The organism is Shewanella sp. GutDb-MelDb (assembly GCF_002836075.1).
Classification (GTDB): domain Bacteria; phylum Pseudomonadota; class Gammaproteobacteria; order Enterobacterales; family Shewanellaceae; genus Shewanella.
Window position 1 is genome coordinate 1 of the sequence record NZ_PJBM01000227.1, and the last position, 57,671, is coordinate 57,671.

General features: G+C 44.8%; 45 protein-coding genes and 1 tRNA gene. 20 read left to right on the top strand and 26 right to left on the bottom strand.

Going from position 1 to position 57,671, the window contains the following annotated elements:
- The first annotated feature begins 19 nt into the window (after positions 1-19).
- Together CXF82_RS12320 and CXF82_RS12325 are read left to right on the top strand one after the other, a co-directional pair.
- Positions 20-9,388, top strand: a complete 9,369-nt coding sequence (locus tag CXF82_RS12320; protein WP_219621784.1) for a VCBS domain-containing protein — start codon at positions 20-22, stop codon at positions 9,386-9,388.
- 278 nt (positions 9,389-9,666) lie between these two features.
- On the top strand, positions 9,667-10,815 hold the full coding sequence (locus tag CXF82_RS12325; protein WP_101090271.1) for a putative sulfate/molybdate transporter: 1,149 nt from the start codon (positions 9,667-9,669) through the stop codon (positions 10,813-10,815).
- Between the two features lie 185 nt (positions 10,816-11,000).
- On the opposite strand, the gene CXF82_RS12330 is transcribed toward CXF82_RS12325, so the two are convergent.
- Positions 11,001-12,416 (bottom strand): aminotransferase-like domain-containing protein, encoded by a 1,416-nt coding sequence (locus tag CXF82_RS12330; RefSeq protein ID WP_102039177.1) that lies wholly within the window; start codon positions 12,414-12,416, stop codon positions 11,001-11,003.
- Between the two features lie 267 nt (positions 12,417-12,683).
- On the opposite strand from CXF82_RS12330, the gene deoC reads away from it, so the two are divergent.
- Positions 12,684-13,457: a deoxyribose-phosphate aldolase gene (gene deoC / locus CXF82_RS12335; RefSeq protein WP_102044266.1), complete on the top strand. Its 774-nt coding sequence runs from the start codon at positions 12,684-12,686 to the stop codon at positions 13,455-13,457.
- A 182-nt stretch (positions 13,458-13,639) separates the two neighbouring features.
- Positions 13,640-14,275, top strand: coding sequence for an alternative oxidase (locus CXF82_RS12340; protein WP_101090274.1), 636 nt, complete (start codon positions 13,640-13,642; stop codon positions 14,273-14,275).
- A 647-nt stretch (positions 14,276-14,922) separates the two neighbouring features.
- On the opposite strand, the gene CXF82_RS12345 is transcribed toward CXF82_RS12340, so the two are convergent.
- From CXF82_RS12345 to CXF82_RS12360, 4 genes are read right to left on the bottom strand one after another with little or no spacing between them, the layout of a single operon-like run.
- Complete coding sequence (locus CXF82_RS12345; RefSeq protein ID WP_101090275.1) at positions 14,923-15,894, bottom strand: polysaccharide deacetylase family protein; 972 nt, start codon at positions 15,892-15,894, stop codon at positions 14,923-14,925.
- Between the two features lie 10 nt (positions 15,895-15,904).
- Positions 15,905-16,438: an ester cyclase gene (locus CXF82_RS12350; RefSeq protein WP_232775025.1), complete on the bottom strand. Its 534-nt coding sequence runs from the start codon at positions 16,436-16,438 to the stop codon at positions 15,905-15,907.
- Positions 16,439-16,441: 3 nt separating this feature from the next.
- Positions 16,442-17,548, bottom strand: coding sequence for an alkene reductase (locus CXF82_RS12355; protein WP_101090276.1), 1,107 nt, complete (start codon positions 17,546-17,548; stop codon positions 16,442-16,444).
- On the bottom strand, positions 17,545-17,946 hold the full coding sequence (locus tag CXF82_RS12360; protein WP_101090277.1) for a VOC family protein: 402 nt from the start codon (positions 17,944-17,946) through the stop codon (positions 17,545-17,547). The genes CXF82_RS12355 and CXF82_RS12360 overlap by 4 nt, the downstream gene beginning before the upstream one ends.
- Before the next feature lie 102 nt (positions 17,947-18,048).
- Between CXF82_RS12360 and CXF82_RS12365 the strand changes: the two genes are divergently transcribed.
- A complete protein-coding gene (locus tag CXF82_RS12365) occupies positions 18,049-18,963 on the top strand; it encodes a LysR family transcriptional regulator (RefSeq protein WP_102044267.1) in 915 nt (304 codons plus the stop codon).
- 17 nt (positions 18,964-18,980) lie between these two features.
- Here CXF82_RS12365 and CXF82_RS12370 read toward each other — a convergent pair whose 3' ends face one another.
- The gene (locus CXF82_RS12370; RefSeq protein ID WP_101090279.1) at positions 18,981-19,205 is read right to left on the bottom strand and encodes a DUF3955 domain-containing protein; all 225 of its coding nucleotides are present in this window, start codon (positions 19,203-19,205) and stop codon (positions 18,981-18,983) included.
- Between the two features lie 258 nt (positions 19,206-19,463).
- Here CXF82_RS12370 and CXF82_RS12375 point away from each other — a divergent pair, with 258 nt between their 5' ends.
- Positions 19,464-21,518: a TonB-dependent receptor plug domain-containing protein gene (locus tag CXF82_RS12375; protein WP_102044268.1), complete on the top strand. Its 2,055-nt coding sequence runs from the start codon at positions 19,464-19,466 to the stop codon at positions 21,516-21,518.
- A 391-nt stretch (positions 21,519-21,909) separates the two neighbouring features.
- Here the strand turns inward: CXF82_RS12375 and CXF82_RS12380 are convergent, their stop codons facing one another.
- From CXF82_RS12380 to CXF82_RS12395, 4 genes are all read right to left on the bottom strand, one after another.
- Positions 21,910-22,884, bottom strand: coding sequence for a sensor domain-containing diguanylate cyclase (locus CXF82_RS12380; RefSeq protein ID WP_101090281.1), 975 nt, complete (start codon positions 22,882-22,884; stop codon positions 21,910-21,912).
- Positions 22,885-23,106: 222 nt separating this feature from the next.
- Positions 23,107-23,643 carry a response regulator transcription factor gene (locus CXF82_RS12385; RefSeq protein ID WP_102039173.1) on the bottom strand — a complete coding sequence of 179 codons (537 nt, stop codon included), beginning with the start codon at positions 23,641-23,643 and terminating at the stop codon, positions 23,107-23,109.
- Positions 23,640-24,944, bottom strand: a complete 1,305-nt coding sequence (locus tag CXF82_RS12390) for a sensor histidine kinase (RefSeq protein ID WP_102044284.1) — start codon at positions 24,942-24,944, stop codon at positions 23,640-23,642. Before CXF82_RS12390 ends, CXF82_RS12385 begins: the two co-directional genes overlap by 4 nt.
- A gap of 50 nt (positions 24,945-24,994) precedes the next feature.
- The gene (locus tag CXF82_RS12395) at positions 24,995-25,912 is read right to left on the bottom strand and encodes a dTDP-4-dehydrorhamnose reductase family protein (RefSeq protein WP_101090283.1); all 918 of its coding nucleotides are present in this window, start codon (positions 25,910-25,912) and stop codon (positions 24,995-24,997) included.
- 399 nt (positions 25,913-26,311) lie between these two features.
- On the opposite strand from CXF82_RS12395, the gene CXF82_RS12400 reads away from it, so the two are divergent.
- On the top strand, positions 26,312-28,201 hold the full coding sequence (locus tag CXF82_RS12400; RefSeq protein WP_102044269.1) for an alkaline phosphatase D family protein: 1,890 nt from the start codon (positions 26,312-26,314) through the stop codon (positions 28,199-28,201).
- A gap of 10 nt (positions 28,202-28,211) precedes the next feature.
- Here the strand turns inward: CXF82_RS12400 and CXF82_RS12405 are convergent, their stop codons facing one another.
- The 3 genes from CXF82_RS12405 to CXF82_RS12415 form a co-directional block, all read right to left on the bottom strand.
- Positions 28,212-29,129 (bottom strand): pseudouridine synthase, encoded by a 918-nt coding sequence (locus CXF82_RS12405; RefSeq protein WP_102044270.1) that lies wholly within the window; start codon positions 29,127-29,129, stop codon positions 28,212-28,214.
- Positions 29,130-29,229: 100 nt separating this feature from the next.
- Positions 29,230-29,820: an LON peptidase substrate-binding domain-containing protein gene (locus CXF82_RS12410; protein ID WP_101090286.1), complete on the bottom strand. Its 591-nt coding sequence runs from the start codon at positions 29,818-29,820 to the stop codon at positions 29,230-29,232.
- Positions 29,821-29,979: 159 nt separating this feature from the next.
- Complete coding sequence (locus CXF82_RS12415; RefSeq protein ID WP_102044271.1) at positions 29,980-31,035, bottom strand: alpha/beta hydrolase; 1,056 nt, start codon at positions 31,033-31,035, stop codon at positions 29,980-29,982.
- A gap of 266 nt (positions 31,036-31,301) precedes the next feature.
- Between CXF82_RS12415 and CXF82_RS12420 the strand changes: the two genes are divergently transcribed.
- The 3 genes from CXF82_RS12420 to CXF82_RS12430 all read left to right on the top strand — a co-directional run bounded on the left by CXF82_RS12420 (position 31,302) and on the right by CXF82_RS12430 (position 34,912).
- Positions 31,302-31,763: a NanQ anomerase/TabA/YiaL family protein gene (locus tag CXF82_RS12420; RefSeq protein WP_102044272.1), complete on the top strand. Its 462-nt coding sequence runs from the start codon at positions 31,302-31,304 to the stop codon at positions 31,761-31,763.
- 24 nt (positions 31,764-31,787) lie between these two features.
- Positions 31,788-32,321: a protein tyrosine phosphatase family protein gene (locus tag CXF82_RS12425; RefSeq protein WP_102039171.1), complete on the top strand. Its 534-nt coding sequence runs from the start codon at positions 31,788-31,790 to the stop codon at positions 32,319-32,321.
- 305 nt (positions 32,322-32,626) lie between these two features.
- Positions 32,627-34,912, top strand: coding sequence for an aminotransferase class V-fold PLP-dependent enzyme (locus tag CXF82_RS12430; RefSeq protein ID WP_102044273.1), 2,286 nt, complete (start codon positions 32,627-32,629; stop codon positions 34,910-34,912).
- Between the two features lie 84 nt (positions 34,913-34,996).
- On the opposite strand, the gene mepA is transcribed toward CXF82_RS12430, so the two are convergent.
- The 9 genes from mepA to CXF82_RS12475 form a co-directional block, all read right to left on the bottom strand.
- On the bottom strand, positions 34,997-35,890 hold the full coding sequence (mepA, locus tag CXF82_RS12435; protein ID WP_102044274.1) for a penicillin-insensitive murein endopeptidase: 894 nt from the start codon (positions 35,888-35,890) through the stop codon (positions 34,997-34,999).
- 60 nt (positions 35,891-35,950) lie between these two features.
- A complete protein-coding gene (locus tag CXF82_RS12440) occupies positions 35,951-38,755 on the bottom strand; it encodes a PAS domain-containing hybrid sensor histidine kinase/response regulator (RefSeq protein ID WP_102044275.1) in 2,805 nt (934 codons plus the stop codon).
- A complete protein-coding gene (locus tag CXF82_RS12445; protein WP_102044276.1) occupies positions 38,752-39,792 on the bottom strand; it encodes a cytochrome-c peroxidase in 1,041 nt (346 codons plus the stop codon). The genes CXF82_RS12440 and CXF82_RS12445 overlap by 4 nt, the downstream gene beginning before the upstream one ends.
- Before the next feature lie 592 nt (positions 39,793-40,384).
- Positions 40,385-43,642, bottom strand: coding sequence for an efflux RND transporter permease subunit (locus CXF82_RS12450; protein WP_102044277.1), 3,258 nt, complete (start codon positions 43,640-43,642; stop codon positions 40,385-40,387).
- 11 nt (positions 43,643-43,653) lie between these two features.
- Positions 43,654-44,967, bottom strand: a complete 1,314-nt coding sequence (locus CXF82_RS12455; RefSeq protein ID WP_374702337.1) for an efflux RND transporter periplasmic adaptor subunit — start codon at positions 44,965-44,967, stop codon at positions 43,654-43,656.
- Between the two features lie 25 nt (positions 44,968-44,992).
- Positions 44,993-46,309, bottom strand: coding sequence for a TolC family protein (locus CXF82_RS12460; RefSeq protein ID WP_102044278.1), 1,317 nt, complete (start codon positions 46,307-46,309; stop codon positions 44,993-44,995).
- A 355-nt stretch (positions 46,310-46,664) separates the two neighbouring features.
- Complete coding sequence (locus tag CXF82_RS12465) at positions 46,665-47,102, bottom strand: hypothetical protein (protein ID WP_101090294.1); 438 nt, start codon at positions 47,100-47,102, stop codon at positions 46,665-46,667.
- 138 nt (positions 47,103-47,240) lie between these two features.
- Positions 47,241-47,417: a DUF3012 domain-containing protein gene (locus CXF82_RS12470; protein WP_101090295.1), complete on the bottom strand. Its 177-nt coding sequence runs from the start codon at positions 47,415-47,417 to the stop codon at positions 47,241-47,243.
- A gap of 86 nt (positions 47,418-47,503) precedes the next feature.
- On the bottom strand, positions 47,504-47,863 hold the full coding sequence (locus CXF82_RS12475; protein WP_101090296.1) for a SpoIIAA family protein: 360 nt from the start codon (positions 47,861-47,863) through the stop codon (positions 47,504-47,506).
- Positions 47,864-48,055: 192 nt separating this feature from the next.
- Between CXF82_RS12475 and arfB the strand changes: the two genes are divergently transcribed.
- The 5 genes from arfB to CXF82_RS12500 all read left to right on the top strand — a co-directional run bounded on the left by arfB (position 48,056) and on the right by CXF82_RS12500 (position 50,714).
- The gene (arfB, locus tag CXF82_RS12480) at positions 48,056-48,478 is read left to right on the top strand and encodes an alternative ribosome rescue aminoacyl-tRNA hydrolase ArfB (RefSeq protein ID WP_101090297.1); all 423 of its coding nucleotides are present in this window, start codon (positions 48,056-48,058) and stop codon (positions 48,476-48,478) included.
- 93 nt (positions 48,479-48,571) lie between these two features.
- Positions 48,572-49,024: a type II 3-dehydroquinate dehydratase gene (gene aroQ / locus CXF82_RS12485; protein WP_102044279.1), complete on the top strand. Its 453-nt coding sequence runs from the start codon at positions 48,572-48,574 to the stop codon at positions 49,022-49,024.
- A 15-nt stretch (positions 49,025-49,039) separates the two neighbouring features.
- On the top strand, positions 49,040-49,498 hold the full coding sequence (gene accB, locus CXF82_RS12490) for an acetyl-CoA carboxylase biotin carboxyl carrier protein (RefSeq protein WP_101090299.1): 459 nt from the start codon (positions 49,040-49,042) through the stop codon (positions 49,496-49,498).
- Between the two features lie 99 nt (positions 49,499-49,597).
- Entirely contained in the window at positions 49,598-50,260 is a 663-nt protein-coding gene (locus CXF82_RS12495; RefSeq protein ID WP_102044280.1) for an SDR family NAD(P)-dependent oxidoreductase, read from the top strand.
- A gap of 100 nt (positions 50,261-50,360) precedes the next feature.
- On the top strand, positions 50,361-50,714 hold the full coding sequence (locus CXF82_RS12500; protein WP_102039166.1) for a hypothetical protein: 354 nt from the start codon (positions 50,361-50,363) through the stop codon (positions 50,712-50,714).
- 9 nt (positions 50,715-50,723) lie between these two features.
- Here CXF82_RS12500 and CXF82_RS12505 read toward each other — a convergent pair whose 3' ends face one another.
- A complete protein-coding gene (locus CXF82_RS12505) occupies positions 50,724-51,365 on the bottom strand; it encodes a DsbA family protein (protein ID WP_101090302.1) in 642 nt (213 codons plus the stop codon).
- 289 nt (positions 51,366-51,654) lie between these two features.
- On the opposite strand from CXF82_RS12505, the gene CXF82_RS12510 reads away from it, so the two are divergent.
- Positions 51,655-52,089 (top strand): DUF3859 domain-containing protein, encoded by a 435-nt coding sequence (locus CXF82_RS12510; RefSeq protein ID WP_101090303.1) that lies wholly within the window; start codon positions 51,655-51,657, stop codon positions 52,087-52,089.
- A gap of 85 nt (positions 52,090-52,174) precedes the next feature.
- Positions 52,175-53,041, top strand: coding sequence for an AraC family transcriptional regulator (locus CXF82_RS12515; protein ID WP_101090304.1), 867 nt, complete (start codon positions 52,175-52,177; stop codon positions 53,039-53,041).
- Positions 53,042-53,653: 612 nt separating this feature from the next.
- Here the strand turns inward: CXF82_RS12515 and CXF82_RS12520 are convergent.
- Together CXF82_RS12520 and CXF82_RS22605 are read right to left on the bottom strand one after the other, a co-directional pair.
- Positions 53,654-53,744: transfer RNA gene (locus CXF82_RS12520), tRNA-Ser, on the bottom strand.
- A 44-nt stretch (positions 53,745-53,788) separates the two neighbouring features.
- Complete coding sequence (locus CXF82_RS22605; RefSeq protein ID WP_257982779.1) at positions 53,789-53,920, bottom strand: hypothetical protein; 132 nt, start codon at positions 53,918-53,920, stop codon at positions 53,789-53,791.
- A gap of 99 nt (positions 53,921-54,019) precedes the next feature.
- On the opposite strand from CXF82_RS22605, the gene lepB reads away from it, so the two are divergent.
- Entirely contained in the window at positions 54,020-54,688 is a 669-nt protein-coding gene (lepB, locus tag CXF82_RS12525) for a signal peptidase I (RefSeq protein WP_101090305.1), read from the top strand.
- A 166-nt stretch (positions 54,689-54,854) separates the two neighbouring features.
- Positions 54,855-55,367 carry a TlpA family protein disulfide reductase gene (locus CXF82_RS12530; protein ID WP_102039164.1) on the top strand — a complete coding sequence of 171 codons (513 nt, stop codon included), beginning with the start codon at positions 54,855-54,857 and terminating at the stop codon, positions 55,365-55,367.
- A gap of 67 nt (positions 55,368-55,434) precedes the next feature.
- On the opposite strand, the gene CXF82_RS12535 is transcribed toward CXF82_RS12530, so the two are convergent.
- Complete coding sequence (locus tag CXF82_RS12535; RefSeq protein ID WP_101090307.1) at positions 55,435-55,953, bottom strand: hypothetical protein; 519 nt, start codon at positions 55,951-55,953, stop codon at positions 55,435-55,437.
- A 233-nt stretch (positions 55,954-56,186) separates the two neighbouring features.
- Here CXF82_RS12535 and ubiD point away from each other — a divergent pair, with 233 nt between their 5' ends.
- Positions 56,187-57,668: a 4-hydroxy-3-polyprenylbenzoate decarboxylase gene (gene ubiD / locus CXF82_RS12540; protein ID WP_102044281.1), complete on the top strand. Its 1,482-nt coding sequence runs from the start codon at positions 56,187-56,189 to the stop codon at positions 57,666-57,668.
- Positions 57,669-57,671: the final 3 nt, after the last annotated feature.

Below are 57,671 nucleotides of genomic sequence, written 5' to 3' on the forward strand. Positions count from 1 at the left end.
GGTCGGAGAGCATGAAACCTTGATCATTCCGATTACAGCCACTGACAACAATGCTGGCAACAGTACGCCGCAGAACTTGGTGATCCGCGTAAATGGCACCAACGACTTACCTATCGTAAGTCACATAAGTTCGAAGATGGTTGATGAAGGTAGCAAGCCAATTACTGGACAGATAACTTCGACCGATGTTGACCATGGTGACACTGCCACTTTCAGTACTAACTTCAGCCACACAGGGTTTATCTTAAATACAGATGGCTCGTATACATTAGACCCTACGGATCCAAGCTTTGATCATTTAGCACAAGGTGACCATCAAACCTTAATTATTCCAATCATTACGACGGACAATAACAAAGGCAATAGCGTCTCTCAAAATCTGATTATTCGAATTGACGGTACCAATGACGGTGCAATCATTAGCGGAGTCAATACAGGCAATGTAACTGAAGAGTCACAGCTGAAAACGAGCGGAAAACTAACCGTTACTGACGTTGATGCAGGAGAAGCACATTTTTCAAATACCGATATTAGCGGCGCTCTCGGCACCCTGCATTTAACAGATACTGGTGCATGGACTTACGATTTAGATAATAAAAACCCTAAAGTACAAACATTAGCACAAGGCCAAAGCACAACCGATACCGTCACAGTGCAGTCGGTTGATGGCACCAAACATCAAATCACTATTACGGTAAATGGCAGTAACGATAAAGCCATTATCACTGGCGTAGATACAGGTAATGTGACTGAAGATGTAAACCCCTATTCCAATGTGTCTGCCTCTGCACATATGATCCACACTCGTGGTCAACTCACGATTACCGATACAGATTCAGGTGAAGATCACTTTGATTTTAAGACCTTCATTCACGTCGCAACGAACCCCGAATGGTCGCCCTATCACAGTCAACTCGGCGGTAGGGTCAGTATGACTAAAAACGGTGAGTGGGAATATGAAATTGATACCACTAAGCCGCAAATCCAAGCATTAGGGGCTGGAGAAACACTCAAAGACAGTGCCGTTATCGAGTCTACTGATGGTACCAAACATACCATTGAGTTCACTATTCATGGCACCAATGATGTGCCAACGTGTTCATCGGAAGTGGTGTTATCAACGGGCACTGAAGATACCGACATCATTCTCACTCAGGCGCAATTATTAGCCAATACCAGCGACATTGATAACAACGACCTAAACCAATTACATGTTGATTCAGTGACCGCCGATCACGGTACGGTAACGACAAATACAGATGGCTCGTTCACCTTCCACCCCGCTCAAGACTACAACGGCCAAGTGCATTTCAGTTATGACGTAAAAGATGCCCATGGCGGAATTACCCATACAGGGGCTGTTACCACACTTGCTGCGGTCAACGATAATCCAGACGTCACACCTATTACCGATAGCCTCACTGAAGACACAGATAGACAGCACCAAATTAATCTACTCGGCAGTGCTACCGACGTGGATGGCGACTCACTATCGATTAGCCAAGTCCAAATCACTTTTGAGGGCAAAACAGGCCCATTACCAAAAGGCGTTAGTTTTGCCAGCGACGGCTATACACTGATCATTGACAGCCACAATCCAACTTTCCAACACCTCAGTGCGGGTCAAAAAGCCGATATCCTAGTGCACTACATGGTGGATGATAATCATGGCGGACAAAGCCCAGCGGTCGCAACTGTGACTATGGTGGGTAGCGATGACAAAGCACAATTGCTCTCTTCAACCATTGATATGACAGAAAGCCAAGCCCTGCACACCTATTACCAAATGGGCAGCAAGGTAGGTGGCACACTCAATTTAGTCGACCCCGACACTAGCGACCATACTCAGTTTGCCTTCTCTAGTGATAACGGAGCTCAGGGCTATGGAGGCTTAACAGTTTGGCCTGATGGACGCTATGAATATGATCTGGATATGGCAAGAAATCACCATGCTAATAGCAAAGTCGCGTCACTTAAAGCAGGTGAAACATTAACGGATCAATATCAAATACGCACCAGTGATGGCCAAACAAAAGTGGTCACGGTTACCATTCATGGCGAGAATGATAATGCTCGAATTGAAGTTAGCATGCCGCAACTACCTGCCAGTCAGGATGTGACTGAAGAGCATTTTGTGCCTGCGAGTCCAAGCCATTTATACGCAGGTGGAATACTAAGAGTCATTGATGCCGATCACGGTGACGCGCAGCTTCAAGCAGAAAATATCACCACAGCTCACCATGGGGAATTCACCATTAGAGCCCGTGGCGGCTGGAGCTACAAGATTGATAACGCGATAGATGAGGTTCAGCACTTGGGCGCTGGAGAGTCTTTCACTGAATCCCATACCGTACATTCTAAGGATGGAACGGCGAGCCAAATACTGACAGTCACAGTTCACGGTACCAATGATGCTCCGGTAGTATCGGCCGAAGTTCAGCTAGCTCCCGGTATTGAAGACACTGATATACACCTTACAAAGTCAGACCTATTAATTAACGCAACTGACATTGACCACAACGATATAGGCCAATTAGATGTTGCCAACTTAGTCGCTGACCACGGTACTATTGTTACTCACAAAGACGGAACATTTACCTTTCACCCCCAACATGACTACAACGGCCAAGTGCATTTAAGTTATGACGTTATTGATGCTCATGCCGGTGTTACACATACAGGTGCAACCACCACACTTTCAGCGGTTAAAGATCAGGCAATAGTAAGTGGAGATATAACAGGAAATGCTTTTGAAGATCATAATATTTATTCTCAAAATCAAATTGAAGTAACAGGACATCTGCTTGTTACCGACCCTGATGTAGGACAACAAGGTTTCCAATATACTCGTTCCACCAGCGTGAGTGATCCCTTTGGCGGATCTTTGCACATAAGTGCTTCAGGCACTTGGACCTATGACGTCGATAATGCCAAGCTTCAGCACTTAGGAGCTAATCAGGAAGTATTGGTTACACATCGTGTTTATACTACCGACGGCACAGCACAAGATATTATCATTAAAGTAACGGGTACCAACGATGCACCCGTTGTTTCATCTGAAGTGGTATTACAAACAGGCACTGAAGATACCGATATCATTTTTACTCAGGCGCAATTGTTAGCGAATACAACCGATATCGATAACAATGATTTAAACCAATTACATATTGATTCGGTGAACACCAATCATGGAACGGTATCTAAGAATACAGATGGCTCATTCACCTTCCATCCCGACCAAGATTACAATGGCCAAGTCCATTTTACCTACGATGTAAAAGATGCCCATAGCGGTGTAACTCATACTGGCGCAACGACCACATTAAGCGCAGTTCAAGATAACGCAGTTATTACCGGACAAGACAGTGGAAATGTAAAAGAAGATGTTGATGTAGGCCCTGTAGTAGCTGGCAATGCAAATATGATAGAAACGCATGGTCAAATGCATGTTAGTGATCCTGATGCAGGGGAAAATCATTTTCATGTTAAGAACTATGGTTTTATTCATGATGCAGGGCATCCTGAGCTTCATCCTATTGTTAGTACGTTAGGCGGATATCTTAGTATAGGCTCAGATGGAACTTGGTTTTATAGAATTGATACAAGAAAAAGTGTTATACAAAACCTAGGTGAAGGCGAAAGTACAACTGACACCGTAACAGTCACATCGATAGATGGTACTAGCCATATTGTTACTGTAACGATTCATGGAACTAACGATGCGCCTTATTGCAGCTCAGAAGTTCAATTAAGCTCGGGTACCGAAGACAAAGATATACACCTCACAAAATCAGACCTACTGATTAACGCAACAGACATTGACTACAATGATATTGGCCAATTAAGTGTCGCTAACTTAACCGCTGATCATGGCACTATCACCGTCAATAAAGATGGCTCCTTTACCTTACACCCAGATAAAGACTATAACGGCCAAGTCCATTTCAGTTATGACGTAAAAGATCTCCATGGCGGCGTAACGCATACAGGTGCAACCACAAGTCTAGCCGCAGTTAATGATGGAGCAAAGGTCACCGAATTCAACACAGAGAACATCGTTGAAGATGCTCCTCATAGTAGTGTCTTTGCCCATGAAAAATATCAAATCGCCAGCGGAAAACTCAATGTAGCCGATCCTGATGCTGGAGAAGATCACTTTCAATACAGTCAATTTGGCGAAACCGCTATTAGCGACCCATTTCAGGGTCACCTAAGAATAAGTTCAGCAGGTTCTTGGAACTATGAAGTCAAAAATAGTGCGCTGCAATACCTTGCTGCAGGCCAGACTGAAACTGTTGTATATCGTGTTAATACCGCAGATGGCACCCCCTATGATCTACATATAAAAGTGCTCGGTACTAACGACACTCCAACGGCTACCGTGGTGACCTTGCCCCACGGTACTGAAGATGTCAGCTATCAAATGCAAGCCAGTCAATTTGGCTTTGCTGATGTTGATTCAGGCGATACCTTGCACAGTGTTGCTATCACCAGCGCGCCTGACGCATCCACGCAAGGCTCATTCTATCTCGATGGAAAAACGGTTACTGCCGGTCAAACCATTGCCGCTGGTGACATAAGTAAGATGCAGTTTGTTCCAGTCAAAGACTTTAATGGTGACATTGATTTCAAGTACACAGTTAACGATGGCCACGCTGATTCTGTTGAAGCCAGCAACACCATTCATATCGAACCCGTGGCTGATCTCGCGCTCATCTCTGGTGATACCTCAGGCCAAGCAACTGAAGATAGCCATATTGTTAATAGCGCATTCTTACAAGCCAGCGGCCAACTTAATATCACCGATGCCGATACGTTAGAAAATAGCTTTCAAGCCGAAAACCTTCACCTGCAATCAGATGGAAGTGCATCAATGGGCGGTTTAGCCATGCAAAAAGATGGCAGCTGGAGCTATGTTGTCGATAATGCCCGTACTGAAATTCAGTCACTCGGAGCTAATCAGCAACTAACCGAAAAGTTCACCGTTCACTCGGCCGATGGTACTGAACAAGAGTTAATGGTGACAATTCACGGCACTAACGATGCGCCAAGCTTAAGCTTTAACACCACCTCCAATACTAGCGGTCAGCTATTGGGGAGTGATATCGATAAGGGAGATGCTCAACAGCTGCAATACGATGCAATTCAACCCCACGGTCAGTTTGGTAGAATTAGCGTTGATTCCATTTCTGGTGCCTATAATTACCAGCCTTCGAGCACAATCGCAGGCATGAGTTACAACCCGCAGAGCCATACCTACACTGGCCACGAGGTATTTGAAGTTCGAGTCAGTGATGGTCATGGCGGCCAAACGAGAGAGTTTTTAACTTTCACTGTCACCGCGACAGTGACAGCACCCGCAATAACGGGTGGTCAACCCACTGTCAGTACCGCAATCAACTCAAGTCCACTGTTAACGACGCAAGCGCCAACAAGCATCACAAATACGCCACCCGCAAACAGCGTCAATATAGACTTAATCGCCAGTAGCGATAGCGGCGCTTCAAATACTGACAACTTAACCAGCGACAATACGCCAACAATCACAGGTACTACCGATGTTCCCTTCTCGCAGGTCACTATTTATGACGGCAATACCCCTGTTGGCCATACACTATCTGATGCCAATGGTGATTACAGCGCCAACCTTGCAAGCCTTGCAGACGGTACGCATAATTTATCTGCCAAGGCATTAGCACCATCATCTGTTTTACCTGTCGTGTCCCCACTACTTGATATAAAAGTGGATACCAGTACGGCTGTAGCAACGGTAGACTTAAAATCCACTGCCGATTCCGGTATCTCAGATCACGACAACCTGACCAATGCTCACACTCCCGTTATTACAGGGGCTGCTGAAGCTAATTCAACAATAACCATTACCGATGAGCATGGCGCAATTGTCGCCACAGGAAATGCCGACGCTAACGGGACGTATCAGCTCACGACAAGTAACTTAACTGAAGGCGCACATTCATTAAGCGTTGCGGCAACCGATGCTGCTGGTAATCAAAGCCATGCAAGCCTAGCGATTGAAGTCGATTACAGCGCTCCCACTATCGCTAAAGTCAATTTGAAGACAGAAGCGGTCCATCAACCAACGTTCAGCGGCAGTGTCAGCTTAGATACGGCACAAGTTGATATTGTAGTGAAGCAAGGCAGTCAAATCATTGAAACCCTGCACGCAACATTAGATGGCAAAGGCGGTTACAGTGTTGATGCCAGCAACTTACCCGACGGTTTTTACGTCGCCTATATTCAAGCAACCGATAATGCCGGCAATCAAACGCCATCAGGTACTGCAGGTATATTTGATCGCTTCAGTGTCGATACTCATGCAAGTGCGCCAAGCATCAGCTTTGAAACTGCAGGCAGCGATCATATCTACAATGCACAAGAGGTGGCAGCTGGCGCGGCTGGCACTATCACTGCAATAGTTCATCTCCCCGCAGATATGGGCTCCGTTGATAGCATCACGATTAACGGCAATAGCCATCAGATTACCAAAGCCGAATTTATCGCGGGTCAAGTGGAAATAGAAGTTGCCCCTGGCTCAACAGTGACTGCCAGTGTCACCGATAAATTAGGCAATGTTTCATCATCAACTAACGAGACCGCACCAACGGCAGATTTAACGGCGGCGACATTAACCGTTTCACTAACACACGACACCGGACTGGGCAGCGACCTCATCACTAGCGATGGTTCATTAACCATTACCGGCCAAGAGCAAGGTGCCAGTGTTGAATATTCAACGGATAATGGTCAAACATGGAGCCAGAGTTTTACACCGCAGCAAGGTAGTAATAGCGTTAACGTCAGGCAAACTGACGTTGCGGGGAATGTATCGCCTCAAACACTGTTAACCTTCACCTTGGACAATCAAGTCGCAGCGCCCAGTATTTCATTACAACATGATACCAGTGCTCATGCAGGGCAACATGCCGATCTCATCACTAAAGATGGTCAGTTAAATATTGCTGCCGAAGCTGGCGCTAAACTCGAATACTCTGTCGATGGTGGACATAGCTGGACAACTCAGTTTAGCCCTATTGAAGGCCAAAATAATCTGCAAGTGAGGCAAACTGATATTGCCGGAAACACCTCGGCAGCCACCAGTTTTAGTTACACCTTAGACACCACCCCTGTAACAGTCGCTGTTGATCCGATCTCAAAAGATAATGCACTCAATACGGTTGAGAACAATCAATCCCTGGAGATCACTGGCACCACCTCTAACATTGCAGCCGGCGATCAGGTTTATGTTAAGTTCGATGACAACAGTGTTTACCTTGCAACCGTTAAAGCAGATGGAACTTGGCGTCTAACGCTCAACGCCTCAGAGCATCAAAGCCACATGGCCACAGATAGAAACTATCCCATTAAAGTGGGCGCGGTTGATGTTGCCGGTAACGTAACGCCAGAAATAACCACCCATTTATTGGTTGATACCCAGAACCCAATTCCCCACATCAGCGTAAATCCGGTCACCGCCGACAACATTATTAATCTCGCCGAGTCAGGGCGAAATATCGAGATCAGCGGCCAAGTCAGTGGTGACTTTAAAGCGGGGGATGTCATTAGCTTAAGCATCAACGGCGCAGCGATTAGCTCGCTTACAGGGTCCGTAGATGCCCAAGGACATTACTCCATCGCCGTTCCTGCACAAACCTTAATGAGAGCCAACATCCACAGTATTTATGCGTCAGGGCAGCAACAAATTCACTCCATTGAAGCTACCGTGATCACCACCGATAGCGCCGGTAACCTCGGCAGCGCTACCACGGGTACGCAAGCCTTTACCATTGATACCCAAGCAGACACCAGCATTCAATTGGATCCCATCACTAGCGATAATGTGATTAACGCACAAGAGAGTAGCGCGGATATCAGCGTGACAGGTCGAGTCAGTGGTGATGCCCACCAAGGTGATATCGTCAACTTAGTTGTCGGGCAACATAGCTATAGCGCAACCGTTGATCATAGCGGTCACTTTAGCGTTAATATCGCAGGTGCAGAGCTAGCCTCCAACGCATCAATCACCGCAAGCGTAACCACCACCGATACTGCAGGTAATCCTGCCAGTGCCAGCCAAGTCATGCACTATGCCACCGATACAAAAGTGGATATGCCAACCATTACTTTCGAAAACCCTGGCAGTGATAACGCCTACAGCAAAGCGGAAATAGCTCAAGGTCATGCAGGGACGATTACCGCTACAATTCATGCTGCAGCCGACGCCCAAATAGGCGAGCATCTTAATATTAATGGCGTCGACCATGTACTCGATGCCAACAGTTTAGCCCACGGTATCGCCCTTGAAGTTGCGCCCAGCAGCATAGTAAAAGCCATCATGACTGATGAGCATGGTAACGTTAATTCGGCCTTAAACATGGCAGCAAACGCTAAACCTGAACCCATAGTGGTAACCGCACCACCCGGTAGTCATCATATTGGTGCATCTTTGGGTGTACCGACGTTATTGCCGACACAAACCCCTGTTCCTGTTGCTGAACAAGGATGGAAAATATTGGTTAATGGCCACTATCAAACGAGTTACTCCAGCCAATGGGGAACACTGACAATTAACCCGAAAACGGGTCAATTGAACTACCAAGAACATGCCGATACTCATACCGGGCCACACGGCTCTGCGACAACTGTTGGTGTGCATGAGGATAGATTCGAAGTGGCGATGCAAGGTTCTCACCATGACGATGTGGTAATGCATGTTCAGGTGAACATTCTAAGTCACGGGCCCGGCCACAGTGGCAAGCTCACTTTAGGTTCTGAAGTGCTCGATATGACAGTGACCCCAACCTATAATCATCCTGCTCCACCGCCGCCACTTCCAGCAGCTGATGCTCATGATGAGCCCCAAAGTGATTTCATTACTGATGTCAGCGTAGATCTAGATGCTATCGTCGTTGCTGATGATTCTGATTTCAATGCAGCAGCTCATACCGAGTATGAAGAACCGTCAACAGCGAGTGCAGCAGAGCAAGCGGAAGCTGATCCAGCAGCAACCTCGCAGCCAGTATCAGCAACACCAGTGGTGGTGAGCGCTGCCGTAACAAGCGACCCTATCGATCACTACTTGCAGATGGTTGGCATGAGCCATCAAGATCTGGCGCCAAAAACAGATAACCCATCGATGAACGAATTACCCGAGATGCAGGTATTAACCAGTGGTGAACCTGATGCCGATATGTTCGATACCAATCAAGTCGATGCGTTTGATAACCCACTGCTTGATGACGACAAGCATGACGCACCCCATAAGGACTTAACTACTCTTGATGATGTAATTGAACATCAAGGCGTTGATCAAGCGAACGATGATGACCTGCTCCATCAAGCATTAAACGATATGCATAATCAGCTTTAAACATGCTATATCTCAGCAGTAAGTAAGCCGATGAAAGCAGTGATCACTCTATCACTGCTTTTTTTCATCTCTACCCACTCAATGATATAGCACTAAAGGGGTAGTTGAGGACTCACGAATATTAGACCTATTGACCACAATGTTTACACTCATGCGTCAACTTGTCTCAGTGACTTTGGAAAATAGCTTACTCAATCGGGTTTTACGGTGTATTAACCGTTAAATTCTTGGCACTAAACTTGCGATGGTTAACGGGTTCTTTTCCCACGGCAAGTTATATGAGATGTAAGCCCAATCGCTTTGATAGTGTTAACCAATATTCAGGAGAGTTTAGCGGCGCCTTCGCCGATTTAGGTACCTTTCTACCCTTAGTCCTCGGCCTTATCGCCTTAAACCATTTTTCCCCGCAAGGGATCTTTATGGGTTTTGGTTTGTTCGCCTTATTTACTGCATTCTTCTATCGTCGCCCCATTCCAATACAGCCGATGAAAGTCATCACAGCACTGGTGATAGCTCAAGGCTTAACACCTGGAATGTTACAGGCTAGCGGCATGATGATGGGCGTTATTTTACTGGTTCTCGCTTATAGCGGCGCCATTAAATGGATGGCAAAGCAACTATCTCCCGCCATTAGTATCGGCATTCAGTTAGCGATTGGTATTCAACTGATTTGGATGGGCGGACAGATGATGAGCCAAACCTGGCTTATCGGACTCATTGCCTTTGCACTGCTTTTTGGCAGCAAATTCTTACCACTGCGCTATTTAGCCATGCCATTGGTGATTACGATGGGTATTTTATGGCAACTAAACAGTGGCACCGCACCAAGTTTTGATCTTTCAAGCTATACCCCATGGCAACTGAGCTGGCCAAGTCTCGATGAATGGAGCTCTGCCGCTGGTTTGTTGGTACTGCCACAACTGGCGCTAACGCTCACCAATGCAGTAATAGCAGTCTCTGCGATAGCAAAAGAGAAATTCCCAAATGACGCTAAAGATAATTTTTCACCAGAGCGTTTTGCCACCAGCTCTGGTTGGGCAAACTTACTGTTAGCGCCGTTCGGTGCCACCGCAATGTGCCACGGCGCAGGCGGGCTTGCAGTACAGTATCACTTTGGCGCTCGTACTTGGTTGGCCCCGACTATATTTGGCTCAAGCTGTTTATTAATCGCTGCTTTTTGGGGGCAAGGCATTGCCAGCTTGTTATCGCTTATTCCACTGGCGGTATTGGGCAGTTTACTGGCGATTGCGGGGACTCAATTGGCGTGGTCAAAACGCTTTATCGACGGTAAGCCTTTTTGTATTTTTGTGATTTTATCAACCGCTGCAATTTGCCTGCTCGTTAATACTGCAGCAGGACTTGCCGCAGGAATACTACTTGAGACGGGTCGCCGCCAGTGGCATTTGTATTCAGATTTGAAACAATGAAGCTAATGCCATCGTCAGAAATAGTTCACTAAAACTTGTCGCTAAGTAGATAACCAACAGTCAAGTAATGGGGAGTCGGCTCCCCATCATTTTGAAGCAATTTTCAAGTGAAACGCGATAGTGTTATTAAACAAGGAAAAGGAACTAGCGGCTTTATTCACCGCTTCTTCGTGATGATGCTTACCTTATTCATCCAGCATATTTTGGATAAGTTCGGCTAATCGTTTTATCGCACCAACTTCCCGATCCGAACACTCAAATGACGAATTAAGTCGAAAACAATGATTAAACTGTTTGCTCGCGGAAAACATTTTTCCTGGAGCAATACTGATACGCTCTTTCAAAGCTCGCTGGTAGAGCGTTGTCGCATTCAGATGCTCTGGTAATTCAACCCACAAAAAGTATCCTCCTTCAGAGTAATGGATACTCACATTGGCGGGAAAGTATGTCCGTAACACCTGCCAGTTAGCGAATTTACGTTGCTCTAATTTCCTACGCAGTTGGCGTAAATGTTTCTCGTAATTATAGCTGGATAGATATTTAGCAAGCGCAAGTTGGATAGGAGTACTCGCAGATAATGTGCTCATCAATTGAAGTTTTTGGATCGGCAGTGCCATGCGTCCTGCGGCCACCCAACCAATTCGAAAACCAGCAACCAGACACTTAGAAAAAGATGAACAATGCATTGTCATCCCCTGCTGATCAAAGGCTTTCGCTGGCAATGGCTTCTTGCCACCAAAATACAGTTCACTATATACATCATCCTCTATCAGGTAGACGTTGTAATCAGCAAGCAACTGAATTAAAGCCTGCTTTTTCTCATCAGACAAGCTACAACCCAACGGGTTTTGGTGATTTGTCATTAACCAGCATGCTTTTACCGAGTGGGATTGCAGCGCTTTTTCAAGTGCCTCAAGATCAATTCCATCTTGAGGATGTGTTCTGACAGATAGCGCACGTAAATTCAGCTTTTGCAGTGACTGCAATGCACCGTAAAAGGTCGGTGACTCCACTACAACCCAATCACCGGCTTGAGTCACAGCTTGAAGACTCAAATTCAACGCTTCAAGCGCGCCTGCAGTGATCACAATCTCGTCAGGATGCACATTCATCCCTTGTGCAGCATATCGTTTGGCAATCAGTTGGCGTAAGTCTTCATTTCCAGGAGGCAGATTATCCAGTGCGCTCGATGTTGGCATGTTACGCGCCGCGGTCATCAGAGATTTGTTGACTTGATGGCGAGGATAAAGCTTGGGATCAGGATAAACAGAGCAAAAATCGACTAGATGCGGCGTCCGATTAGCTTGTAACACATCAAAAATAAAGTCATTAATATCGATATTTTCAGTTGTATGAATTGTCACTTCCGATTTCTTTGGACTCAGGTATTGGACTTGAGGTGCGACAAAATAGCCAGATCGAGCATGAGAAACTATCCACCCTTGGCTTTCCAGTACCTGATAAGCGTGCAGCACTGTCATTAAGCTCACGCCTGAGATCTCAGTCTGTTTTCGTAACGAAGGCAGCTTATCACCCACCTTCCAAATACCATTTTGAATTTGACGACGAATTTGCTCTACCAAATTTTCATATTTTGCCAACGAAACGACTCCTTCTATACCCTGCTCTCAGCACAATAGCAGCTAATATCTAATCTGTTATAGATAAAAGAGCCATTTCTGTATCTATTATAGTTTGCAGTCTGTTCCTATAATCGCCTCACTTTCATTTTGAACCAAAGATCACTTCCAGCCTTGGGTCGCATATCAATCTGACACCAACGTTCAGATAAGCATTTAACGGCATAGCGACAAATAAAACACCAAGCATTAGACATTCGATAAGCAACAACTCAACAGGAAATAACCATGAGTAATTTAAAAACAGCCGCGCTACGTGCACTTAACTTAATGGATCTGACGACGTTAAACGACAATGACACAGATGAAACAATCATCGAGCTGTGTAAGAGTGCTAAAACGACTGTCGGTAATACGGCAGCAATATGTATCTATCCACGTTTTATTCCTGTTGCCAAAAAACAACTGCATCTACAAGGTACGCCCGACATTCGGATTGTCACCGTCACTAACTTCCCTCACGGCAATGACGATATCGAGATTGCCGTTGCTGAAACGAGAGCCGCTATCATGTACGGCGCAGATGATGTAGACGTCGTATTCCCATACCGTGCTCTGATGGCCGGCAATGAAGATGTCGGCTTTGAACTTGTTAAGCAATGCAAAGCGGTTTGCGGTGACACTCTGTTAAAAGTCATTATCGAATCTGGTGAGCTTAAAACTGCTGCGTTGATCAAAAAGGCATCTGAGATTTCAATTAGGGCTGGAGCTGACATCATCAAAACGTCCACAGGTAAAGTACCCGTTAACGCCACCCTTGAAGCTGCTGAAATTATATTGTCGGTTATCAAGCAGATGGGCGTTGAAAAAACAGTTGGCTTCAAGGCATCTGGTGGCGTACAGACCACTGAAGAAGCCAAAAAGTACTTAGATATGGTTGATAGTATGTTTGGTGCTGAATGGGCTGACTCCATGCACTACCGTTTTGGCGCCTCTAGCCTATTAAAGAACCTGCTTTATACCCTTGGGGAAGGTGAAAAAATAACTGCAGGCGATTACTAGTCCTATCTCTTGTACCGTCTCTAGGGGCTGCAACCGCTACCAGACTAAATAGCTAAAGATAATGTAGTCATACAACAGGGTAGTGATGGCAATCTGTTAATTAGATATTCGCCAACAAATCCATTGGTTTATTAAATCATCAGATTGGGATCACTGCCACTTAAACACAGGAAAACTCACCCATGTCAGATTTTGAATTGAAACACAAAACCGCTTCCAAACTGTCGGAACATGTGGCCTATAAAATCACCCAATGCCTCAAATTTTTGTTAAATATATTCTATGGCAAAAAATACGCGAAACGTGCCGTGATTTTAGAAACCATTGCCGCTGTACCAGGGATGGTAGCGGGCATGTTTAATCATCTAAAAGCCTTACGCCGGATGAAAGATGATGAAGGCTGGATCCGTGAATTACTTGATGAGGCAGAAAACGAACGCATGCATCTGATGATATTCTTAAATATTGCCAAACCTAGCTGGATTGAGCGAGTGTTAGTGCTGCTCGCCCAAGGGGCTTTTATTATGGTGTATGGTTTGATATATGTACTTTCTTCTAAAATTGCCCATCGGGTGGTGGGTTATTTTGAAGAAGAAGCCTGTAAAAGCTACAGCGAATACCTAAATAAAATTGATGCCGGAGAAGTAGAGAACCTAGCTGCACCAAAAATTGCCATCGACTATTATCAGTTACCGTTAGATGCCATGTTGCGAGATGTGATTGTAAAAATCCGCGACGATGAAGCTAAACATCGCGATCAAAACCATTTATTTGCCGATGCGTATGAAAGCCACGATCTACCTGCACATCAGCTTTAATACCAATTGCACTAAGTATTTGACCAATTCAGAGCGGCCGACGTTTAAAGCAAATGGCAAAATCCTTTAAGCTTCGTTGTGGGCTTTAGATATACGACTAAATGGTCTATTTGGTTCCATACAAAATATGCTATTGCCTTCCTTCATGGAGATCAAGTGAGGAGGTACGAGTCCACGGATGGACGAAGGTAGAATAATGCAGGAGCAATTACCGAGGACGGGCAATGAAAACATCAATTTGATTAGACAATAAGAAATAGAAAAACGACACAATCAAAACTCATTATATCGTCGTCCTCTCAACAACAGCGGTATGATGATCGTCAATACCGCTGTTATTTTGTCACTAGGGGTTGTTGATCTTTGGAGCTTGGTTTTTGTTCGAATTCAATGATTTTAGTACAAGGCTTGAGCGATGCTGCTTAGCTGGCTAAGCGAAAAGCTTGTAACGCAGTAATAGAAATATTGAAACGAACCCGAAGGCCCGCGCTTCTTGGCTATTTTTACGGTGTTGTAGGCTATTTGTGGAGAATAACTAAACGACATAGCCTCCGCCTTGTCAAAATAGCCAATAAACTGCGGCAAAAACAACCATGAAAGATCAACAGCCCCTAGAGTTCCTAATTATTAAGCCAAATATTTATACATCATCTAGGCTCATTCATCGGGGTATCAGTTTGCTTAAGTGCCCATTGTGCGATGGCATCTTTACGCATAAAACCAACATTAGCGTGACCTTTCGCGTAATGAATAAATTTATCCAATGCATTAACCAATCCCGGTGTACCACCAATACGATCATGTACACTGATTGCCATCATGCGCCTTCTCTGATCTCCCTCTTGATACAGCACATCAAACTCATCTTTTAGCTCCTGTAAAAAAGCGGCTGCTGTCATCGCAGTATTACCACCAAATCGACCGATATCATTGTTCCTCAAAGTATAAGGAACCACTGCAAATGGTTTATTATTGACAGGTGTAACTGAAGGTTCATCACGCGATAAGTCATCAATATGATAGATAAACCCAAGATCTTGCAAAATTTCTAAGGTTTGCGGACTATGGCGCATCCAAAAAGCATTAAATCCAAGCGGTCGTTGACCTGTGATCCGCTTCAGGGTATCAACACTTTCCTCATAGGATGCCCGCTCTTCTGCTGGAGACATATTGAACTGAGGAGACCACGTCTGTCCATGCCCCGAAATTTCATGTCCTTCATCCGCAACTTGTTTAGCCAGTTGCGGATGACGTTCAGCAGCGAGCCCTACCATATGTGATGTTATCTTAATGTCATGTTTTTTCCATAACCTAAGTAAACGAGGAATCCCTTCTTTCATACCATAGGCATACCAAGAAGGCGTAATGGTGTCTTGAAAACCTTCAGCCATGGGTGGAAAAGGCCCTTCGGCATCTAACGGTTGCGCCCCCGCCTCAAATTGCATTGAAATAGAGATGACCAAACGCTCGCCTTTAGGCCAATATTGATTTGCAGAACCGCCACTATCTTTTGCATCAGAAAAAGCTAAACTAGGAATGACTGCTTTGCTTGCTCCGCTAACAGATAACCCCACAGCTATGGCGCTACCTGCAACTAAAAAACGTCTACGTTCATTCATCTTGCGCCCCTTAAAACTCCATTTGAGTAAACAGACTGTTGTAGTCTTCTAAATGCCAATTGTCCGTAATCAAACCATCTTGCACTCGGTATATATCCACAGCGGCAAAATTAATTGGCTGACCCTTACCTTGATGTTGACCAAACTGACCACTGAAATGTCCTTTAAATCTCAAGCGAACCACTGCACGATCTTTTACGATTAATAGCTGCTCAACCTCCGCGGTTAAATCGGGGACTGCTTGTCGAAAGCTTTTTGATGCTTCCAATACCCCAGCAATCCCTTGCTGCCGACCTTCGGGTAAGGTGCGATCAATAAAATGAGGTGAGAGTGCAATGCTGGCGAACTTCTCATCACCCGTATTCCAAAATTGCGCATAGGCTTTAGCGGCAGCTTCAACTGCGGGTGCATTTTCACTCTCATCTTGAATAACCGTTGCCGCGCTCACAGCAACAGGGACATAGAGTAGTAAGGCAAATAGCCCCCATAGACCAGCTATTTTATGCTGTATGGCTTTAGCCATAATCCACTTAGCCAAAACCATAATTTATATCCTTTCAAAATCAGCATACACAGGATAATCAATATAACCCGCCGCTCCACCGCCGAATAAAGGCCCTTTATCAAAGTCAGCCAAAGGCAGTTGATGTTGTAAACGATAAGGCAGATCTGGATTGGCAATAAACGAACGACCAAAAGCGACAAGGTCAGCGTAACCTTTTTCAATCACAGCGCTGGCACGTTCAACATCATAGCGACCCGCCACAATAATGGTGCCATTGAACACTTGTCTTAGCTTGATACGAAAACTCTCAGGGATCTGCGGCGCATCGTCCCAATCAGCTTCAGAAAGATGTACATAAGCAATCCCCTGCTGGCCTAAATACTCTGCTGCCAATAAAATTGTCTCTACAATTTCGGGACAAGCCATATCTTTAAAGGTGACAAACGGTGCCAATCTAACCCCCACTTTATCAGCACCTATTTTTGCACTGACCGCGCTAATGATATCCAATAGAAACTGAATACGCTTTAAGGGTGAGCCGCCATACGCATCGGTTCTATGGTTGGAATTGGTCCGTAAAAACTGGTCTATCAGATAACCATTGCCACCGTGGATCTCAACGCCATCAAAACCGGCATCAATCGAATTTTTAGCTGCTTGAGCAAAATCAGCCACCACTCGATCAATATCCGCTTGGTCCATCTCTCTAGGGGTTGGACAATCGACCATCTGCCCGTCGGGGTGAGCTTCATCTACAATCCAAACTTGCGTATCTGTTGGTTTGATTGCTGAAGGTGCTATTGGCGCTTCACCTCGTTGAAAAACCGGATGAGAGACTCGGCCAACATGCCAAAGTTGATTAAATATATGGCCTCCCACTTGATGTACTGCAGCCGTTACTTTTTGCCAGCCAGCGACTTGCTCATCAGTGTAAACACCTGGGGTGAACGAGTAACCTTGACTATCATCTGAGATCTGAGTGGCTTCACTAATAATCAAACCTGTTAATGCACGCTGCCCATAGTAAGTGGCCATCATCTCGTTGGGTATATTACCTGGCTGAGTGGTTCTAGAACGAGTCATAGGCGCCATCACCATACGATTACTTAACGATAAATGCGATTTATGGTACGGGGTAAAAAGGCTCATAATAGCTCCTGGTGTTGGTTAAAAACGTCGAAATTCTGCTGACTTGATGTATCTAAGGTGATCAATTCAAATATCACCTCTCCGGCACGGACAAAAACTTGTATTACATTGCTATCGGGTACCTGCCGAACATTGTATCTGGTGGCATTTTGCTGCAACTTTTGAGTTAAGGTCTCTAAGCTCATATCGGTATCAAAAGCGATATGGCCGATACCGCACTGTTGCGTATCTGACTCAATAATATGGATTAATGCCTGGTCACCTTGATATAACCATGATCCCTTAAAAGGAAAATTAGGCCGATTACCATTCTTTAATCCCAAAACATCAGTCAATAAATAGGTCGCTTCATTTCCTGCTGAGGCAAGTAAGTTGAGATGGTTAAATGTGATTGCCATTATTAGTTATCTCACTGTTCAAATGATATTAAGCACTCTATACCCATTAACTTATTTTGATAATTAGGCTATTATTAGAATCATTTTCAAAAAATATTTGATATGTATCATCTCAATGATCTTCAACTCGCTATCCGTATTGCCGACTTACAGAGTGTTTCAGCTGCTGGACGCGAACTAGGCATGACCCCAGCTGCAGCCAGTGCAGCCCTACAACGACTGGAGAAAAAACTCGATTGCTTGTTATTTGCCCGCTCAACTCGGCAGATGACACTCACTGAAGAGGGTCATCTTTTTATTGAGTCCGGTCGTCAAGCGCTGGCCATTTTAGATAATGCTAGCAATGCACTCGCCGATAATCGCGGTGAGCTTAAAGGTGAACTTCGTATCGCTTTGCCGTCTGATCTTGGCCGTAATATTGTTCGAGCATGGCTAGATGAATTTGCGCAAACAGCGCCTGAATTGAAATTGACGCTATTTTTTGGCGATCAGATGACAGATATTATCGCCAATAATGTGCAGCTAGCCCTACGCTACGGTCAGCTAGAAGATTCAAATCTAATGCGCCGACAGCTGGCGATGATGCCGAGAGTGGCAGTGGCATCTCCAGCCTATATCCAGCGTCATGGCAACCCTACTCATCCAAAAGATCTTGGCCATCACCAAATACTCCTGCTCAATAGAGGTGGAGAACCTTGGCATAAATGGCGTTTTAGCCACAAAGAAAAACAGTATGAGGTTGATGTCACTGGCAGTAAGATTTGTAATGATGGCGCGGTGATAAAGGACTGGGCACTCGCCGGAGAAGGCATTGCTTATAAGAGTTGGTTTGATGTCGCCAAAGAGGTTCACCAGGGAAAGTTGGTATTACTGTTTGCCGATCAAATAGCAGAACGTATTCCATTGCAGTTGGTTTACCTGCAAACCGATTACCCCAGCCACAAAGTGAGAACAGTTATTGACTTTTTAAAACAAAAATCACAACAATTTACACTGCAATATCCCTTGCCGACTTAAATAAAAATACCTATCGCTCATGCTTTAGTCGTTGCATTAACTTTTTTAATGAATAAGGAAACGCCAGAACCAAGTGCAATAGCCAAACAAAACCAAGCGCTAGGAATAAGCCAAAATGTCTCAACGAGCATACCCTCCTTATCGACATAAACGCCTATGTAGTGATAAGCAACGACTGAAGCTAGGCTTAATAATGAGAATATAAGCGTTAGACTAAATAAACGTAAATGTAACACTGTCATTTCCAATCTTAGGTTTTCAAATTAACACTGATTATGACGGCACTTTGGCGAGGTCACAAATTAACTCTCCTTCATAATCATTTTCCGCAACCTTGCTTGAATAAATTATAGGATGACTAAACCAGCATATTCATGCGCGTAGCTCACCTGAAGTGAATTCACCTGCGACATGCTGTCGCAGTTGCTCGATTTTGCTTTGCTAATTTAAATACACACTGACACTATTCGCAGCACACAAAATAAAAACACAATATTATTATGAAGTTGCGCCTATCTTTAGTCTCTTTATCTGTTATTTCCGCTTTATTCCCATTAACGGCCTTTGCCGATGATTCTGGCTTTGAAATTATCGAAGTCACTGGCCATCATCAAGGCAGTTATAGTGCTGTAGTACCTGAATCTGCCACACCTCAAACGGACATTAGTGGCCTACTTAGCAACCTGCCGGGCGCCTCCGTTAATGGTAATGGCCCATTAACCGGTATTGCGCAGTATCGAGGTTTATACGGTGACAGGGTTAACACCCAAGTCAACGGCATGACGCTGTCGAGTGCGGGTCCTAACGCTATGGATACGCCGTTAAGCTATGCCAGTTTGGTACTCACTGAGCGCCTAGAAATGGTACGCGGTATCGCGCCAGTATCAGCGGGGGCTAATACTATTGGTGGCAGTATTCAAGTCATTGAGTCGCAAGCAAGCTTTGATGAAGTCAGTGGTAAGGTTGCAGGGCAATACCAAGACAATGGTGAGCGTAGCTATATCGGCGGCAAGGGCAACTTTGGCAGTGAACAACACGCCGTCTTGGTATACGCAGATATACTCAAGGGCAATGAGAATACGACAAGTGGCGATGATAAAGCTATTTCCCCCACTACTTATGACAAAACCATGGTCGGCGGACAATACCGCTATAATTTAGCGGACAGTAGCGGTCACGATGAGTCTATAGCCATTGGATATCAACATCTTGAAACCACTAATGCTGGAACACCGGCCCTGCCAATGGATATCGACTTTATCCGTACAGATAGAGTTAAAATTGAAGGGCAACATGATCTCAATAGCTGGGACATGAACTGGCATATTGCCTACAGCGACGCCCAACATGGAATGGATAACTTTAGCGAACGTACGAAGATGCCCAGCATGAATGCACGGTATAATAATGCTGAGAGCCAAAGTTACGATGCACTGATTTCATTAGCCCAAGACGCTTGGGTATTCGGTTTAGACGCGCAGCTTAGCGAACATAATTCCGTCATAACCGATCCAACTAAGCCAATGTTTAACGTTGATAATTTTAATGGCGTTAGCGATAACAGCTTTAGTGCGTTTGCCCAATGGCAGCAAGATATTAACCAGTGGAACTGGCAAATCGGTGCCAGAATCAAGCACTACCAAACGGACGCCGATGAAGTGAACCATTCGATGGCAGGCACCATGCCCGCAATCAAGATGTTAATGACCCAGTTTAATAATAGCGACCGTTCACAGTCTCAAACCGGTGTTGATTTGGCAATAAATGGACGTTATTCGCAAACCGATAAACTGAGTTGGGTGGTTGGCCTAGCACGTAAACAAGATAGCGCGAGCTACCAGCAGCGGTACCTGTGGGTGCCAATGCAGTCAACAGGCGGGCTTGCTGATGGACGCACTTATGTTGGCCAAGCTGATCTAGACTTAGAAACCGCTTATCAAATCGAACTCGGCAGCGATTATCAAACAGATAACTTCAGCTTGAGCCCACGGATATTCTTCCAGCGCATTAATGATTATATTCAAGGTGTTGTTGCTACAGATCCAGCAGTCATCATGGCTGCTGCAATGATGGGTGATGACAACCCAATGCAGTTTTCCAATGTTGATGCACAACTTTACGGCATGGACCTGAGTGCGACCTATCAGCTAAACGAGTATTTCAATGCCGATATGGTGGCGAGTTATGTGCGTGGTGAGCGTCGTGATATTAGCGACAATCTTTATCGTATCAGCCCCGCTAATCTAAACCTTGGCATTAATTACAACGTCAATAACTGGATTGCCCGCATCGAAACTCGTGCGGTTGCGGCGCAGAACAAAGTATCAGACACACAGCTAGAGCAAACTACAGCCGGTTATGCCTTGGTTAACTTGTCAGTCGGTTATGATGCGGAAAACTGGTTACTAAAAGCAGGTGTCGACAATCTTTTTGATACTGATTACCAAGACCATCTAGCGGGCTATAACCGCGTGATGGGGAGCGATATTGCGGCTGGCGAACGTATGCCTGGTACCGGGTTAAATGCTTGGCTGAGCGGCGAGTACCGCTTTTAAACCTCTTCGCGGTTAACGTAACGTGTGAGTGGCCATCCACTCCACTTACTTTTACCCCGAGCTGACATCCTCTGTCTCGGGGATTTTTTCTGTCTCAAATTAAAACTCTCCAGCTAGGGGCTGTTGATCTTTCGAGCTTAGTTTTTGTTCGAATTCAATGATTTTAGTACAAGGCTTGAGCGATGATGCTTAGCTGGCTAAGCGAAAAGCTCGTAACGCATTCTAGCCATAAAAGACTAAAAGTATTGAAACGACCCCGAAGGGCCGCGCTTCTTGGCTATTTTTACGGTGTTGTAGGCTATTTGTGGAGAATGACTAAACGACATAGCCTCCGCCTTGTCAAAATAGCCAATAAACGGCGGCAAAAACAACCGTGAAAGATCAACAGCCCCTAAGCTAATAGCCGCTTTCTTTGCAGCATGTCTTTATCGGCAACATCGAGCAGCTCACTAATAGTGCTTGCACTATTTGCCTCCGTGATGCCTATTGATACGGTAAATACGGGTAATTTAACCATTTGATGATGTGAGCAAAATGCCGCTGCGATTCTATGTTTTACCGCCTGCAGATCTTCCGTTTCATCTAACATCACCAAAGCAACAAATTCATCACCACCGATACGACCAATCACGTCAGACTGACGCACAGATTGCGTCAATACTCGTCCTATAAGGGTGATGACATCATCGCCAATACCATGCCCATGTTGATCATTAATCGCTTTGAAGTTATCGACATCCAAATATAAAAGGCCCAGGGTTGTTTTGGTTCTGTGGGCTAACTTTATACGTTGCTCTGCAAGAACATTAAAACCGCGACGATTATGGACACCCGATAGTGGATCGGTAATCGCCAATTTTTGCATATCTGCATACCCTCCGATTAAAGAAAGGTCTGATTCTAAGATATCTTTAAGGTGGCGTATAAGCTCAAGGTAGGTTGTTTTATAATTCGTCTCTTTATAATCCATAACACAGAAAGTACCAAACGGTTCGCCGCAGGGCCAAAACACGGGCACGCCTAAATAGGATCTAAAGCCATCGCTATGCACTTCAGGGTTGTTATCCCAACAGCTATCAATGATGGCATTATTAACATATAGCTCTTGACGAGTTTCAACGATTCGGCGACAAAAGATATTAACTTCGGGCTCAATAATGACGCCCGCAGGATAGGGGTTAGACGCTTGTGCACTGGCAATGGTAACTTGAAAACCTTTTGGGGTGTACTGCACCAGAAAACCGGCTGGAGCATCAAAAAGTTTAGCCAGTAAATTAACTGTTTTTTGCCATTTATCAAGGGAGATAAGATCGTTGGGATTTTCTAGTAAAAAAGTATCAGTGTTAAACACGGCATTTGAGGTCATCGGCTACTCCGGATCAGAATAAGCTATCATTATTTTTTGGCTGCTTATCTCAATTCAGCATAGCGACATAGCGATGTATCTGTCCAACATTTAACTCACTTTCAGCATAGTGCTTCAATTATTAGCGGTTTTTCAGTTAAATATACAGCTTGGGAAAGCACCTCCTGAATCCTAATATACTGCTACTTATATACTTTATTAATTTGGAATGACAAAAAGAGGTTAACGATGATCAACCGTCGGCTTTTTGAGCAGTTTTCGTTGTAGAGTGCGTCGATGCATACCCAGTTGCCGCGCTGTCGCAGATACATTGCCTTTATTGGCATTAAGTACTTGTTGTATATGCTCCCATTCCAACCTTTTTGTTGAGAGCGGCTCCTCAGTCAAAGGTTCGAGCGCTGTATCTCCGGCAGTGATGGACAGCGCGCTTAAAAGGGTTTGGGTATCGACCGGTTTAGCCAGATAATTATCGGCGCCAAGACGAATAGCCTCAACTGCTGTTGCAATACTGGCATAGCCCGTCAATAACACCATGGTCACTTGAGGTAATAACTGCCGCAGTGGCGAGATGAGTTTAAGTCCATTTTCCTGCTCAAGCTTCATATCCAGCAGCACATGCGTTGGCCTAAACTGACGGGCAAGTAATAGCCCTTGCGTCGCGTTGTGGCATTGCTGGCACTCAAAACCATGTTTGCTCATACGCCGACACAATACACCCGCGAGCGCGAGGTCATCTTCAATAATCAGCAAGCGGCTCATGATAATTCACCTTTAGATAATTCGATATCGAATTGCAGCGGAAAGCTCACTTCGGCAATAGTCCCCCCGCTTGCCGTACTGCCCAATAACAGGCGCCCCCCCAGCCGTTCGAAGCTTGCATGGCTTAGCAGTAATGCCATGCCCATGCCTTGTTCACTCTCAATTAATTGATGCCCCACCTGAGCTCGCATCGCTTTTGAAATTCCAATGCCATAATCTCTCACAGAGATACATAAACGCTGGCTTTGTGGAGCGATAATAGCAGAGACGGTTACCCGCGTATCTCCGGTTTCAGCCAAGCTTGCACTCGCGGCATTCTCCACTAAAGACATCATTGCGGGTAGCAGACTGGCATCAGACAGTACCGAAGTTGAAGCATGTTGTTCGGTGGTCTCATCATCAAAGAGTGTGAGTTCGAGCTTCACTTGCGGCATCAGCAGTAACACCTGTTGCTGCAGGGTTTGTAGCAGCGTATTCGCCGTCAGTACGCTTTGTCTCTGCTCACGGATCGATTCAGTTGCAGCGCGCAGCGAATGTAACGTTTGCTCACAGCGCAGCAAGGCACTATTCATTTCAGATAAAACAGGCGAGTCGTTTTTACCTTGCTCTTGCGCTTCCTCAGTGGCCTCGTCGACTAACAACCGCAAGCTGGCCAATGGAGTCGCAAGTTGATGCGCCATCTGGGCTGATGCAGTGCCGAGCGCTAATAACTTCTCTTGCCTCAATTGGGCTTCCCGCATAAAGCTGAGCTCAACATCTTTTTTACGCATTCGTTGTGCGATGTAAGCGACGCTTGTGGTCAGTACCAATGATGAGATAAGGAAATTGAACCACATGCCAAGGTAGTGCGAGCTCATGTCCATGCCATGGTGTTTCATTTGGCTTTCAGGCACAGAAAAGATCATCAAACTATAAGCAACTGCTGATATTAGCGTGAGCGTCCATGGCGCCCATTTGGGGAGTGTTATCGCAGCGAACGCAATAGGTAATAACAATAAAGAGATAAACGCATTGGTGGCGCCGCCAGTAAAATAGAGCCAAGAGATCCAAAATACGGTATCGAGCAGCAACACAATAAATAACCCTGACTCGATACGGCTGATAGGCTCACGTAGCCTAAAGGTAAACGCCAAATACATGGCCTCTAAACACATGCCCCAATATAAAACCGGACTGCTAAGCGAGAGACCAAAGGTGTCCGCGGCAAAAAACGTCAGTCCGATCTTAAGGAGTAACCCTCCAAATCGTAGTAACGCTAATTGATCCGTCACGCCCAAGTTACTATTAAAAAGCTTTCTAATTCGTCTATTTATCATCTATCACTATTATTTTCTTATCACATTAGGGAGGGTTAACCTGCTTGTTTAAGCATGGCCATCGCACTTGGTGACTGCTGTAATGCCTGTCCGATTCCAACCTTAAACGGTACCTTGGTTTGAATCGACAAACTGGCCAGTCTCTCACAACTTAATGTGCAGTTATGGGGCCGATTTACGCTATCTGTGGGCGACATCACAGGGTTAAGATGTTGAGTACCCAGTCCGAGTAACTCCCCCATGATCAATAGCATCTGATACTTGCTCATGGTGTCGCTAGCACTAAAATGATAATTTCCCGCTAAGGTGGCTCCAGAGGCTTTAAGCACCACCATTTGCGCTATTGCCGTGGCAACATCTGCAGTAGATGTCGGGCTGCGCACCGCCCAATCGTCAATATATTGCTCTGTAGCATCGAGTAGATTATTGAGTAACACCATCACCGCAGACTCTTGCACCGTTTCAACTTCGCCATAAAGGATCGGCAAACGTAACATGGCAAAATCTTGCTTGGCGTCAGTAATAATCATTTCACCTTGGCGTTTTGAGTCGCCATAAAAATTAACTGGATGGGTAAGTGCATCTTCAATATAAGGGGGCGCAGTGCCATCAAATACATAATCAGTCGAAATATACAGCAACCACGCACCGGACTGACTCGCAGCATCGGCTAGCGACTGTGTTGCTTCAGCATTTAGAGCGAGCGCCGCAGCAGGATTTTGTTCCGATACATCGGGGCGACGTTCTGCAGCGCAATGTACAATAATATCGGGACGGTGAGTTTCAACAAATACCTTAACGCTGGCAGATTGCGTTAAATCCAGTTTATGCATATCCACATGAGCACGGCTAAAACCACAAGCAATTACCTGATTATTAGGATTTGCCTGTAACTCACGCACCACCGCTCGTCCCAATAAACCTGTTGCTCCCGTTACCATTACGTTAACCATCGCTTTCCCCCTTGAATTAGCCGCTGCTTAGCTTAAGTGCTTTTCTTCATCTAAGCACTGGTTTACTCTGGATATAACCCATCCTACTTGAAAATGCTCGTTTCAGAGCCGTTGTGCAAGTTCAATTCTAGGCACATTAACGTAGAAATCGTTATTCCCTTTTAAGATACTGCAACAACGAAGTGGCCTTGCACAACGCCTTCTGCGATAGGTTTTAATGGGCTCTACTCTTAACCAAGGGAACGACCATTAGACAATCAATGCAAGCACCAAGGAAGGTGTGAATGTCAGTTAAGCAGGAGCAATCACTGACCTTGATTAAAGCCCATTAAATTCCCACTGAATTCTGCATATTCAGGTAAGATGGGTATAGATTACTTTTCACTAAAGAACTACTTAATGTCGTCTGAAAATGCGCTGCCACTCATCATTGCAGGCCCCAGTTTACGTCACTGTGATCAGCAACATTTTACGTTATGGTTCGTGAGCCGCGAACGGTTATCAAGGTTAACCTTAACGATAGCCAACGCCGGTTTTTCACGCGAACTCACAGATGATGAAGTTCATATTATTGAACTTGGCCAGCATGCTTTTCAGTACTTAATATGCGTATCACAACCCGAACTCCTACCTCGCGACACCCCTTTGGCTTATCAACTAAGCTGCGCTGACAAAGCGAATATATTTGCTGACGTAAAGGGGCTTACTTACAACGACAGTACCGACATTGAATTTATCGTTAAGCCACAAATTGATAATTTACTCCATGGATCATGTCGCAACCCCCACCACCATAGTGGCGATGCTCTCGTTGCCGCCGACACCCAGATATCGCAATTAGCCACACTGCAACAGCGTCCATCATTGCTAATGTTAAGTGGCGATCAGGTTTATGTGGATGATATTGCGGGGCCAATGATCTATGCGATTGGTGAAGTGATTTCACTGCTGGGCTTAACCCAAGAGCGCTTTAATGATTGCAGTCTCGCGGGCAGTGAACAGATAAGTTATCAGCCTGAAGCCATGTATCAACGCCATATTAACTTGCTACCCAAAACGCAATATAAGGCTAAAACGGCAATTAAGCGTTGGTATATCAACCACCCTATTTTCACCTCATCCATTGCAGAAAATCATCTGGTCAGTCTCAACGAACTGATTGCGCTTTATCTGCTGAGTTGGTCACCGGAGCTGTGGGAACTGATCGATATCCCCAAAGATGTTAGTGGCTTAAGCAACGCTAATACGTTGCGTTGGCAGCGTGAATGGACTCACTTGCTGGCGTTTAAAAGTGGCCTGCAACAGGTACGTCGCTTATTTGCCCATATACCGACCTATATGATTTTCGATGACCACGATATTACCGATGATTGGAATTTAACCGCAAGGTGGGAACTGGCGGCGTATAATCATCCCTTTTCAAAACGCATTATAGGCAACGCACTTATCGCCTATACGCTATTTCAAGGTCTCGGTAATGCGCCAACCAAATTTGATGCTGAAATTCGACCACAACTGGACGCCCTCTTTAAATCGCCCACAAGTTCTGCCCAAGATGCCCTTATCGATACCCTGCTTAGCTTTGAGCACTGGCATTACAGTTTGGACACTAGCCCTAAACTTATCGTGCTAGATACCCGGACTCGCCGCTGGCGTAGCGAGTCCAACCTGGGTAAACCGTCTGGCCTGATGGATTGGGAAGCGTTAATGGAGTTTCAAGCTGAACTGGTTAATCAACCCAATGTGATTATTGTTTCGCCAGCCCCTATGTATGGAGTCAAGCTTATTGAAACCATACAAAAAATGGCGACGTGGTGCGGCGCGTCATTACTGGTGGATGCCGAGAACTGGATGGCACATCCAGGCACCGCTAATACACTGTTGAGTATTTTCCAACACCGTAAAACGCCCGAGCAATTTGTGATCCTCTCAGGTGATGTTCATTATTCGTTTAGCTACGATATTAGTATTCGATTTAGAGATGCGGGACCGGCGATTTACCAGATCACCTGTAGTGGTATTAAAAATCAATTTCCAGAGAAACTACTGCCCTACTTCGACAAATTCAATGGTTGGTTATACGGCTATTTCTCACCACTCAATTTTTTCACTAAGCGTAAACGTATGTCGATCCGTGGTCGTCGCCCCAATGGCGCACGCAGCAAACGCTTAATGAATAAGAGTGGGATAGGCAGAGTCGAACTGGCTAAAAATGGCGCGCCAACCAAAATTGCGGTATTGCATGCCGATATGAGCGAAACCGAGTTTTTACCACCTAGGCACCGCTAGATAACCATCCTTACAGCTGCAGTCCATCACAACTAATGTCGATAAACTCCGCTGACAACGGGTCAACAAACGCCAGTCTTTTAGCAACCAGCATTAATGGTTTGTTAAAATCATCGGCCGCTTTATCGAGTAATTCAGGATAAAGTCTGTCATTCAAAATAGGCATACCCAGACTCATCATATGCACCCGTAACTGGTGCGTTCTGCCTGTCACGGGGGTGAGCTCAAATAGCCCCAAATTACCGTTGACTGCGACTAAACTAATTTCAGAATGACTATTAGCCTCGCCATCAGTCATTTTCATCATAAAGCTAGGCTCAGCCTTCACTAATCGATTTTTCACCGTCCAGCGAGTCGGCAAGCTTAGCTCGGTAGCTTCAATAAGCTTTTGTATCGAAGCGGATAAAACGGCGACTGCCTGATAGGTTTTAGTGATATTACCATTTTTAAAAAGTTGATGATAATCATGGCGAGTGCTGGCATTGAGAGACAATAACATCACTCCAGCCGTCGCTCGGTCTAGTCGATGGGCAGCAACAATTTGCTCATTAGCTGTCTTTATCCGCAGGCGATTTACCAAGCACTCATTAACAAAATTACCACTGGGATTAACCGCCAAAAAATGCGGTTTGAAGGCAATAATAATTTGCTCATTTTGTAGCAGTATTTTTTCTTCAAATGGGATCAACGATTCTTGCTGCACTTCGCGGTAATAATAAACCCGAGCTCGCGGGATAAATACGCTGTCCAAGGTAACGAGTTGTCCGTCGCGCCAATGCACTTTTCCGCTTTCGATCCGAGCAATCCAAACGGCCTCATCAATCGCTTTAAAATGGCTGACTAAAAAACTTAATACGGATGGCTTATCGGTAACCGTTTCTGGTAAAACGATATAGGAGGCTTGGGCGGCGCGTACGGAATGGCTCATAAAATTAATACTGATAGCATAAAACTGAGCGCTACTTTAACAAAAAATAGCTCATAAAGGGCAGATCTAATCTCAAAGCTAATACCAATATCAGTTTAGCTTAATAAGATTTGGCATTGGCGTGGGACTTAATCAGCTCAAGCACAAAATTCATGGTTTTATGACAATTAGGTTGATTCAATAAGCGTAACTTATCTTTATTGTACAGCGGTAACACCTCTAACCAGCGCTGACTGACCCATGATGCATCTTCGAGATGTACATCATTATCGTACAAGCCAAAGAGATCAGGGTTTACTTCATAAAACTGCTCTAAAGCGGCACTAATCAACTCGAACTCACCGTAAATTGGCTCTTGCTGCCAATTATTACAGGCTAATGTTCTGCTGATCCAAACACCATCTCGACGCTGAGCTGCAGACAAAATGCGTACTCTTTGCTTACCTTGTAAAACGATGCCGAGAGAATCATCATCCAGCTGGTTGAAATCAATGATCTCGCACTGGGTCGCCATTTCATAACAAGGCGGATGACTATTGGCTTTACTCATGCCGAACACTAATGGGTAATGCAATTTCAACACTTCGGCTATCATGCTCAGATAAGCCGGATCAACCACACGGATCTCTGCCCTTCCCTCAGGTAACAGCAAGGTATCGTGCATCAATAACGCCATCTCTTCTGTTCGCATAACAACCTCCTCGATAGGTAGGTCAGACCATCATTTTGACGATCATCAGTAAAGATAAAGTGTAGCAGCTGGTTAAATTTCAGCCAGAAAGCCACCTTATTGAACTGTTCACTAATTAGACAGGTAAATACGTTACTTTATTGCATTTAGATCAGGTTTTTACAGTCGCTCGAGCCTGCCAGCAAGAGATTTTTTATCGATGACATCGGCCAAATCATCTGCTAAGACTTGACTCATCGCAGCCGTTTTACGCCAATATTGAATTCTTGAATCGGAGTCAAAATGAGTAAAATCATTACGATCCGGCAACTTACTGTGGGGGAGGCTTCTTATATATGTATCCGTTGGCGCCAGGATCAGTGCATTGTCGTAATTCTGTTTTGCATCTCGCCAAGGTAACGATTTATCAAACCATCCAGGTGACATTCGTGGAAAGAAATGTGGGTAAAGCGTGAGCCCTGTTGGCGCCGTTAATGGAATATCGAAGTGATAATCGGTAATGCCACCATCATAATAGTGCCCATTCGGTGCGCCCTTGATCTCCGTGACTGGCGCTAACACCCAAGGGATAGATCCTGTTGCCAGTAACACTTGGTGAATATTGTCTACAGATAAACCACAAAATTGACTGGGAAGATCTGTGAGCTTAGAAAAAGGAGATAATGACTGCTGCACGCCAAAGACATAACGTTCAAAATGCCACGCTAAGCTTTTACGGCTAACAAGATTGGTCGCCGCAGCTACCGCTAGACCCAATGCCAGTGGCGCTTTACCTGTAACACGATTCAAATGACGTCCACGACAGGCAATATAATGACTATTTATAAATTCATTTGAAACAATTTCAGCTCCCCCTTGCTTGCCTAGCAAGCCCCCGAGGATCCCTTTTACTTGAGTCGACACTTCTGCTGCTGTTGGTTTGCTATCGTAACGTTGTCCGATATAAAGATCTTCTAACCGCTGATATGCCGCCAGTGGATTATTCTGTGCTAAACAAGCCAGACGCCAAGCTCCTGAAGAAGCGCCTAAGGTATGCAAAGGTTGCGCGAGTGATTTGAAAAACTCACCAAATAAATATTTGTCTAGCCCCGCAATACCAATCCACTTAGGCCCACCCGATGCTGCTAATAGCTGGCTAAACAACTCTGGTTTAAAACCATTTTCGTTAAGTGTTTTAAAAGCCTTTGGACCCGCAATAAATCGTAAAGAAGACACATTAAACCCTAAAATTAATTAACTTTTTATTGGATCCTAGATACCGTAAACTTGATCTTCAATGGAAGCAACAAGGATGTATTATGGAAAATACAACGATCATTAAGCCATACCCATGAGTGGGCTATGCTGTTATCGGAATCACTATCACCTTTGAAGTTAAATCCTGTATCGCCTAATAGCAGATAACGCTAAACTTCTATTTATTAAAATTCTACGCTAACAGTCATTATTTAGCTTAGAAAGACCTTATGAATGAGAACATTATGATTGTAGATACCTTAGCGAACCGAGCACTATACAGCCACATCAGCCCCCGCATCGCTAAAGCGCTTGCCCACCTGAGTGAAACCAATTTTAGCCTGCTTGAAGTCGGAACATACGAGCTTGAAGGCAAAGATCTGTTTGTTATCGTCAATGATTATCAGACTAAGCCTCGAGAAGTTGAGCCTTTTGAAGTCCACCAGCAGTATATTGACGTGCAATATGTTGTCAGTGGTGAAGAGGAGTTTGGCTATTTGCCTTTGGCAGACCAAACACCTTCAAAGCCCTATTTTGCTAAGCACGATTACGCCGAGTTTGACTACCTATCCAATAAAGAGGCTGCAGCCTTTATTCCCTTCAAAGCAGGGATGTTTGCATTGTTTTTTCCAGAAGATATGCATATGCCTGGAACCAGTGCTACGCCAAAACAGGTTCGAAAGGTCGTCATCAAAGTTAAAATCTAGCGCAACATAAACAGGGACAATATAATGAGATTTATTTTTCTACTCGCCAGTTTGCTTAGCTCAATAGCTGTTGCAGAAATTGCACCAAGGCAGTTACAAGACTTAAAAGCAGTGCAGTTTAATCAGGGCAGCATCATCACATCTGGGCTACCGACTAAAGCGGAGTTTCCTATATTGCAGCAATCGGGTGTTGAGTTAGTGATCAACCTCATTCCCAAAGGCAATGCTAGTGGCCATGACGACGAAGCGAGTTTAGTCACCAGCGCTGGCATGCAATATCAACAGATAGACGTAGACTGGAAGCAGCCTACTGTCGCCAATGTGGAGCAGTTTTTTGCCATCATGGACGCCAATAAAGGCAAAAATATTCTGATCCATTGCGCCGCAAATTACCGCGCCTCGGCTTTTTATTATCTGTATGAGCTCAAGCTTGGAAAAGCCGACTCCATCGATTTTAAACAACAAACGATGCAACCTTGGGGGGACTTATCGAAAAGCTTAGTTCAATACCCGCAATGGGATGCGCTTATTGAGACGGTTAAAGCCAAGACCCAATAAGACACGCGACCAACGCAATTTGAGCGCCGATTTATCGGCGCTTTTTTATGGCCTATTCCGCACGATGCTTCTATTTATAAGCGCCTGCATTCAACTCATTGCCTGAGCTTAAAGCGATTCACACCGTCCTTGTTAATATTAATTATATCACCGCTCCGCCCTCACCTTTATTGCAACCACAACTGAGAGAATGTGATCTTGATCATTATTCCCAACCTGCTAATATAGCGTCAAGATATTAGTTATTCCCAAAAGTTATAAGCAGCATTTGGCGATAAAACAATAACAATAAAGAGCTAAAAACAATGAATAACACCCCTGAACTGACCCAAATTTACCTTGATGCAAATGCTACCACCCCAGTACTGCCTCAAGCTGCCGCCGCCGCGTTATCGGCCATGGAAACTCTTTTTGGCAACCCAAGTAGTAGCCACATCACTGGGTTAAAAGCGAAAAACTTAATGGAACAAACTCGCCTAAGAGCAAAAACGCTGCTTGGAACGGGAGAGGGAAAACTAATATTTACCAGTGGTGCGACGGAAGGGATCCAAACATCAATCTTATCGGCGCTGATTGCAGCAAAGAGTAATATGTCAGCAAATCAAAGCTACTCGGTACTTTATGGTGCCACTGAGCATAAAGCTGTACCTGAATCATTGAAGCACTGGCTTGACGTGTTGGGGATTGCGGCTGCAGTAAAAGCGATTCCAGTTGATGAGTTTGGCTTACTTGATCATGACTTTATTAGACTCGAGGCACCCAATGCACTGATGATTTGCACTATGGCAGTTAATAATGAAACTGGCGTATTTCAAGATCTATCAGCTTTGGAAAACACAATTCGCAGCGCCAACCCGGGTATTTTTTGGATGGTTGATTGCGTTCAGGCATTAGGTAAAACCGAGCTAGATCTCAAGAACACCAGCATCGATTACGCTCCCTTCAGTGGTCATAAGCTGTATGCCCCGAAAGGCATTGGTTTCGTCTATATTCGAGATACTGCGCCGTTCACGCCTTTTATTGCCGGCGGAGGTCAAGAAGGCGGTCTACGTTCAGGCACTGAAAACCTGCCAGGTATGGCTGCGCTTAACGTTATATTTGAGATGTTGCTGTGCCCTGAGAACTCAACATTTTCAACAAGTGAACAACTGACACACTATCGACAGCAAATGGCTAATACCTTAGTTGAGTGCTTTCCTGAGATTGTGTTTAACAACAGCTTTAGCCATAGCGTTGCGACTACCATTAACTTTGCCGTGCCCGGTTTTAGCAGCAAAGAGATCATGGACCTTTTTGATGCTGCCAACATTCGCGTCAGCTCAGGGTCCGCCTGCAGCTCTAAAGTCAGCAGAAGTTTCGTACTAGACGCAATGGGGCTACCTGCTTGGCAAAGTGAAGCCGCTATTCGCATGTCCTTTGGACCCGCTATGACTCAAACAGAAGTCGACACTGCTTGCTTGCGCATTAAAACCGCTTCAAAAGCCCTCACTCAAAGCTGCATGATATTAGACGACAGCAGTAATATCTCCGACAAAACACCATTAGATGGCTTATTGCAGTTACGCTCTGGCGCGAGTTGCACTTGGGTCTATGTCGACTCATCAAGTAAACAAGCGTTAATTATCGACCCATTGCCAGAGCTGATCCAGAGACTCGACACCTTGCTGCAATGTCAGCAGCTGACGCTAGTCGCCGCCATCGATACTCATGGCCATGCCGATCACCAATCTGGTCGTGAGCTTCTGGTTGAACGTTATTTAGCAAAGCAACAATCTGATGTATTAGGTTGGCCAGAAACTCCAGACACCACTGAACACTTAGGTCAGCAATACCAAACGATTAGCATTGGTTCAAAACAGTTGGTCAGGCTACCGACTCCCGGCCACACTCGCGATAGCATTAGTTTACTGTTATGCGTAACGCCCTTAGCATTGGATAATATGCCTCAGCAAACACAATACGCTTTTTGCGGTGATACCATATTGATGGGTAGTCTAGGCAGAACTAATTTTGACTCAAGCTGCAGCCAGGACCTGTTTCATAGTTTGAAGTTGATCAGAGATAGCATTAGTAGCAGTACATTGATTTGTGCCAGCCATGATTACAATAATGAATTTACCACTAGCTTAGAGGCTGAGATTAGTCGCAATAACTTACTCAATGCGGTACTAAACGAAGCCCTTCCAGAACTTAATTTTCAGCAACAAAAAGCCTTACTGGATACGCACCTAAATGACGAAGTTGGCACCGAAATCATGTGTGGTGCAATCATTGGGAACTGTCATAAATCGAAGATAAAAGAGTATGACGCGATGAGTCTCAAAGCGGCAATGAGGCAAGACAATAACGTGAAGATTATTGATATTCGAGAGCCGCATGAATATGCGCTAAACCACTCACAGCAATCGAGTCAGAACGTGCCATTAACGCGTTTAGTGCAGTTTATTCAAGAGCACCAAGATGATAAAAATGAACAATGGGTATTGGTTTGTCGCAGCGGCAGTCGCTCAATGATTGCAGCGCAAGCGATGCACCGACTAGGATTTGAGCAAGTGTCTCACCTAAAGGGCGGCTACGCGCTAAGCTCGTAAACTAGTACTCAAAAATTAGTACTGAAAACGAAAGCCCTGCATCGGTCGATGCAGGGCTTTTTTTATTGATACTGAAGGTAAGGGTTATTTAGCTGCACTATAGTCGAGTAGCTGTGCACACTGCTTTGGCTTAACCTTTTCTTTTTTCTTTTTAGCCGTTTTTGCGGACTTTTTAGAGGTGGATTTAGGCTTGATTTGAGTCATCTGTTGCTTCCACCAGCTCAGTTCATTACAGCCATTACCCTTAGGTATCGGGGCCTGATTAATGCAGCGAGCATCACCTTCAGGACAATGCAGCCTTACATGCATATGATAAGTATGCCCCCACCACGGGCGGACTTTACTAAGCCAGCTATCATTGGCCAACTCCATATTGCATAAGTGTTGTTTAATCACCGGACTAACAAAAATACGCGCTACGCGGCTGTCTTCAGCTGCCAATTTCAGCATGCGAGTATGCTCGGGCAGCCATTGCTGATTATCAAGCGTGAATTGCTTAGTATTAACGATATCAAAAGGCTGTGGTTGCTCTCGCTCTGCAACCGTTAACGGTTGCTCAGTCAGCTTAAGCCAAATATCCACATCTAGCCCTATTTGATGGCTTGAATGACCATGGCTGAAGTTACCTCCGCGTGGCATAGACATATCCGCAATTAATAGATCGCTATGGTCATTTTGTTGAAAGTCACTGGCAAAGTCAGTGATAAATGAGATAAGTAACGGATGACCATAATAGCGCTGTCGCTGGGTGCGAATAACTTGGAATCCCTCTCCAGACAAAGGCAGTGCCTCCGCTCCAGCCAAGCAACCATTAGCATAACTGCCCATCGCGGCAACACTCCCCTTATAAGGGGTGTCAACTTGCTCCCATTGGTTGGCAGATAAAACTGAAGACGTCAACATCAGCAGCATACTCAATAAGCACGATAATCGACTTAAGCTAGCAATACATTGCCACTCTCGCACCCATACATTCATCTGTAACCAGCCTTATCAAACTAAAACATCACTTAAGCTTAACGTACAATCCTAAGTTCACTAAATCGCTTGGTTGGATTTATCTTGATTGATTTTTCTCGAAATAAACCTTTGATTCTGATGAATATTAACTTCTAGAAAATTGATGAGGTGCTGTAATGACTCCAGTTTTGGTATCACATCCATTACCGTAATAGCTGCAATCTCTTTTGCCAAATTATGTAATCGCGGTGCATAGAAGTTTGCCGCCATATTTTGAACTGAATGAGCCAGAGCATGGATCTCTTTTACATCGTTAGTGTCATAGGCGTGGATCAATTGACTGATGCTGCTTTCGGCAAACATTTTAAACAGCTCTACCTCCTCCTCGATTTTAGTATGATTATCATCATAAAGCGCAAGTAACTGCTTAAAATCAATGTCGGCCTCAGTAATATTAAGATCTTCCTCTTTATGGCGCGCAAGGGCGACGACCTTATTATCGCTATTATTAGTTTTGCTAATTTCATGCGATAGATAGGTTTTACAAATAATATGCGCATGTTGACTCAGCGCATCTCTAAAACTTTGTTCTTGCAAAGGTTTGGTTAAAACGTGGTTGGCACCAGCACGGATCATGTTGTCATGCGCTTGCTGAAATACGTCAGCAGTACAAGCAAAGATAGGAATGTCTAACTTAAGTTCATCGCGAATATATTGGGTTGCCTCAATCCCATCCATTTCAGGCATATGGTTATCCATCACAACCAAGTCATAATGCTTCTGCTGCACCATCTGTGTTGCTTCTAAACCATTCTTTGCAACGTCAACGGTATGACCTAAGCGTTGACAGAATGTCCTCGCCACTAAAGCGTTTATCTTATTGTCTTCAGCAATTAATATGTTGATACTTTCGGGTAAGTGATTGTGCGCACTCTCTGTAACTACCGCCGCTTTAGGCTTAGCTTTAGCTCTTTCAATAGCGATAAAGACTGCAAAAAAGGTACCTTTACCGACTTCGCTGGTGATGGATATCGTGCCATTCATCAACTCAACAAGTTGTTTAACAATTGATAACCCTAAACCCGTTCCGCCATATTGGCGAGTCGTTGAAGATTCTGCCTGGGTAAATGGGTCAAAAATAGAGGCCAATCGCTCTTGTCTAATACCAATACCGGTATCAGAAATTTTTATTTCTACACCTAAAGCCCCTTCTATATTAATGCCCTGCTTAAATGCCAATGAGACACTTCCCTCTTTAGTGAACTTGACTGAGTTACTTAAAAGGTTATAAATCACTTGCCTGATCCGCGCTTTATCGCCTTTAAATGATTGGCCCTCTTCAATGTCATTAGTAACCACAAGTTGAATATTTTTCTCACCACATATCGGCTCGTACGTATTAGTGATGGGGTCAAGCACACTGTTGAAGTTAAACACTTCATTTTCTAGTTCTAACCTACCCTGCTCCACTTTTGAGAAATCAAGAATATCGTTCAATAACGACGTTAGATGATTACCTGACTCCAGTAAAATTTGAATCTGTTTGCGGTGTTCAGGATTATCGAGATTGGGTTCTATAATCTGCGCCATTCCCAAAATACCGTTTAGTGGCGTTCTCAACTCATGGCTCATTGTAGCTAAGAACGTTGATTTGGCTCTATTGGATACGTCTGCTTTTACCACGGCTTGTGCTAAATCATCCTGCATCTGTTTGCGTGCAGTGGTATCCCTTTCTACCGCAATAAAGTTACTGACTTCACCATGACTGTCGGTGACAGCATTGATACTCATATCGATCCAATAGGGGCTACCATCTTTGTGATAATTAACAATCTCAGCTTCAATGGATTCATGCCCCCGAATAGCACTGCTAATTTTTCCTACATCTTCTTTTGAGGTATTAGAACCTTGTAATACATCACCTGGTTTTTTACCTTGAATATCATCAAGCGTATAGCCGGAGATGGTAGTAAAGCCTTTGTTTACCCATGTCACTAAACCCTGTTTATCAGTAATAATAAAACCATCTTGTGCGTGCTCTGCGACTAAAGCTAATAGATCTTTCTCCTTCTCTGATGCCGTAAGGCTTTGTAACATACTCCTCTCTTTGCGCGTTTGCTCTTGTAGCTGAACCCGGTAGTAAAGAGACAAAATCACAATCAATAACATACTGCTAAATAATAAGTTTAACTTAGTTTTTTCAACAATAGATAGCCAAAAAAACTCCTGTTCACTGATATCTTCTCTCACTTTTCCATTAAGGATTTGATGATTCTTAACTGAGATTTGCTGCTTTATAGTAGCGAGGAGTGCCGTATGAATACTTAAGCTTTGATAGCTACTTAAAGATGCCAACTCTGGACTTACAATAGTGGAAATAGGCAACGCCATTATTTGCCCAATCACATGTATTCGATTGTCGTTATCAGGCATTTTCTGCCATAGATCTTGCTGTAATAAATTAATAGTATGTTTTGAATATTCTTGAGATATTTTAAGCCTCAATGTAGTTTCAAGATCCGTTACTAGCGCGGCAACGGAGGCAGACAATTGATTTGCATGTAAAACAATTTCCGGATCACCTAATAGTAAATAAGAAATTACAGAGATGTTTTCTGGCTGTAAACTCACTTGTAGCAGCTGAACTTGTCGTTCAGTGCCAACTAAAGCATTTGAAATTACATCGTAATCTTGTCCATTGGTCACTTCTATTTTAAAAACATCATCCCTAACAGAGAGGATGTCATGGCTTAATTCCGTATAAGCGTACTGGTATTTCTGTACGATATTAACTTTAGCCAGCTGCATTGCAATGACAATCAAAATCAATGTAGCAAATACGACCAACCAGCTGGAGCGGGTCTTATAACTTAAAGAGATCATTGACTTAATTCCTTAAGAATAGGAGGCTTTGGCGCTGTAAGAGCATCCAGAAATGCAATAAGTTCTACGACTGTTTTCGCTTCTAAATCCTTACCCAATTGCACCTTAGCCATCACGACTACGGCCTCCTCCAATGTCTCTGATCTGCCATCGTGAAAATAGGGGGGAGTAATGGCAACATTACGTAGACTAGGCACTCGATAAACGTATTTATCATTGGTATCGCGGGTTTGTTCATAGCGACCCAGATCAGCATTAAGCGCAGTAACAGATTGAACGCTGCCAAACTTCTGAAACAGATTACCACCAATATTGCGGCCTTGATGACAATAGATACAACCTAAAGATTGGAACTTTTGCCAACCAAGAACGGCTACTTGGGAGAGGGCCTCAGGCTCACCTTTAAGGTAACGATCAAAAGGAGCATCTGGTGTGTTGAGCTGCATCATAAAGGTAATTAACGCGTCTTTAATCGTATGCTCGGTAATACCTTCATCATAATGTTTAGCAAATGCGGATTGATAACTGGCTTGGTTAGATAATCGTGCCACTATGTCGCCCCAATTACTGTTCATTTCTAATGGATTATGTATTGGCCCGTCGATTTGCTCATGTAAACTATTCGCTCGACCATCCCAGAAGAAACGCGTGTTGAGCCCGATGTTGAACACCGTTGGCGAGTTCCGGTGACCTTCGCCCTTTACACCTTTTGAAACACGAATATCCTCAGCACCATTATCGTAAATATGGTGACATGACTCGCAACTCACTTCACCGTTAGAAGAAAGCTGTGAGTCTAAAAAAAGTCGTAATCCTAATGCAATATGTGGCTTTTGGTCTTGCTGGAAGTTAAATGCGGGAACGGCTGCAATTGAAGTATGCTGATTTGGGCTTACTAATTGTCCTAGGTGCTCAATGGTCTCATCAGTTTCTGCCTCTTGGACAAAGCTCGCCTGACCTTTAAAGCTTTGGTAGAGAAATACGCTGAAACAAGCAACGATTACAAGAGCAATCGCCCAGCGATATTTAAAAATCATGCTTACACTCCCTTGTGCTTTTATGCAGTAATCCCTTGCTGCAGCGTATTTTTAGTGTAGTAAAACCCCATGGAAACGCTAGGCGCGAATCAAAGAAAACGATGATTAGCTGGAGGTTAAAAGCAAGAGGAGTCGCACAATAGGTAACAGTTGGTCAACTTTACATCGAAAATGATCTGCTTTTGGAGGCTAAGCTTTGCCATCACCATCGTTTATTAACAAGCAGAATTACGAGATAAATCATAGCTTGCACGAGCGAGAGCCTAACTAACATAGAAAAAGCGGAGCGATCCTGCTCCGCGTACTAAATTCATCAATCACCACATCAGCTAATCATTAAGCAGGTTAGGCAACCTCGTCGTAATGTTAGCAGAAAATTAACGCTTCCCCTGTTACTCATTACCACGTCCTAATAATAGAACTCATGCGACCGCGATTAAAAACCGTAACGATAAAGGCTGAATAAGATACTCAGGCAGACTAATGCTGTGTATCTCACTTTCAACCTCTTTCAGCAGCCTTGCCAAAGAAAAATCTTTGTTTAAAGTAGATTTGCCCCAGCTAAAATCCGCTTAGGGCGTTTGAAGTATGACTAGTCGAGCGTTTCAAAATCCTTACTTAGACCTGAATCGTTAGTCTTGCTACGGTTTTGATACAACCAGCGGTAAAGTGTGGGTAATACTAGCAACGTCAGTGCAGTTGAACTGAATAAGCCACCAATAATAACTATGGCTAAAGGTTGCTGAATTTCGCTGCCAACACCCGATGAGATTAAGATTGGGATCAATCCTAGCGCCGAGGTCAATGCCGTCATTAATACCGGACGTAGACGACCCACTGTCCCCTCATATACCGCGTCATAAAGTGACGCATTGGTTTCAAATTTAACACTAGCTCGACGCTGATTTATCGAATCCACCAGCACGACACCATTCAGTACTGCCACACCAAACAAGGTAATAAAACCAATCGAGCTCGGTACGGAAAGGTAAGTACCGCTGGCATAAAGCGCAACAACACCACCAATCAATGCTAAAGGTACGTTGGCCATAATGAGCGCCACTTGCTTAATCGAACCAAAAGAGAAGTACAGCAACAGTGCTATCAACGCTATTGAGATAGGCACTACCAGCATGAGCTTCTGTTGAGCACGCTGTTGGTTTTCATATTGCCCACCCACCACAACGGTATAACCCGGTGGAAGTTCCGCTTGTGGAACCACAGCATAGATATCGTCAACCACTGAGCCCATATCGCGGCCAGCAACGTTAGCTTGCACCACTACGCGGCGCTGCACGTCATCACGACGAATGTTTGGTGGTGCCATTTCAATGACAACGTCAGCAACCTCTCCTAGACGAACCGTTGCGCCACTCACTCCGGTTAACAGCAAGTCACGCAAGGCATCAGGAGAGCTACGATACTCTTTCGCTAAACGCACATTAATATCATAACGTGCATTACCATCAATCACTTGGCCGGCACTCACGCCACCAATACCTTGGCTAACCAGACTCATGACTTCATCGACGCTGATACCGTAACGCGCTAATAGATCACGCTTCGGACGAACGACGAGCTGTGCTTCACCGCTTACTTGCTCCAAAGAAACATCAACAGCGCCAGGGATTTTAGCCACTAGGTCGGTTAACGCTTGGCCACGCTCAGACAGTACGTCCAAGTCTGGTCCAAAAATCTTAATCGCTAGCTGAGCTTTGACACCTGACAGCAGTTCATCTACACGGGTTGCAATCGGTTGGGAAAAAGTAAACAACAGACCAGGATAGATACTGAGTTTATCTTCCATTTTACGTTGTAGCTCTAAGCGTGTTTCTGAATGCTCCCACTGATCTATCGGCTTAAGGCCAATATAGATCTCGATATTGCTCACCGGCTCCGGATCGCCACCGAGTTCAGGGGCACCAATACGGCTTAGGGCATAGTCAACTTCAGGGAACTCAAGCAACATAGCTTCCAGTTTTGGTGCAACTTCCAGAGAAGTCCCTAAACTGGCAGTGGGTGCTAGCGTCACACGTAAGTTAATCGTGCCCTCTTCAAGTTCAGGTACAAATTCAGTTCCCAATCTTGGTAGTAGCATCATGCTCATGGCAAACATCACCACAGCAGTAATAACGACCACTTTAGGACTGCCCATTGTGGCGGTCAACAACTTGCGATATACCGCATCAATAGGTTTGAGTACCACACTTTCTTTGAGTGTCACACCATGCTTGAAGAGATACACCGCTAGTGCCGGTACCGCGATGAGCGCGACAAGGAGTGCCGAGATCATGGCGAGAATGATACTTATCGCCATCGGTTGGAATAGCTTACCTTCGACACCTTCTAAGGCGAATAAAGGGGCAAACACCACGATAATAATCGCGGTCGCAAAGAAGATTGGACTGCACACTTCTTTAGCTGCCAGCGTGATCCGCATCGCGATACCGCTACGCTCATCCAGCTCAAGACCATCTTCACCGGCATGGTGCGGATCATCCTCACCCGATGCACGTGCTTGCGCATCAGCTAAGTGACGTCGGTCTGGTTGGGTAAGGTGTTTGAAAATATTCTCAACCATCACCACTGAGCCATCGACCAACATACCAATCGCAACCGCTAAGCCACCGAGTGACATTAAGTTTGCCGACATACCAAAGTAAGACATCACCAGTAATGCCAAACCAATAGAGACTGGAATAGAGAGCAGTACTAACATGGTGGCGCGAATGTTGACTAAAAATAACGCTAAGATCACCACGATAAACACAAAGGCCATTAACAATGCATCACGCACTGTCTCTACTGCTCTGTTGACGAGATCCGCTTGATCGTAAAACACCTCAAATGATACGCCATCAGGTAGTGCCTGCTCTATCAATGCGGTACGCGCACTAATATCATCAATGGTTGCTTTGGTGTTCGCGCCCATTCGCTTAAGCACCACACCCGCAACAACTTCACCCAAGACTTGTTTATTACCCGCCTCATCACGGCGAGTCATGGTTACTGCGCCAACACGGATTTCGCTGCCGTACCCAACATTAGCAATATCACTCACTCGTACCGGTGTGCCACCAACTTCAGTGAGTGGGATTTGCTTAATCGCTTTTAAACCCGCGTCGCCCGCTGGAAGTAAACCATAACCGCGCACCACTAGCTGTTCTTGGCCTTGGTCCATAAACCAACCGCCCGCGTTACGGTTATTACTCTCTAATGCGCTCGTCACCTCTGCCATCGATAAGCCGTAGCTGCGCATCTTGTTGGGATCGATCTGAACTTGATATTGACGAACTTCACCACCAAACGACAAGACTTCAGTGACGCCGCCAACGGGCATCAAAATCAGCTTTACCAGGTAATCGTTTAAGCTTCTAAGTTCCGACGCGTCAATACCAGAACCTGGGTCTGCACGCAAAATGTATTGGTAAATTTGCCCTAAACCAGAGGTGTTGGGACCAATTTCCGGTACCCCAACCCCATCAGGGATCATCTCTCTGGCGGCTTGCAACTGTTCAAATACTTGCTGACGAGCAAAATAGATATCAGTGCCTTCCTCAAATACCACGGTCACAATCGATAAACCGGTACGAGATAGAGAACGCACTTCGGTTACCGATGGCAGCGCGTACATTGCCGACTCAACGGGATAACTAATTAACTTCTCAACTTCTTCAGCAGCAAGTCCTTCAGCCGCCGTATTGATGGTTACCTGTACATTGGTAACATCAGGAAATGCATCTAAATTTAGATTTGGCAGCATAGCCACACTGGCGATTACCGCGCCGACGAGTGCAAGCACCACCATCAAACGGTTGCGGATCGCCGCATCAATTAATTTTTGTAACATAGCGACCGCCTTTAGTGATTGTGAATATCGAAGCCAGACTTCGCTTGCTCAGAAGCTAAAAAGAACGCTCCAGAAACCACGACTTTAGAACCTGACGCTAAACCACGCACTAGGTTCATGCCACGTTGACGTTCAATAACCTCAACCTCCTGAGCTTCAAAACCATCTTCATCTTCAATAAACACCTGCCAGTCGCCATCGCCACCACGCGTCAACGCCGCATCAGGCAGTATCACCCCACCTTGTTGCGCATCGGGTAAATAAAGTTCAGCAAACTGTCCGGCGTGTAATACATAGCCCGCATTTTCAAAGCTCACTAAAATTTGCTCGGTACGCGTCACACTATCGAGCTCATGTGAGCGACCAATGATCTTGGCGTTTAGACTTTTATCTCCCACTTTCACAATCGCTTTAGTGCCTATGCTCACTTTCTCAGCTTGCGCTGGTGTAAGCTCAGCTTGCACCCATAAATGCGACTCATCAGTCAGCTGCATTATTGCAGTACCCGCTGGAATAATCTGGCCTAACATGGCTAAGTCCTGTTGAACTCGGCCATTGATCGGCGCTAACAGTTGATAGCTGCCGATGGTTTCTGGGCTTGATGCCAATGCCTTTATCTGCTCTGATGTCATCTTCATCGCTTCAAGTGTGGCGCGCTTAAGCTCAGCATCGACTTGGGCTTGTAAGCGACGACTGGCACTTACTGCACTTTTACTCATGCGTTTAACTCGACTCCACTCCGCTGCGGCATTAATGTAATCAGCCTGTGCTTGAGCCACTGCGACCCCCCCTAAAGTCAGCAAAATATCACCTTGCTTAACTTCTTGACCTGGTACCACATTGCGCTTTTGGACGCGCACATCAACTTGTGGTGCAATGGTAACGGTGCGGTCGCGATCAACGACTAATGTTGCCGTAGCAACGGCTTCTAAACTAAAACTCTGCTCGGTTAACGTCACCACCTCTATCCCAGCCAATTCACGCTGTTCAGTGGTAAGTTTTAGCGCATCGAGCCCATGCTCTTCTTCTGTTTCTGCTTCACCGACAGCATCGTGGCCGTGACCATCGTCTGCTTTAATGCCAGTGCTTACGTCCTTGCTAGCTGAAGTTTCTTCTACACTCTCTTGCTCATGGGCATGCCCTTCACCTGCCGTTGCCACTAGCGGCATAATAAACGCACTGCTTAACGCCATGATTAAACCAAAGCTCATTGCGCGGGTAATCGCATTTAATCCAAAAACACCCTTGTTAGCGCACATGTTGAGTGAAGTATTCATTTTTTCTACCGTCATCATATTATTGGTCTTAATATTAGTGATTTTCATACTATTGCTTTCCATAATCAGGCCCTTACTTAACCGTGGTACGCGCTGTTTGTGGAAGCTGGCTATTGAGGTAATACTCAAGTTGGCCACTTGCTCCCATCCATGTCAGCCAGTTTTCATACAGGGCTGATTCCAAAGCGAGTCCAGCCAAATAGCTATTGCTCATCTGTCTTTGGCTTTGTAAGTAATCACTGGTGTTAATATCACCGGTTTTCCATTGCTGCGCTAAGCTCTTTGCCGCCGCCAAACCTGAAGTCAGTACCAACTCACGCCAATCTTGATAATGCTGAGTGAGTCTAGGTAGGCTTAAAGTAAACTGCTTTTGCTGCTGCAGTAATACACGTTCTTGTGCAAGGTAAGTTTGCTCTGCAATCGTGATCCCTTCATTAGCCACCGCAATCACTTCGCTGTAGTTATTTCTAAACTGCAGCGGTATTGACACACCAACACCGACTTTATTTTCATCGCCTTCTCTCTCAGCACTTAAGCTAATAGTGGGGTCTGCGGCGTTATCGGATTGGGCCTGTTTAGCTGCCACTTTAGCGACTAATACTTGCTGATACGCACTTTTCAATGCCGGCAGTTCAGGAGATACATCGACCTTGCTGGCTTGAATAGTTAAGGTATTTAAGAAGTCAGCAAACGGTAAGTTCACCTCTCCAAATAACCCTAAAACAGCACCATCTGCCGCAATTGACGCTTGCTCAGCTAAGGCGTAAACAGCAGCATTACTGGCGACCTCAAGTTGCATTAGCTGCAACTCAACATTAGACAAATCGCCCACTTCTGTACGTTGGCGGGCAATATCCAGTTGAGCTTTCGCGAGTTTGAACTGCTGTTTTTGAAATTGAAGAGCTTTTTGAGCTTGGGCTTGATTCGCTAACGCTTGCAGACGTTCAGCCAACATTTGACTGCGCTCGAGCGTAATATCAGACAGCAATATTTCGTTTTCGAGTTGTGCCATCCGCGTTGCAACACCACGCTTGTCTCCCCAATCGATGGTTTGGCTGATGTCGAGCGTATAAGTATCGTCTGATGCTTCAGAGTCATTTTTTTGATAGCTCATGCCCAGTTCTGGGTTATAAACCGCTTTGTCTGCGGCTTGAACACTCAATTGAGCCTGCTGACGTCGTGCGCTTTGCGCTTGGATTTCTGGCAGTGCGTTAAAGCTCAACATCACTTTAGGCAGCCAGTCGCTAAACTGGCCAGCCTGGTGACTTGATGCGCTGATTTGTGAGGCTGGCATTGCGGCCATTAAGTCTGCTTCTGCTGCTATTACTGGTGAGGTTACGGCACTTGCCCAACACCCGAGCAACAGAGTAGCGATTATGGTTTTTTTCATCGCGATTCCTATCAATCCGACGATATTCTCTATTTTAGGTTTACCTCAGAGATCCATAAAATGAATGCTCAAAGACACCTTTAATTGGAGAACAATTACGTCAGATATCATACAAATCACCTACAACTAAAGCGTTGTTGGTCGATCTGTATCAATCTTTATAAGAGTAGTATGGAAGCGCCATTTGATGCATTACCCGTGGTGATATGACTCACTAAAAGTAGTCTGCTAGGCACTTTTCACACTAAATAAATGGTAAAGATTCAGCAAAGATAAAATACAACTGCAGGTTAGCGACGAGAGCAAAGCGCTATCATCGTGACTCAGAATTTTTGTATTTTGGTGCTGATAGGGATCAAACTATAGGAGGGCGGTAATCTTGCAATGGTACGGGTGGTAGATATTGCTTATTACTGGCATGCAACATATCGTCGACTGGAATGGCAGGTGTTATCGACGCAATTGACATTGCGGTGACATGACCACCATGACAAGGGCAATCAAGACACAAATCAAAACTCTTCGACTCTGTCTTAACAATAGTATGTTTATGCAATGCAGAGCCTTGTTCGCTAGCTTGTTGCTCTAGCGAACAGGTACAGTCATCAATACATTGCACTAATGTGCTGACTTCAGCATTAAATTTGACGTGTGGGTGACATTCGCTCTCTTGCTCATGATCGCCTAAATGTAACTGGTGCGCGCCAAGATTTCCGCCTACAAATTGCAGGAGAACAATCGCGATAAGCACGGCTGTTAGCTTTAGAAGATGTTGAGGAGCAAATAAACGCAAACTTCACCTATCAATTGAATTAAAAAACACAGCGGTCTGCCAGATATGACCGACATAGTATCTTAAAGTTCACTTCGCACAACTTTTTATATTGCCCTTAGTGAACTTCATCGCATTTAGTGCCGCGGGATGATAGCGTTATTTAAATACACAATGTTTCGCATAATCAGTAGCTTCATTAGTGCTCCAGTCCCCAGACGGTTTCTCACTCATCTGCTGGCACCAGGCTTCACTACCCACTTCAGGCGCACAGGCGGTCATACCCATGGCCAACACTAACGCCAAACATGTTGCTGATAATTTTGACAGAGACATCTTTAATCCTTTTTATAGACTGAGAGCAAGTACTCACCCGTATTTATTCTTGGACTAGTATACCAATACCTATGCATATATAAACTCTAGGTACGCGCAGCAATCCAATCGATCGCTTGTTGTTTTTGCTCTAACGGGTACCACGCTACTTCACCTTGCATAAAGGGCCCTAGCAACCTAACGGCATTACCAAACCAGTCAGGGCCACCGACCAGTACCAAGGCCTCGAAATTGGGTAATTGCACCTTGCCACTCCCCGCTAACGACTCATGCTGCCAACCTTCAAGCAAGACATCTGCTTCAACGTATAAACACACTTTGCCATTGTTATCTCGGTATTTTTCAATCATCGGCTGCAATATTTGAGCGTAATCTTCAGTGGATAATCGACCACTGGCAAATAAGCTAATGACGCCTTTGGCGATATCTGGGATCTTACACAGCATATATAGGCTCCATAACGCTACACTTTAGTTTAAAAAGTCGTATCAATAATCGCTTGATGATAGCAAATCAAAATTGAAGGAAAAGCGGCTTAAGCCCTTATTTTAGCTTAAAGTCTGTTAACATTGACCTTCATCAAGCTTAGCATCGTCAACTTGGGCTTGAAATGAACCTTTTAGAGTAGGTATTATTCCTTGGCATTAATTAAAATATCCAACGCGGTTTCTATTCAAGACAACGAAATTGAATGGCAATTTATACGCTCCAGTGGTGCTGGTGGTCAACACCTCAATAAAGTATCTACTGCAGCGCAGCTGATTTTCGATATTAAGAACTCATCTTTACCTGAGTTCTACCAAGCACGTTTGCTCTCTAAAGCCGATCATCGCATCACAAAAAGTGGCAAGATCATTATCAAATGCCAACAGAGTCGTAGCCAGGACTTTAACCGTCAAACGGCGCTAGAGCAGTTTGTCGCTTTAGTTGCGAGTGTCGCTGTCGTACAAAAAAAGCGAATTGCCACTAAACCGACTAAAGGCAGCCAACGTCGCCGCATTGATAGTAAAAAGCAGAAAGGGGCAACCAAAGCCCTAAGACAAAATAAAAGTGAACATTGAACATTGAACACTAATTTTAGTTCAACAACCTATTGATTGATTTTAAATCAATCAATAGCGTACTTTAATACGGTTTATCCAAGGGGATTTTTTATGAGCAGCCAAGCCAAAATATTACTCGTCAATGGTCCTAATCTGAATTTACTCGGACGCAGAGAGCCCGGGCATTATGGACATCATACCCTTGAGCACATTGTTAATGGCCTAAAACAGCAAGCTGCTGATGCCAACGTGCTGTTAGATCATATTCAATCTAACGCCGAGCACCTATTAATTGAGGCGATACATAATACCGATGCCAATTTTGTCATTATCAATCCCGCGGCTTTCACCCATACCAGTGTTGCGCTGCGCGATGCACTTTTAGGCGTCGCAATCCCCTTCATCGAAGTGCATCTATCTAACGTCCATAGTCGCGAACCTTTCCGCCACCACTCCTATTTCTCCGATAAAGCCGTGGGGGTTATTTGCGGTTTAGGCGCTCAGGGTTATCAATTTGCACTACAATCGGCGATCGCTCAGCTGAACGCATCAAAACAAAAATAAGGTCACTGGCCCAATATGGATATTCGTAAGATAAAAAAGCTGATTGAGTTAGTTCAAGAGTCGGATATTGCCGAACTAGAGATCAAAGAAGGTGAAGAGTCGGTGCGTATTTGCCGTCACAGTCCGCTGCCTATTCAAGCTGGCGTACAAACATTTCTAGTCCCCGCAAGCAGTGTGGCCGCGCCGACGGCAGAGCCAAGTTCCAATACTGGCGCGAGCAAACACTATGATGATTTAGACAGCCATAAACTGCTATCACCCATGGTTGGCACCCTCTATCTGACGGATAAAAATACTGACAAGCCATTATGCTTTCTAGGGCAACAGGTAAAGCAAGGCGACATTGTTTGTATCATTGAAGCCATGACGATGATGAATCGTATTGCGGCAGATAAAAGTGGCACCATCACCGCTATATTAATCGAAGATGGTGAGCAAATAGACTTTGAACAACCACTGCTAGTAATAGAGTAATTCTACCTAAATACGCCTACAATTACGCTGGCGCAACACCTCTGCAACGAGCATATTCAGGTCGTTGTGTATAGACAGAATCAAAGGAAATAGACCGCGATGGTATTGATCACAGGTGCAAGCTCAGGTTTAGGCGCAGCGTTGGCGACACTATACAGTCAAGAATCCGCAGTTTGCATCAGCGGTCGTAATCCAGAACGTTTAAACACTCTCGCGGCAAACTTGGGTGCCAATGTCACCCCTCACAGCTGCGATCTCAGTAATGAGCACTCTGTCATCAGCTTATTTGATTCATTGCCACAAACGCCCTCTGTCATCATTCACAGTGCGGGGAGTGGCTATTTTGGTCGTTTAGAAGAGCAATCCGCAGCGGCGATAAATGCCTTGATCAGCAACAATGTCACCTCGGCAATAATGCTCCTGCGCGAGGCCGTAAAACGTTATAAAGATAAGCCTGTCACGGTGGTGATTGTGATGTCAACGGCCGCGCAAATGGCTAAGGCTGAAGAGTCCACTTATTGCGCCGTAAAATGGGCGGTGCGAGGTTTAGTTGAGTCGGTTCGACTAGAGTTAAAGAGCCATCCGATGAAACTGATTGCGGTATATCCAGGGGGGATGGCAACATCATTTTGGGATACCAGTGGTAAATCCCTTAATACCAGTCACTTTATGAGCGCAGAAGAAGCCGCTCTGATGTTAAAGCAAGCCCTGACGGCAACAGAACATGGCTATATCTCTGATATCACCATTAACCGCGGATAATAGTGATACACGAATTAAAGCGTGAAATAAAAATAATGGAATCGTTTTCTATACTTATAAAAATTGATTTACATCACTCAACGTCCACTTAGGAGTATTGATGCGAAGTTGCCTTATATTCACCCTATTTACCGCACTGTGTTTATTTATAGGCTACCACGCTTATTTTTTCATTATGCCTAGCGTTGAGATCAACAACCAGTCCGGGCAACTACTGACCCGCGTTGAAGTCAGTCTCCCCAACAATAATCTGGTATTCGATAATATCGATCCGTCTAAAAGCATGCGTATTCACCACAGCACCGAACAAGTGGATGGTGAATATATCTATCGCATCCGGCTGTCTTCTGGTGAACAAATTAACGGCCGCTGCGGTTATGTTACCCACAACCAATATATGAAAGTACTCGCCTTAACCGTCAACAATGAGCACCACGTTAACTGTGTAGAGTAGCCCTAGCCACTAGACTTCGAGTTTGGCCTCTTTCATCAGCAGTGCAATTTGGTTAAAGCTGGTTGGTGCATTTTTATAATCCAACTCAATTAATATTAAGTCGCCATTTAGCGCCAGCACCAAAGAGGGAAAGCCCTGAATGGGTAACCGTCTTGTTTGACTTATCTCTTGCTGCAATCGACTTTTGGTTAAATCACTATTGAGCGCTTTAGCAAAAGCCTCACGATCCATTGCTAACTTGCTGGCGATATCAACCAATGTTGTATCATCTGAAGGGTTCTTCGCTTCAAGATAATACGCCTGCTGCACCGCAAGATAAAACTCGGCTTCTAGCCCTGCATCCCGCGCCAACAATATTGCACGACACGCTGGATAGGTGGCTCTTTTTGGCTGACACTCAGTCCAAAAATCAAAGTTAAATTGAGTGCCTAACTGCACTGAAATACGCTGCCATGTCTGCTGTAAAAAGACCTGCATATCTTGCGGCATCGGCTCGTCGGTATCGGCTGCTAGCCCGCCTAAACGATACTCAATAGCGAGGTCTGGGAATTGTTGTTTTAGTTGGTTTTCTAACAGTGACCATGTTGGTTTATAACCCCAACACCAGCTGCACATAGGGTCGTAGACGTAAAATAGAGTAGCAAGATTCATAAAGTTGACTTCATCCTAATTGAATTGAGAAGTAAGTAAGCGGCTTATGCAGTTTCAATCCATAGCATCAACACTACCTAGCTATCAAATTGATGATTATAAAAATGCTAATGTTCGATACATAAGTCCACATCAGATTACCTTGCCTGCTAAAAATGTCCACTCGAACAGCATTTTATGCTGTACAGAAATATTCACGTTTAATCCTATTAGCTGCGTAACATGAAAGTTGGCGCTATTTTGGGTATCCTTATTACCTCTTAAACTCTTACATGAAGACTTGCCACTCATGTCTAAACTCAAACCTGATGTCAATATCATTCGTAGCGGTATTTTCACCCAATGGGACGAAGACAGTGATGACTTGCCTAAATTGACGAAAGCAACGATACACGTGCCCGCTGAAGTCGACATTGAGTTTGGTTTTGTCGCGCAGATAAAAAAAGCCAAGAACCAAGTATTACGCTACTGCATATACCATCCCGACATTCCCGATGCCAACGGCGATATTCGGCCCCCCTTTGACGGTGAAGTTTACATAAAGTCTAATGACTGGAAGTTCTACATTGGCGACACCATCTGGGCACCAGAACACAATAAAGTCGGCAAATGGCGCATGACACTTGAGCTCAAAGGCAAAGTCATTGCCGAGAAAACCTTTAAAGTACACCTCAATGAAGAGGGTGACAAAATAGGTGCATTCTGGAAGCGACGCGGATTTTAACGATTAATAAACTAGTCAGCAATTTCGGTCAGGTAACGTCTGTGGTTCACTGTAATAATAGCTTCGCACTTGAGGAGAGATTGAAATGAGCCAGCAGACAAGCCAACACTATTCAGCCAAAATTGTCGCGATTTGCGATTATATTGCCCTGCATTTAGACGACGACCTAAATGTGCAACAGTTGAGTCAGGTGGTTCATTTTTCGAAATATCATTTTCATCGACAGTTTCAGGTTTTTACCGGGATCAACGTTGGGAGATACATCTTGATGATGCGTCTTAAAAGAGCCTCATATCGATTAGTATTTCATGCTAATGAGCGGATAACGGATATCGCGCTTGATGCTGGCTTTGAAAACTCAGAATCCTTCTCTCGTGCGTTTAAAAAGGCATTTATACAAACTCCATCTCAGTTTCGACTCACACCGAATTGGCAGCTGTGGAGTGACGAATATGAGAAAATGAACCTAACGAGGAATGATACTGTGAATATAGAATTAACCCATAGAGAAGAGACACAAGTTGCTGTATTGGAACACCACGGCGCGCCGCAAACACTCAACGACTCACTCCAAAAGTTTATTGAGTGGCGCAAAGCCACAACCGACTCTCCAGTGGCCAGCAGCCAATCGATAGGCGTGCCGTATAACGACCCCAACACTGTACCTGCCGAGCAGTTTCACTTTGACATTTGTGGCTCCCTCACCCAAGAGTTACAGGCCAATGATTACGGCGTGATCGCCAAAATGATTCCCGGCGGCCGCTTTGCCAAAATAAGACATTTAGGATCGCATCAGCAGATGGATGAAAAAATCTATCAATTCTACCGCGATTGGTTACCTACAAGTGGAGAGCAATTAAGAGATTTTCCGCTGTTCTTCCAATATATGAACCTGTTTCCAGCAGTCCCTGAAAACGAGCTGATTACCGATATCTATTTTGCATTGAAATAGTGGCTATCGCCTTACACCAGAGCGATTAAATAGCGTTATCTTAATGCGGCTGACTCTAATCAAGAGGAACAATAGGATTCTTATTATCCCATACGAAAAAGGGCTACCATTTCTGGTAGCCCTTCATCTTAATGTGGCGCAGAGATAGCTGGCTTTAAACAATAGGAACCCTTAGGGTTCAATTCGGCCATGTTTAAACACAAATAGCAGAAAAGCAAAAAGCCCTTAGCATTTCAGCTAAGGGCTTCGTCTTAATATGGCAGAGAGATAGCTGGTTCTAATCAAGAGGAACCTTAGGATTCTTATTTTCCCATACGAAAAAGGGCTACCATTTCTGGTAGCCCTTCATCTTAATGTGGCGCAGAGATAGGGATTTGAACCCTACGTGACTGCGCTACAAACCCTAAGCTGACTCTAACTATCATTATCTTTCGTTTCCCATACGAAAAAGGGCTACCATTTCTGGTAGCCCTTCATCTTAATGTGGCGGAGAGATAAGGATTTGAACCCTACGTGACTGCGCTACAAACCCTAAGCTGACTCTAACTATCATTATCTTTCTTTTCCCATACGAAAAAGGGCTACCATTTCTGGTAGCCCTTCATCTTAATGTGGCGGAGAGATAGGGATTTGAACCCTAGATAGGCTACAAACCTATGCCGGTTTTCAAGACCGGTGCATTCGACCACTCTGCCATCTCTCCGAACGCCGTGAATAATAGGGATATCGAGTTAGAATGTAAAGCCTCTATTTGTTCAACTGGGCAACAAATAGACCATTTAATGCATTTTCTGCAATATAGCGGTTTTCTTGCTGTATTATCCAGCAAATTGGCACGTAAAAATCATCGATACAACCCTCTACAGACTCGCAATTCATATTTGGTTACCTTTATATCTAGCTGAAATATGAATTTTTGCAGAGTGACATAGTCTCAAATAGGAGAATAAGCACCAAAATCAATAAAGGAACTATTGTATGAGAAGATTTCTAACGCTACTAAAACAGAACCGCTCACTTATTTTGTTTATTTCACTAATGCTGGTGTTCAGAAGCGCAGTTGCCGACTGGAACAGTGTCCCCACAGGTTCAATGAAACCCACCATCGTCGAAGGTGATCGTCTACTGGTGAATAAAATGGCTTACGATCTGCGTATTCCGTTTACCCATATATCCATTGCCAAGCTTGCTGATCCGCAACGTGGCGACATCGTTATCTTTGACTCAAAGGCCAGTAACAAGAAATTGGTCAAGCGAGTAATAGGCCTTCCCACTGACACAATAGTAATGCGCGACAATGTGTTATCGATTAATGGTGAAGTACTGCAGTATAGCGACGCGTCCGAGCCAAAATTGGATAATTCAGACATTCGGGTTGAGCACCTTTTGGGCTTAAGCCATCAGGTAAAAATTGCAGGGATGTCGGGGCAAGGTGTTATTACACGTCAATCTAGTTTTGGCCCCATTACAGTACCAGAAGGGCATTATTTGGTGCTTGGAGATAATCGCGAACATAGTGCGGATTCAAGAATGATTGGTTTTGTGCCAAGAGCCGAAATCGTTGGCCGTTCAAAAACCGTGGTATTTTCGGCTAACTACGATAATTACTACCTGCCAAGACCAGAGCGTTTCTTCCATTCGCTATAATATTGAGTAAAGGGACCCCGTCCTTTTCTCACAGGCTAGCTGCCTATGGTCTCTAAGCACTATCAGCCGACTTTGCTAATGCTGCATACAACAAGCTTTAAGAAGCCTTATACAAATGGGTTAGGCTTTGTTACTTTAGGGCGACTTACAGATGAATGGATGCCCTATGAGAGCCCTAACACTGATCCTAACCAGCTTGTTTATATTGACGACAACAGGCTGCGCAAACAATATCGAACACGCCACTGCTCAGCAAAACAAAACAGAATACTTAACCTATGTGGAAGCCGGTGACAAAGTGCCTGTAACCCATTTTGTTGATACTCAAGGAAACAGCATTGACCTGAGCGAGTCGCGTAATAATAAGTTACTCATTTTATTCGCCACTTGGTGCCATGATTCACAACGCACCATCAAACACCTCACCGCGTCAGATATTTATTTGAGCCCTAATGTCGATATTATTGGTATTGGTCGAGAGGAAAATAACGCGGCGCTCGATAAGTTTGCCCAAGAGTATGAACTCAACTTTGCCCTCGTTGCTGATACCGATAGAAGTATCTATAACCAATTTGCCAACACCGGTATACCCAGATTGATATTACTCGATGCTGACAATAATGTGGTCAAGACCCTTATTGGTGAAACTGAGAATGTAATAACTGAAGTGGTTTGGTGATTTGCATTAGCGTGAGGTCGCGCTTATATGTGCGACCTTGTTAATACATGTTTGACACCAAACTAAGTTAATCAACCTTGTTGTAGGTTTTACTATTCCAGTCAAACACGTACTCGACCCCTTGCCACTCATAAACAGTGTGACCATCTTTTTGTACCACACGGGCATTTTCCGGCAAATGCGTTAAGCCCGTTGCATAGCTAACACTGGTTGTCACTCGTTCTGGAGGCGATATAACTTTAGCCTCTGCTTGACGGTAAACAGGCTGCTGATAACGATAAGGGGATGTATATTGGTTACGATTATAACCCCAACGAGAACCATAGTGGCCCCAGCCTGGACGGTAATAGCGGCCACGATATGGGTACGAATACCACCCATTTGATACACCAACATTCCAGCGCCATGGGTCATTAAAATTTGAATTCCAACCACTGCCCCAGCCTACGCCCACACTAACGTTACTCACAGCCCATAGTGGCGGTGCGACAAAGCGTAAATGCTGCTGTGAAACCGCATTACCAGCCCATGCAGAACTCGACACCAGCAGTATTACCGTAAATAACCTCACTAAAAGTTGTTTCATCGCCATACTCCTACGCTAATATTACATTAGCAAAACATAAAGCATTGACCTATTTTACGCCCAAATACGATTTACACCAATGCCATTTAAAGTCGTGTCGAATGTTAAAACCAACCTATAACTAACGACTGGATCTTTAGCGTACTCGGCTTTGATGAACAGGCGTTTAACGCCTACGTGAATAATGCTATAGTGCGCGCCATATCACACTTTATAGCGATGAGAATTCCCCTATGAGTTTTAAGGATTTACGCAGTTTTATAGACCACCTAGAGAGCAATGGTGAGCTTAAGCGTATTAGTCATCCAGTCGACCCTCATTTGGAAATGACAGAGATTGCCGATCGCGTTCTGCGCTCAAAAGGCCCCGCTCTGTTATTCGAAAACCCTGTCGGTAATGACATGCCAGTGCTAGTGAATCTGTTCGGTACGCCGAAACGAGTCGCTATGGCTTTAGGTAAAGAAGATCCTCTCGCACTTCGAGATGTCGGTGAACTACTCGCGTTTCTAAAAGAACCAGAGCCACCGCGCGGCTTTAAAGATGTGATCGCAAAAATCCCGATGTTTAAGCAAGCCTTAAACATGCCGCCTAAAACAGTGCGTAATCCACCTTGCCAACAAGTGGTCAAAAGCGGCGATGAAGTTGATCTAACCCGACTGCCAGTCCAACACTGCTGGCCAGGAGACGTTGCTCCCTTGGTGAGTTGGGGGCTGACAATTACTAAAGGTCCACGCCAAAAGCGCCAAAATTTGGGGATCTATCGTCAGCAATTACTTGGTAAAAACAAACTGATTATGCGCTGGCTTGATCATCGCGGCGGCGCATTGGACTTTAAAGATTTCAAAGAGAAATACCCCGGTGAGCGCTACCCCGTCGTCGTGGCTATTGGCGCTGACCCTGTCACCATTTTAGCAGCCGTGACCCCTGTACCAGACACTATGAGTGAATATGCCTTTGCGGGATTGCTCCGTGGTGAGCGCACTGAAGTGTGTAAAGCTATCACTTGTGATTTAGAAGTTCCCGCCACCAGCGAAATCATTCTCGAAGGCTATATCGATCCTGATGAGATGGCTGAAGAGGGTCCATACGGTGACCATACCGGTTACTACAATGAGACAGACTCTTTCCCTGTCTTTAGTGTGACCCACATGACCCATCGAAAAGATGCGATATACCACAGCACCTACACCGGCCGTCCACCTGATGAGCCAGCTATGCTAGGTCTAGCATTGAATGAAGTTTTTGTGCCTATTTTGCGCAAACAATACCCAGAGATCATCGACTTCTATCTGCCACCAGAAGGTTGCTCATACCGTATGGCAGTGATCTCTATCCGTAAGGAATATCCGGGTCATGCCAAGCGTGTGATGATGGGTGCGTGGTCGTTCTTACGTCAGTTTATGTACACCAAATTTATTGTTGTCGTCGACGAAGACGTCAACTGTCGAGATTGGAATGATGTGATCTGGGCCATTACGACTCGAATGGATCCCAAGCGTGACACAGTAATGATAGAAAATACGCCTATCGATTATCTCGATTTTGCTTCGCCCGTGACTGGACTCGGTTCCAAAATGGGCATGGATGCAACCAATAAATGGCAAGGTGAAACCGATCGTGAATGGGGTACACCTATCGTGATGGATGAAGCCGTCAAACAAAAAATAGATGCTATATGGAGCGATCTAGGAATAGATGACGCCCCCACCCTATAACGC

Excerpts from the sequence above, each read along its gene's own strand:
- CXF82_RS12430 (WP_102044273.1), top strand. The coding sequence starts at position 32,627 with ATGAATAACACCCCTGAACTGACCCAAATTTACCTTGATGCAAATGCT.
- CXF82_RS12445 (WP_102044276.1), bottom strand. The coding sequence starts at position 39,792 with ATGATTTTTAAATATCGCTGGGCGATTGCTCTTGTAATCGTTGCTTGT.
- CXF82_RS12410 (WP_101090286.1), bottom strand. The coding sequence starts at position 29,820 with ATGCGAACAGAAGAGATGGCGTTATTGATGCACGATACCTTGCTGTTA.
- CXF82_RS12470 (WP_101090295.1), bottom strand. The coding sequence starts at position 47,417 with ATGTCTCTGTCAAAATTATCAGCAACATGTTTGGCGTTAGTGTTGGCC.
- ubiD (WP_102044281.1), top strand. The coding sequence starts at position 56,187 with ATGAGTTTTAAGGATTTACGCAGTTTTATAGACCACCTAGAGAGCAAT.
- CXF82_RS12425 (WP_102039171.1), top strand. The coding sequence starts at position 31,788 with ATGAGATTTATTTTTCTACTCGCCAGTTTGCTTAGCTCAATAGCTGTT.
- aroQ (WP_102044279.1), top strand. The coding sequence starts at position 48,572 with ATGAGCAGCCAAGCCAAAATATTACTCGTCAATGGTCCTAATCTGAAT.
- CXF82_RS12385 (WP_102039173.1), bottom strand. The coding sequence starts at position 23,643 with ATGAGCCGCTTGCTGATTATTGAAGATGACCTCGCGCTCGCGGGTGTA.
- CXF82_RS12360 (WP_101090277.1), bottom strand. The coding sequence starts at position 17,946 with ATGGCAATCACATTTAACCATCTCAACTTACTTGCCTCAGCAGGAAAT.
- CXF82_RS12460 (WP_102044278.1), bottom strand. The coding sequence starts at position 46,309 with ATGAAAAAAACCATAATCGCTACTCTGTTGCTCGGGTGTTGGGCAAGT.
- CXF82_RS12370 (WP_101090279.1), bottom strand. The coding sequence starts at position 19,205 with ATGACAGTGTTACATTTACGTTTATTTAGTCTAACGCTTATATTCTCA.
- CXF82_RS12395 (WP_101090283.1), bottom strand. The coding sequence starts at position 25,912 with ATGGTTAACGTAATGGTAACGGGAGCAACAGGTTTATTGGGACGAGCG.
- CXF82_RS12495 (WP_102044280.1), top strand. The coding sequence starts at position 49,598 with ATGGTATTGATCACAGGTGCAAGCTCAGGTTTAGGCGCAGCGTTGGCG.
- CXF82_RS12505 (WP_101090302.1), bottom strand. The coding sequence starts at position 51,365 with ATGAATCTTGCTACTCTATTTTACGTCTACGACCCTATGTGCAGCTGG.
- CXF82_RS12400 (WP_102044269.1), top strand. The coding sequence starts at position 26,312 with ATGTCGTCTGAAAATGCGCTGCCACTCATCATTGCAGGCCCCAGTTTA.
- CXF82_RS12500 (WP_102039166.1), top strand. The coding sequence starts at position 50,361 with ATGCGAAGTTGCCTTATATTCACCCTATTTACCGCACTGTGTTTATTT.
- CXF82_RS12475 (WP_101090296.1), bottom strand. The coding sequence starts at position 47,863 with ATGCTGTGTAAGATCCCAGATATCGCCAAAGGCGTCATTAGCTTATTT.
- CXF82_RS12350 (WP_232775025.1), bottom strand. The coding sequence starts at position 16,438 with ATGGTTTTGGCTAAGTGGATTATGGCTAAAGCCATACAGCATAAAATA.
- CXF82_RS12450 (WP_102044277.1), bottom strand. The coding sequence starts at position 43,642 with ATGTTACAAAAATTAATTGATGCGGCGATCCGCAACCGTTTGATGGTG.
- CXF82_RS12405 (WP_102044270.1), bottom strand. The coding sequence starts at position 29,129 with ATGAGCCATTCCGTACGCGCCGCCCAAGCCTCCTATATCGTTTTACCA.
- CXF82_RS12515 (WP_101090304.1), top strand. The coding sequence starts at position 52,175 with ATGAGCCAGCAGACAAGCCAACACTATTCAGCCAAAATTGTCGCGATT.
- deoC (WP_102044266.1), top strand. The coding sequence starts at position 12,684 with ATGAGTAATTTAAAAACAGCCGCGCTACGTGCACTTAACTTAATGGAT.
- CXF82_RS22605 (WP_257982779.1), bottom strand. The coding sequence starts at position 53,920 with ATGAATTGCGAGTCTGTAGAGGGTTGTATCGATGATTTTTACGTGCCA.
- CXF82_RS12455 (WP_374702337.1), bottom strand. The coding sequence starts at position 44,967 with ATGAAAATCACTAATATTAAGACCAATAATATGATGACGGTAGAAAAA.
- CXF82_RS12325 (WP_101090271.1), top strand. The coding sequence starts at position 9,667 with ATGAGATGTAAGCCCAATCGCTTTGATAGTGTTAACCAATATTCAGGA.
- CXF82_RS12375 (WP_102044268.1), top strand. The coding sequence starts at position 19,464 with ATGAAGTTGCGCCTATCTTTAGTCTCTTTATCTGTTATTTCCGCTTTA.
- CXF82_RS12355 (WP_101090276.1), bottom strand. The coding sequence starts at position 17,548 with ATGAGCCTTTTTACCCCGTACCATAAATCGCATTTATCGTTAAGTAAT.
- CXF82_RS12345 (WP_101090275.1), bottom strand. The coding sequence starts at position 15,894 with ATGAATGAACGTAGACGTTTTTTAGTTGCAGGTAGCGCCATAGCTGTG.
- CXF82_RS12510 (WP_101090303.1), top strand. The coding sequence starts at position 51,655 with ATGTCTAAACTCAAACCTGATGTCAATATCATTCGTAGCGGTATTTTC.
- CXF82_RS12340 (WP_101090274.1), top strand. The coding sequence starts at position 13,640 with ATGTCAGATTTTGAATTGAAACACAAAACCGCTTCCAAACTGTCGGAA.
- accB (WP_101090299.1), top strand. The coding sequence starts at position 49,040 with ATGGATATTCGTAAGATAAAAAAGCTGATTGAGTTAGTTCAAGAGTCG.
- CXF82_RS12420 (WP_102044272.1), top strand. The coding sequence starts at position 31,302 with ATGATTGTAGATACCTTAGCGAACCGAGCACTATACAGCCACATCAGC.
- CXF82_RS12535 (WP_101090307.1), bottom strand. The coding sequence starts at position 55,953 with ATGAAACAACTTTTAGTGAGGTTATTTACGGTAATACTGCTGGTGTCG.
- CXF82_RS12380 (WP_101090281.1), bottom strand. The coding sequence starts at position 22,884 with ATGACCTCAAATGCCGTGTTTAACACTGATACTTTTTTACTAGAAAAT.
- CXF82_RS12440 (WP_102044275.1), bottom strand. The coding sequence starts at position 38,755 with ATGATCTCTTTAAGTTATAAGACCCGCTCCAGCTGGTTGGTCGTATTT.
- CXF82_RS12365 (WP_102044267.1), top strand. The coding sequence starts at position 18,049 with ATGTATCATCTCAATGATCTTCAACTCGCTATCCGTATTGCCGACTTA.
- mepA (WP_102044274.1), bottom strand. The coding sequence starts at position 35,890 with ATGAATGTATGGGTGCGAGAGTGGCAATGTATTGCTAGCTTAAGTCGA.
- lepB (WP_101090305.1), top strand. The coding sequence starts at position 54,020 with ATGAGAAGATTTCTAACGCTACTAAAACAGAACCGCTCACTTATTTTG.
- CXF82_RS12530 (WP_102039164.1), top strand. The coding sequence starts at position 54,855 with ATGAGAGCCCTAACACTGATCCTAACCAGCTTGTTTATATTGACGACA.